This is a genomic window from Aquimarina muelleri DSM 19832 (assembly GCF_000430665.1).
Lineage (GTDB): Bacteria > Bacteroidota > Bacteroidia > Flavobacteriales > Flavobacteriaceae > Aquimarina > Aquimarina muelleri.
Genome location: NZ_AUML01000037.1, coordinates 1 through 57,671, shown reverse-complemented (window position 1 = coordinate 57,671; position 57,671 = coordinate 1). Strand labels below are relative to the sequence as shown.

Annotated in this window: 34 protein-coding genes (1 of these 34 running past the window's edge); 23 read left to right on the top strand and 11 right to left on the bottom strand. The window is 31.9% G+C overall.

Annotation, left to right across the window (positions count from 1 at the left end; all coding sequences use genetic code 11):
* The 8 genes from H527_RS0114890 to H527_RS0114855 all read right to left on the bottom strand — a co-directional run.
* Window positions 1-224, bottom strand: the 5' end (the start) of a protein-coding gene (locus H527_RS0114890; RefSeq protein WP_027413441.1) for an ATP-dependent nuclease. Its footprint begins 1,543 nt before the window's first position; the window shows 224 of its 1,767 coding nt (coding positions 1-224); the start codon lies at window positions 222-224; its stop codon lies off the left edge, out of view.
* Window positions 221-1,297 (bottom strand): HpaII family restriction endonuclease, encoded by a 1,077-nt coding sequence (locus H527_RS0114885; RefSeq protein WP_027413440.1) that lies wholly within the window; start codon window positions 1,295-1,297, stop codon window positions 221-223. Before H527_RS0114885 ends, H527_RS0114890 begins: the two co-directional genes overlap by 4 nt.
* Window positions 1,294-2,559 carry a DNA cytosine methyltransferase gene (locus tag H527_RS0114880; RefSeq protein ID WP_035088288.1) on the bottom strand — a complete coding sequence of 422 codons (1,266 nt, stop codon included), beginning with the start codon at window positions 2,557-2,559 and terminating at the stop codon, window positions 1,294-1,296. The genes H527_RS0114885 and H527_RS0114880 overlap by 4 nt, the downstream gene beginning before the upstream one ends.
* Window positions 2,560-2,934: 375 nt before the next feature.
* Entirely contained in the window at window positions 2,935-3,291 is a 357-nt protein-coding gene (locus tag H527_RS0114875) for a hypothetical protein (protein ID WP_027413438.1), read from the bottom strand.
* A 499-nt stretch (window positions 3,292-3,790) separates the two neighbouring features.
* The gene (locus H527_RS22270) at window positions 3,791-4,495 is read right to left on the bottom strand and encodes a hypothetical protein (protein ID WP_035088295.1); all 705 of its coding nucleotides are present in this window, start codon (window positions 4,493-4,495) and stop codon (window positions 3,791-3,793) included.
* Between the two features lie 384 nt (window positions 4,496-4,879).
* Entirely contained in the window at window positions 4,880-6,421 is a 1,542-nt protein-coding gene (locus H527_RS0114865) for an acyl-CoA carboxylase subunit beta (protein ID WP_027413437.1), read from the bottom strand.
* A 5-nt stretch (window positions 6,422-6,426) separates the two neighbouring features.
* On the bottom strand, window positions 6,427-7,869 hold the full coding sequence (gene accC / locus H527_RS0114860; protein WP_027413436.1) for an acetyl-CoA carboxylase biotin carboxylase subunit: 1,443 nt from the start codon (window positions 7,867-7,869) through the stop codon (window positions 6,427-6,429).
* A 120-nt stretch (window positions 7,870-7,989) separates the two neighbouring features.
* On the bottom strand, window positions 7,990-8,475 hold the full coding sequence (locus H527_RS0114855) for an acyl-CoA carboxylase biotin carboxyl carrier protein subunit (RefSeq protein WP_027413435.1): 486 nt from the start codon (window positions 8,473-8,475) through the stop codon (window positions 7,990-7,992).
* Window positions 8,476-8,684: 209 nt separating this feature from the next.
* On the opposite strand from H527_RS0114855, the gene H527_RS0114850 reads away from it, so the two are divergent.
* Window positions 8,685-9,284 carry a LysE family translocator gene (locus tag H527_RS0114850; RefSeq protein ID WP_027413434.1) on the top strand — a complete coding sequence of 200 codons (600 nt, stop codon included), beginning with the start codon at window positions 8,685-8,687 and terminating at the stop codon, window positions 9,282-9,284.
* A 34-nt stretch (window positions 9,285-9,318) separates the two neighbouring features.
* Here the strand turns inward: H527_RS0114850 and H527_RS0114845 are convergent, their stop codons facing one another.
* Window positions 9,319-10,332: a metal-dependent hydrolase gene (locus H527_RS0114845; protein WP_027413433.1), complete on the bottom strand. Its 1,014-nt coding sequence runs from the start codon at window positions 10,330-10,332 to the stop codon at window positions 9,319-9,321.
* Window positions 10,332-11,522 (bottom strand): hypothetical protein, encoded by a 1,191-nt coding sequence (locus H527_RS0114840; RefSeq protein WP_027413432.1) that lies wholly within the window; start codon window positions 11,520-11,522, stop codon window positions 10,332-10,334. The genes H527_RS0114845 and H527_RS0114840 overlap by 1 nt, the downstream gene beginning before the upstream one ends.
* A gap of 457 nt (window positions 11,523-11,979) precedes the next feature.
* On the opposite strand from H527_RS0114840, the gene H527_RS0114835 reads away from it, so the two are divergent.
* From H527_RS0114835 to H527_RS0114775, 13 genes are all read left to right on the top strand, one after another.
* Window positions 11,980-12,384: a response regulator gene (locus tag H527_RS0114835; protein ID WP_027413431.1), complete on the top strand. Its 405-nt coding sequence runs from the start codon at window positions 11,980-11,982 to the stop codon at window positions 12,382-12,384.
* Window positions 12,385-12,833: 449 nt separating this feature from the next.
* A complete protein-coding gene (locus tag H527_RS22265; protein WP_162143824.1) occupies window positions 12,834-13,262 on the top strand; it encodes a response regulator in 429 nt (142 codons plus the stop codon).
* Between the two features lie 154 nt (window positions 13,263-13,416).
* Window positions 13,417-16,089, top strand: coding sequence for a TonB-dependent receptor (locus tag H527_RS0114825; protein ID WP_027413430.1), 2,673 nt, complete (start codon window positions 13,417-13,419; stop codon window positions 16,087-16,089).
* Window positions 16,086-17,918, top strand: a complete 1,833-nt coding sequence (locus H527_RS22260) for a YfiR/HmsC family protein (protein ID WP_051316789.1) — start codon at window positions 16,086-16,088, stop codon at window positions 17,916-17,918. Before H527_RS0114825 ends, H527_RS22260 begins: the two co-directional genes overlap by 4 nt.
* 113 nt (window positions 17,919-18,031) lie before the next feature.
* Window positions 18,032-18,823: a hypothetical protein gene (locus H527_RS0114815; protein WP_027413429.1), complete on the top strand. Its 792-nt coding sequence runs from the start codon at window positions 18,032-18,034 to the stop codon at window positions 18,821-18,823.
* Window positions 18,824-18,951: 128 nt separating this feature from the next.
* A complete protein-coding gene (locus tag H527_RS24020) occupies window positions 18,952-20,415 on the top strand; it encodes an AAA family ATPase (RefSeq protein WP_155837910.1) in 1,464 nt (487 codons plus the stop codon).
* A gap of 364 nt (window positions 20,416-20,779) precedes the next feature.
* Window positions 20,780-21,466 carry an ATP synthase subunit B family protein gene (locus tag H527_RS0114805; RefSeq protein WP_027413428.1) on the top strand — a complete coding sequence of 229 codons (687 nt, stop codon included), beginning with the start codon at window positions 20,780-20,782 and terminating at the stop codon, window positions 21,464-21,466.
* A gap of 11 nt (window positions 21,467-21,477) precedes the next feature.
* Window positions 21,478-22,596 carry a TMEM70/TMEM186/TMEM223 family protein gene (locus H527_RS0114800; RefSeq protein ID WP_027413427.1) on the top strand — a complete coding sequence of 373 codons (1,119 nt, stop codon included), beginning with the start codon at window positions 21,478-21,480 and terminating at the stop codon, window positions 22,594-22,596.
* 35 nt (window positions 22,597-22,631) lie between these two features.
* Entirely contained in the window at window positions 22,632-24,446 is a 1,815-nt protein-coding gene (locus H527_RS23200) for an OmpA family protein (RefSeq protein ID WP_051316788.1), read from the top strand.
* An 89-nt stretch (window positions 24,447-24,535) separates the two neighbouring features.
* Window positions 24,536-25,306, top strand: a complete 771-nt coding sequence (locus tag H527_RS0114790) for an ABC transporter permease (protein ID WP_027413426.1) — start codon at window positions 24,536-24,538, stop codon at window positions 25,304-25,306.
* Window positions 25,307-25,310: 4 nt separating this feature from the next.
* A complete protein-coding gene (locus H527_RS0114785) occupies window positions 25,311-26,138 on the top strand; it encodes an ATP-binding cassette domain-containing protein (RefSeq protein WP_027413425.1) in 828 nt (275 codons plus the stop codon).
* Window positions 26,139-26,236: 98 nt separating this feature from the next.
* The gene (locus H527_RS0114780) at window positions 26,237-26,692 is read left to right on the top strand and encodes a tRNA (cytidine(34)-2'-O)-methyltransferase (RefSeq protein ID WP_027413424.1); all 456 of its coding nucleotides are present in this window, start codon (window positions 26,237-26,239) and stop codon (window positions 26,690-26,692) included.
* A 71-nt stretch (window positions 26,693-26,763) separates the two neighbouring features.
* Window positions 26,764-27,003: a VF530 family protein gene (locus tag H527_RS0114775; RefSeq protein ID WP_081414618.1), complete on the top strand. Its 240-nt coding sequence runs from the start codon at window positions 26,764-26,766 to the stop codon at window positions 27,001-27,003.
* A gap of 152 nt (window positions 27,004-27,155) precedes the next feature.
* Here the strand turns inward: H527_RS0114775 and H527_RS0114770 are convergent, their stop codons facing one another.
* Window positions 27,156-27,659 (bottom strand): hypothetical protein, encoded by a 504-nt coding sequence (locus H527_RS0114770; RefSeq protein ID WP_027413422.1) that lies wholly within the window; start codon window positions 27,657-27,659, stop codon window positions 27,156-27,158.
* A 277-nt stretch (window positions 27,660-27,936) separates the two neighbouring features.
* Here H527_RS0114770 and H527_RS0114765 point away from each other — a divergent pair, with 277 nt between their 5' ends.
* The 9 genes from H527_RS0114765 to H527_RS22240 form a co-directional block, all read left to right on the top strand.
* Window positions 27,937-28,353, top strand: coding sequence for a hypothetical protein (locus tag H527_RS0114765; RefSeq protein WP_027413421.1), 417 nt, complete (start codon window positions 27,937-27,939; stop codon window positions 28,351-28,353).
* A 726-nt stretch (window positions 28,354-29,079) separates the two neighbouring features.
* Window positions 29,080-29,538, top strand: a complete 459-nt coding sequence (locus H527_RS0114760; protein ID WP_027413420.1) for a COG2426 family protein — start codon at window positions 29,080-29,082, stop codon at window positions 29,536-29,538.
* A gap of 82 nt (window positions 29,539-29,620) precedes the next feature.
* Window positions 29,621-30,130 (top strand): hypothetical protein, encoded by a 510-nt coding sequence (locus H527_RS0114755; RefSeq protein WP_027413419.1) that lies wholly within the window; start codon window positions 29,621-29,623, stop codon window positions 30,128-30,130.
* Window positions 30,131-30,746: 616 nt separating this feature from the next.
* Window positions 30,747-31,253, top strand: a complete 507-nt coding sequence (locus H527_RS0114750; RefSeq protein ID WP_081414617.1) for an OmpH family outer membrane protein — start codon at window positions 30,747-30,749, stop codon at window positions 31,251-31,253.
* A 21-nt stretch (window positions 31,254-31,274) separates the two neighbouring features.
* Entirely contained in the window at window positions 31,275-31,871 is a 597-nt protein-coding gene (locus H527_RS0114745; protein WP_027413417.1) for a hypothetical protein, read from the top strand.
* Window positions 31,872-31,893: 22 nt separating this feature from the next.
* Window positions 31,894-38,091 (top strand): thrombospondin type 3 repeat-containing protein, encoded by a 6,198-nt coding sequence (locus H527_RS0114740; protein WP_027413416.1) that lies wholly within the window; start codon window positions 31,894-31,896, stop codon window positions 38,089-38,091.
* A gap of 54 nt (window positions 38,092-38,145) precedes the next feature.
* Window positions 38,146-46,968: a leucine-rich repeat domain-containing protein gene (locus H527_RS22245; protein ID WP_035088285.1), complete on the top strand. Its 8,823-nt coding sequence runs from the start codon at window positions 38,146-38,148 to the stop codon at window positions 46,966-46,968.
* The gene (locus H527_RS0114730) at window positions 46,968-47,687 is read left to right on the top strand and encodes a LolA3 family protein (protein ID WP_027413415.1); all 720 of its coding nucleotides are present in this window, start codon (window positions 46,968-46,970) and stop codon (window positions 47,685-47,687) included. The genes H527_RS22245 and H527_RS0114730 overlap by 1 nt, the downstream gene beginning before the upstream one ends.
* 16 nt (window positions 47,688-47,703) lie before the next feature.
* Window positions 47,704-57,671, top strand: a 9,968-nt coding sequence (locus H527_RS22240) for a DUF6443 domain-containing protein (protein ID WP_035088283.1), incomplete at its 3' end; no start/stop codon positions are given.

Below are 57,671 nucleotides of genomic sequence, written 5' to 3'. Positions count from 1 at the left end.
AGGCTATATCCTTTTGGACAACCATAGAGAGATTGTAATGTTGAACTTTTACCTCCTCCATTTTTCCCTACTAGAAATGTAATGGGGAAATCAAATGTAATTTTAGAATCTGGTGCTAAGTTTCGAAAGAAAGGATACCTTATATACTCTATATACTTTTTATGAATATCATTGTCTTTTAATTGTTGAAGAGCATTTATATTTTTGACAATTTCATAAATCATACAAATCTTATTTGTAAGTTAAGCTTAAAGTATAATGTTCCATTTTCAACATATATTTTGCCAAATTCGTGACGTGAACTACTTGCTGTATCTAATTTCGTATTAGCAAATAGGTAATCTTCAAATTCATTTCTATTATAAATATGATAGCAAAGAACATCGCCATTTTGTTTTACTATTAAATAACCACCGGTTGCATCATACTTTCCGCTCCAAACTTTAGACGGCATCATACCAAGAGCAACATCTGTCAAGAATCGTTTTATTTTGTATTCGTAAAATTTATGCTCGTTTTCCATATCAAATTCCAAAGGATTTTTATCTGCTGTCAAACTTACCAAATCTGTTAAATGTGAGAATTCAGTCGAATAAAAATCAAAAATAATTTGTGAAAGTAATTGAGGTAAAAGGCTGTCTATTAAAACAAGATTATTTGAGAATATCTGTCTTTCCGTTTTTACAAACTCAAATTTTCCTCCTTTGTTTTGAATTTGAGAAATCCTGTCCATTATTTTACTTCTTGTATCAATAGTATTAATCTGGTCAATCTCATCCTCAGTTAAATGAGTAAAATCAATCTCATAAATAAAGTTTGTTGTTTTACCAGCATTTAGTAGAGTAGATGGACTACCTAATTGTGATTTTATGCTAAAACCTAATGTTGGTTGTTGATTCGTTCTTTGGTCGTGAACAACAATTGTAATATCAGTTTTTGCAGAAGAACTAGCTTTTAGTGAAATACAGTTTATTGATTGCATAAACATCTCAATTTCTGGAACGGAAAAAGTCCTTTCCTTATTTTTCTTGATTGCGTTTAAGAGAAAAAGAGCTTTGTCTTTAAATTCTGAAATTGGGATTTTCAAAACTTCTTCATTACCCGAAACTAAAATAATCTCATCTTGAATAGAATACTCAAAATTACCGTTGTTTTCGCTACGAAGTATTTTGATGATTGGATAAACTAAACCTTCTAACTTTTCAATGTCTTTGTTTCCAAGAAATAATTGTTTGTCGCCTAATAATTTAAAAAGGGCATAAATTTCGCTCCATTCTCCTTTATTTCCTGTTATCATTTGCAGCTAAGTTTTTCTATTATTTTTTCGGCAGTTGCTTGAATTGCTGGAACTGCAACTGAATTTCCGAATTGTTTGTATGCTTGTGCATCTGAAACTACTATTTTAAAATTATCTGGAAAGCCCTGTAATCTTGCCCATTCTCGAGGTGTCATTTTTCTAATTCCTTCTCGGTTTACTTTTCCAGAAATATTAGTTACAGGTTTGAAATTTGTTAACCTATCATCAAAAACTAAATTTCTTTCTCTTCCCATTCCTCCACAAACAACAGCATTTGCAGTTCCATCATTTGGTATTATTTCATAGCCAAATCCGTTTCCTTTACTTTCGTGCCTTGCTTTATGTTTTCTTAATGTGTCTATGTAAGTTGTTGAAAGATAATACTTAACTGAAACTTTATTTTGTTCTAAAACATCTTCTAAAACTCTTTCTTTATTGGTTGGTTTTGGATATTCAAAATCTTTGATACCAGTATCTTTGTGGAATCCAACTATAAAAATTCGCTCTCGATTTTGCGGAACACCAAATTCTTTGGCATTAATAATTTGAGGTTCTGGAACATAATAGTCTAAATCTTCTCGAAGTACATTTAAAATAGTTGCCAAAGTTTTTCCTTTGTCGTGATTTCTTAATCCTTTTACATTTTCGAGAAAAATTGCTTTTGGTTGTTTTTTCTTTATGATTTCTGCTACGTCAAAAAATAGCGTTCCTCTTGTATCTTCAAAACCTCCACGTCTCCCTGCAATCGAAAAGGCTTGACAAGGGAAACCTGCACAGAGCACATCAAAATTATCTGGAATATAATTTTTTGTTTCAGGTTTTGTTATATCTCCAAAAGGAATTTCTCCAAAATTGGCTTTATAAGTTTGTTTTGAATATTTGTCCCATTCGCTTGTGAAAACACATTTGCCTTTAAGATTTTGAAAAGCTAAACGAAATCCACCAATTCCTGCAAAAAGGTCAATAAATTTGAATTTCGGTTTTTCTGGTGCTGGAAAAGGAACAGATTTATTGAGGTCAAAAATCAAATATCGAAGAGCTTCTTCCGCTATTTGATTTGTGATTTTTTCTGTGGGATATTCTTTTTTAAGAATTTCTTTCACATAAGAAAGTGCATCTTTTTTGTAAAATTGAGAAACTCCATTCTTATGGTTATGTAAATAATGCGTAAAAGAAGCTGGTTTGGAATTGTCTGGGTCAACTACTTTTATTTCAAATAGTTGTCCGTCAATGTTTTCTATGTCAATTCTTTCTTTCATCATTATTTCTTGTTTAACCAAACAAGGTAATAAAGTTTATTATTCCGATTAGTTGATTTTAATATTTTTTATTCACAATTTTATTTGGGTGGCGGTGGGGAAGTGAAAGCTCTTTTGGTTTTTTTAGCGTTGGATTCGAGCTTCAGATAAAACCAAAAGTGCTTGAACGTGCGGTGGTTTTTTCGGCTTGCAGGTAACAATGTTATAATAGCAATTGCTATTACATTCCATGTATTTCTTACAAATCTAGCAGATTTTTAATGAACTTAAAATTATTTATAGCTTAGAAGTATATATATCGTTTTATAATAAAATACCAATAGGAAAAGGTGTTTTGTTGTGATAAATTAAAGGAGTAACTATTTTTATATTAATTTTTTATGGTAGCAAAGCTTTTAGGTCCCTTATTACACTAATATTATGTCTAAGACTGGCAAATAGTATAAATAGTATAATTATAGCAGCAATAAACCCTAGTAAAATTCCATTATTATTACTAGACATCTTTTTAGAAGTCTTTAAATAAGCTTTAGATAATTTTTTGGTATAATTAGACACTAAAGCAAAAGCAGGGGCAAAGATTAATACTACAATTAACATATCTATTAGTACTAAAATATATCCTTGTTGATCCACATGCTTTTTTACATACTTTATGATAAATTCATTAATTAGAGTAGCGCATAAAACAGCAACGGTATAGATTGCATATTTGGTAATTTTTCGATTATTCATAGCCAGGGTAACTATTGTTATTTAGTAGGATTAATTCTGGTGGCAAGTTAAAATCTTATAGGGTATTTTCAAAATGAATAGTAGCTTTGATAGGACTCTTTTATAGCTATAATCCTAGTAGATACATCTTTATTGGTGCTAAAAAACGTTTCCCGTAAGGGGTATACCTTGTCCCAGTACTAAAAAATGCTTCCCGTAAGTGGTATACCCTTTCCCAGCAGTAGGTTTACCCTTCCCGTAGGTGGCATACCCTTTCCCGGCAGTAGGATTACCTGTCCCGTAGGTGGTATGACCTGTCCCGGCAGGTTGGTATACAGTCCCGGCACTACTTTGATGTCTCCCTGCTGCCGGGACGAGTGTACATGCGGCAAGGAAGCAAATAAAGAGCGCCGGGAGTTGCTAAAGTATAGCTGTATAATACAATAATAACATCAGGAATGACTGTTATATACCCAGTACATCCCTAACCAGTATACTTTTTATATGTATAGTATTGTGGTTACTTTTTGTTGTACCTGCTGGTATATCCTCTATAGCGTACAGGATCTTTTTTAAACACATATTTACCTGCTTCTCGCACTTCGTCTGTAGCTTCTTTTAGATGTGCAAAAGCTTTGTCTCGTATTACTTTTGCTTTTGAGTTTTCTAGAGTAGCACCATTGGCTTTAGCAAGCATTTCTGCTAGACTATTCGATAATTCGGCAGCAATATTCAGATTTTTCATTTTAAATTTTGCGGCGATAAGCTCTTCGGTATTACTTTTTCCTAAAACGCTAAGATCACTAAGATCCTGTATCATATCTGCATCTCCGTTTCCGTTATAAATTTCTTTAACTCGCCCCAAAAGATCATTACGTTTTCTAAATGCATATCTAAAATCATCGAGTAAATCATCTCTAAGCTCATATGCTTTAGGAGATTCTTCTTTCCAGATTTTGTTAGCCTCTTCTTGACTATAGCGTTCTTTTACCCATAGTGATTGTGCATGGCGTAATGCTCCTGCCCGAACAGGGATATCTACAACAAATTGCTCCCAATCTAATCCAGAGTTTTTAAGCAGGGCATCTTTATCTGCATCTGCCCAGATATAAAGGTCTTCGGCTTCTTGTAATGCTGAGTCTACAGGCATATTAGGAGCTTTTACATCGTTTGTTGCTATGGCATCTAATACCATAAACTTGTGGTCATAATTTTGTTTTGACATACAATAAATAATTAAAAATTAATACTAGGTTTTGCCCATTTTACGGTATAAAGCAGGCATAAAAGACAACGAATCTCTATGGGATGTCGAGAAGTACGTGTGTCTTATAATAGAGTACAAGAATACTACATAGTAGTTTCATTTTTTAACACTACGGAAATTATTTTTGACTTTTATAGAAATAAAAAAGATCGCTAAGGCAAAATGGAGTTCTTTTGTAAGGCAGAAGAGGTGTGGGAGGAAGATAATCGAATAGAGTACAGGTTATTTGTAATACCATAATTGGCATAACCAGAGAGATAATAAAAAAACAGTTATAAACTTAAGTTTATAACTGTTTTTGGTAAAGTGTTTTTTAAGGAAACAACACTTGTGTTTATTTTTTTATAAAGGGATATTGCCGTGCTTTCTATCTGGTCGATTAACCGTTTTGTTTTCTAGCATACTAAATCCTTTAATTAGTTTTCTACGGGTATCTTTTGGTAAAATTACTTCGTCTATAAATCCACGTTGTGCTGCACGGTATGGGTTTGCAAATTTTTCGGCATATTCTGCTTCTTTTTCTGCTAGTTTGGCTTCGGGATCTGGTGCAGCTTGTATTTCTCTTCTAAAAATAATTTCGCTGGCTCCTTTGGCACCCATTACAGCAATCTCGGCAGATGGCCATGCAAAGTTAAGATCTGCGCCAATATGTTTAGAGTTCATTACATCATAAGCACCACCATAGGCTTTGCGAGTAATAACGGTTACCTTAGGTACTGTAGCTTCACTTAATGCGTATAATAGTTTGGCTCCGTGTACTATAATACCGTTCCACTCTTGATCGGTACCGGGTAAAAATCCTGGCACATCTACTAATACTAATAATGGGATATTAAAACAATCGCAGAAACGTGTAAATCGAGCTGCTTTTTTAGAGCTGTTTACATCTAATACTCCTGCTAAAAACTGTGGTTGATTGGCTACGATACCGATACTTCTTCCGCCCAGGCGGGCAAAACCTACAATAATGTTTTCGGCATAGTCTTTATGAATTTCATAAAAAGAATCGGTATCGATAATCCCGCCGATTACCTCGTGCATATCATACGGTTTATTAGGGTTATCGGGCACAATAGAGGATAAGGATTCTCTTACTTCATCCTGTAAGGTGTATTCTATTTTTTTAGGAAGCTCTTTATTGCTTTGTGGCAGGTAGCTTAGTAGTTTTTTAATATCCTCTAGACATTCTACATCATTGGCAGAGGTAATATGTGCTACTCCTGATTTTGTAGAGTGTGTACTGGCTCCTCCCAGCTCTTCAGAGGTAACTTCTTCATTCGTTACTGTTTTTACTACATTGGGACCGGTTACAAACATATAACTGGTTTCTTCTACCATCATTGTAAAATCCGTCATTGCAGGGGAGTAAACGGCACCACCGGCACAAGGTCCCATAATAGCAGAGATTTGCGGGATAACTCCGGATGCTTGCACGTTTTTATAAAAAATATCGGCATATCCACCCAGAGATCGAACTCCTTCTTGAATTCTTGCTCCACCAGAGTCATTAAGACCAATAATTGGCGCACCTACTTGCACAGCCATATCCATTACTTTACAAATTTTTTCGGCATGGGTTTCAGACAAAGCTCCTCCAAAAACGGTAAAGTCTTGTGCAAAAATGTAGATCAGTCTTCCGTTTACGGTACCATATCCAGTAACGACACCATCGCCATAATAAATTTCTTTATCCATGTTGAAATCTGTAGTACGGTGGGTTACCAAAATACCAATTTCTTCAAAAGATCCTTCGTCTAATAAATATTCTACTCGCTCTCGTGCGGTTAATTTTTTCTTTTGATGTTGTTTTTCTATACGTTTTTCTCCACCACCTAACTTTGCTTGCGCAATTTTATCTTGTAACGTTTTAATTTTTGATTCCATAATACTTATAGTGTTGGTATACGTAGGGTTTTTTGATCTTCGATGTATTGTTGTAAAGCTATTAATGCAGCTATTTTTGCTTCTTGTTGGGTTGCTGATTTCAGGATATCGGGAGTATAGTATTTTTTTACAAAATGGGTATCAAAATCTCCAGATCGAAATGCTTCATGTTCGCATACAAATTTACCAAATGGTAGTGTGGTTTGTACTCCTTCTACCACATAGTTGTCAATAGCCTGAATCATTAATTGTATGGCTTCTTCTCTGGTTTTTCCGTAGGTGATTAGTTTAGATAGCATGGGATCATAATAGATAGGAATATCCATACCTTGCTCAAACCCGTTATCTACTCTAATTCCTTTTCCTTCAGGAATGGTATAGGTGTCTAGGTGCCCTACACTTGGTAAAAAATCATTTATTGGATCTTCGGCATATACTCGCAGTTCTAAGGCATGCCCTTGTATATGCAAGTCTTTTTGTTGTATTGGTAGTTTTTCTCCTCTGGCAACTTTTATTTGTAGTTCTACCAAGTCGGTTCCTGTTATGAGTTCGGTAACAGGATGTTCTACTTGTAGTCTGGTATTCATTTCGAGAAAGTAGAAATTATGCTTTTCATCTAAAAGAAATTCTACGGTTCCTGCTCCCAGATAATCGCATGCTTTGGCTACTTTTACGGCTGCGTCTCCCATTTTGGTACGTAGTTCTGGGGTAAGGACAGCAGAGGGGGCTTCTTCTACTACTTTTTGGTGTCGTCGTTGTACACTGCATTCTCTTTCAAAAAGGTGTACTACATTGCCATGGCTATCTGCCATTACTTGTATTTCTATATGTCTGGGGGATGCTACATATTTTTCAATAAATACAGATCCGTCTCCAAATGCTGAAGTAGCTTCGCTAATGGCACGATTCATTTGGGACTCTAGATCTTTTTCTTCATCTACCACCCGCATTCCTTTTCCGCCACCTCCTGCAGAGGCTTTGATTAAAATAGGGTATCCTATTTTTGTGGCAATAGATTTTGCTTTGGCAACATCGGTAATGGCTTCATCAATACCAGGAACCATAGGGATATCATAGGCTTTAACAGCTTCTTTTGCTGCTAATTTGCTACCCATTACTTTTATGGCTTTGGATTTTGGGCCAATAAAAATGATGTTGTTTTTTTCTACTTCTTCTGCAAAGTCAGCATTTTCACTTAAAAAACCATATCCCGGGTGTATGGCATCTACCTGTAATTGTTTGGCAATTTTAATGATTTTAGATCCTAATAAGTAGGATTGATTAGAAGGTGCTTCGCCTACACATACGGCTTCATCAGCAAATCTTACATGTGGCGCATTTCTATCTACGGTAGAGTAAATAGCAACGGTTTTGATTCCCATTTTACGAGCAGTAGTCATTACTCGAATTGCTATTTCACCTCTGTTAGCAACTAATATTTTTTTCATCTGTTTGTTTTTTGTTCTGTACCCTTCATTATACTTTAACTAAGTAAAATACGGGTGTAGAATTTGCTAATTACTATTTTAATTTAAAACCTATGGCTTTATACTATGCTTAATTAGCGTTTATTCGAATTCGATTAACAATTGTCCTTTGTCTACGGCATCTCCTTTGGTTGCAGAAATGGATTTAATAACACCATTTCTGGGCGAAAGGATAAGGTTTTCCATTTTCATAGCTTCCAGAATAAGTAAAGGGTCATCTTCGTTAACTTCTTGCCCAACTTTTACTTGTATGTCTAATAATAAACCTGGCATAGGGGCTTTAATGGCATTTATCTGTTTTGAAGAACCTACAGAAAATCCCATTGCTGCAATTCTAAGATCCAGATCATTGGCTATAGAAACCTGATAGGTTGTATTGTTAACTTTTATAGAATATTTTTTGGAAGTGAAATCTGATTGTGCAATCTCTGCATGATAAGATTTGTTGTCGTAGAGTATGTGGTAAGAGGTGTCTGAGTTTTTTATAGAATTTATTTCTGAAATATCCTGATCTGTAAGGTCAAACTCAAAATCTTTATCAACTCCAACTTTGTATGTAGTGTGCATATGTATGAATATTTGATATGCAAGATATAAATAGATATTAAAAAGTACCAAAGATTGGGTAGAAGTTTATTCCTTAAATTTATGGACTATCTTCTGTATACATTTTAAGATGTGTTAAAGTGATATGGTATAGTTATTTATATATTTGACACTCCTGTTTTTGGTTGTACATATAAAGGGTGAATAGTATAGGTGTTAAAAGGGTGTAAATGTATTTATTAGAAGGATATGCGATAGGATTGGGGATGATTATTTTTATAGGTCCTGTTTTCTTTTTGTTATTACATAGTAGTATTCAGTATGGTTCTAAAGCAGGAGTTGCAGTAGCTTTGGGTATAATTTTTAGTGATATAGTTTGCGTAATGCTATGTTATTTTGGTTTGTCTTCTTTTATACTAGTGCCACAGCATCAATTTTGGATTGGGAGTATTGGTTGTATTTTACTTTTTGTAATGGGAGTTAGTTATATGTTAAAAAAAGTTCGCCCAACGATAACATTTTTTATCGAGCCTAAAAGACTTTCTGGTTTTTTCTTAAAAGGATTTAGCGTTAATTTTTTTAATCCTTTTGTTTTTATGGTTTGGATTGGAGTGTATAATTATGGGCAGTATACATATCCTGAGGATGGAGTGTTACTAATTTTTATTAGTGCGGTTTTGGCAGGTATTTTAACAACTGACCTTTTAAAAGTGTTTTTATCTAAAATGGTGAAGAGGTTTATTTCTACACAAAGATTGTCTTTGCTTTTTAAAATTACAGGGGGTGTTTTAATACTGTTTTCTATACGGTTATTGTATTTTGTTTTTTAGGTATTCACAGTATTCTAAATTAGAATTACGAGGTTTAAGTTTTGCCTAAAACTCTATTAAAAAGTTTTTTTAATAGGGGAGAGGCTTCTTCCATATCTCTTTCTCGTTCTTTAGCTTCCAGAATTCCTTTGTCATTATAAAACAGCTCATAACTAAAAACAAATCTACTGGCTTCTTTACCCATTCCTAATTGTCCGAACCTTAAATCATTAAAAAAGAGTTTGCCATCGGTGCTTTTTTCTATGGTATACCATCCTTCGGATAATTTAATTAATCTAGGTAGTAGAGGATCGTTTTTCATAGCTCCAAGTAAGTGGTGGTCTTTTGAGTATTCTGAAAAAGTAACCACAGGGTCTTTATCTAATAAAGAATAGTAGCCAATTAAGAAAGAATCTTTTGTTTCTATATTTGCAGACCATAAAATACTATTTAAGGCGGTGGGTTTGGTTTGTATTTCTTTATATTGAATATGTTGATTGTCTAAATTTGTTTGAAACACACCGTATGTATACCATTTTAACCCTAATGTTATTATCATATATATGCTGCTAATATATAAGCCTATGGTGTTAAAGGTTCTTCTTTTAGGGTGTGTTCGTTTATAAAACATTGCTAAAATCACAAAAATTAAAAAAGGTACTGTATAAAGAGGATCTACAACAAAAATATTCTTGAAAGAGATTTTATACTCGAAAGGCCAAAATAATTGTGTTCCCCAAGTGGTAAATGCATCAAGAATAGGGTGTGTGAAAAGACCAAGAAACATTAATTTGGTCCAATCTTTCCAGCTTGCTTCTTTATTATTATAAATTTTAGCAATTCCCCATCCTAATATGGGAGCAGCGAGAATGCAAAATAATATGGAGTGAGAAAACCCTCTGTGTAATTCGTTTGCAGTAATAGTATCTACAAAGAATTTAGATAGTACATCCAAATCAGGGATAGTGCCTGCGATAGCACCCCAAAGTAATGCTTTATTACCTACTTTTTTTCCTAAAGTAGCTTCGCCTACGGCGGCACCTAATATAATTTGAGTTAATGAATCCATTATTTTGATTGTAGTTTAAAAGGGTTTCTTATTTCATACTCATTTGGTGAAATTAATTCTATTAATGGTTTTAAAAGGGTATTAGAGATGGAGTTTCCGTGTCTTACATATAGTTTCATATCTACAGGTTTAGCACCTACAGAACTTTTTATGGTTTCGGCAGTTCTTCCTAATCTAAGTTCTTCTGCGTTTTTACTAATAGCCAAAGTGACGTAATTGTATAACATTTTTTGGTAGATAGCGTATTTTGTATTGTAGTTATAATCGATACCAATATGATTTGCTTCTATTGTATTGTCTTGTATAAAAGAGGTAGTAAAGCCTACTAGTTTCTGCTCCAAAAAATATCCAGTAAAAATAAAAGAGTCTTTTAGTTCTTTTTTTAAGCTTTTAAAGGTAGAAGCATTTAATTTTTCTATTTTAAAATCCGCTTTTTCGATAACGGATAAATAAAGGATGTTAATTTCGTTTTTATAAGTACTAATATCTTCTGAAGTAAAATCCTTTATAATGATATTTTCTGATTTTTTAAAAACATTTTTAGCTCGGGTTCTAAATTTTGTTTTAAGACTAGTTAAGTAATCTTCAAAAGTATGCCAGTCAGAGTGTATTTTTAAAACCATATTTACATCGATTTTAAATTCTCTAAAATCATGTTTTTTACTATAATCACTTTGGCTAAAAGATGTAGGCCAAAATTCTTTTAATAATATAAAAGATGGTTTGTTGGAGTTTTTAGATTTTCGTATTTCTTTTAATGCATTAGATAAACTGTCATATATCATTCTAGAAGAAACAAGATTTGAGTTGTACACAAAACCATGTTCACCACAAGAGAATAAATTTCCACAAATTAAAACCCCGACTTCGGTATTTTTTAATAAAGTATTTTTGATAGTATCACTTATTCTACAAGGAAATCCTTGAAGCTTTAATTGTTCAGGATTGAATTTTATAAGTTGTGTTGTAGCAAAGCCAACTGGAGTGTTTTTATCATAAAATAGTATATATCTAAAACTAATAGTTTCAGAAAGGGTACGCTCTAATGTTTTTAAATAAGATAAAGAAAGAAAAATGTTTTTTTTGGGGTTTACTAAATCCCAATTAATATTAGGAATATCATTGATGTGATTATAAAAAACATAGCGTAATGGTATGTTTTTATATTTGTTGTTTAATTTATGAACCATGTATCCCTAACTATAATTCTTAGACAGATCTAGTCTGATGTGCTTCAAATTTACATTTATTTTTTAGAGTCTTTATTAAAAGTATTTCAAAACTACTATTAATACTATTTACAATTTGAATTTACCGTAATAAAATGTTCTTTTTTCGCTTCAAGTATCAGAATAAAAATAAACCGTAGCCCTGCTATGCTTAATACCAGATCGATCCTGGTACAAGCTTTTCTTCTTCACTGAAACAAAAAAATCTTAATTTTCTTTTCCAATAAACTCAAACTACAAATGGTATAAGTATATATTAGGTCATGGTTATTTATTAGATGAAGAAACGATGGTTTTATATAAGTAGAGCATTTTAACAGGCTATTTATGCTTTTAAACGAAAACAATTTGATAAGTATAGTTTTGTTATGGTAATATGAATTAAGTTCATTTACTTTGAGCGTAATTGGAAACTTAAATGAATACATTGGTTAATTGTGTCTTGTTAATAGATGATGATAAGGCTACTAATTTCTTTAATAAAAGAGTGGTAACGAAACACGAAGGATTTAAAGAAGTATATACGGTGCAAAGCGGTATGGCTGCTCTTGAATATTTGATTTCTGTAGGGGATAATAAAGCTACAAAACCAGATCTTATTTTTTTAGATATTAATATGCCCGCAATGAATGGCTGGGAATTTTTAACTGAGTTCTCTAAGTTAGATCATAACTTAACGAAAGATATTAAAGTTGTTTTATTGTCTACATCTTCTAATCCAGATGATGTTAATGCCTCTTCCAAAAATCATTCTGTTGATGATTTTATTAATAAACCTTTATCCTTAAATTTATTAGATAGTGTATTAGAAAATCATTTTTAGAAACCATAGTTTGTATTCTTATTAATGTGCTTCTTCGGATTTTATTTTCATGCTAATATAAGATATAAGTAAGAAAATCATTTTTCTTCCGACTAAAAGACAATCATTTACCTGATTTTTTTGTATTTAAACGTTAAATGGCTACCTGTTTCTTTAGTTTTTTTACTGCAATAATTATTTTTTAAGTTATTTTGTAATGGGGATTTGTATGAGGAAGTGATTTCTTACTAATTAAAGAAAAAGGAAAACAAAAAATAGTATATCAGAATTATAAACTTTATGATAGTCTGTTGATTTAAATCAATAAGTCTAAAGCAGTTTTCCGAGACAAGTATCGGAGAATTAAACTCTACAATATAGATTAAAGGGTTAGAGTAATTTTGGTAGTCACACACTGAATCTATTTTTTTTGGGGGATCGTTAAAAAAATATATTTAAAAATGGAAAAAATGAAACATTTTCTTTTAGTAGATGATAGTAATGCTACTAATTTTTTTAATAAAACAATAATAAAAAAAACAGAATGCGTAGAGGAGGTATTGATTGCAAAAAATGGTAAAGAAGCACTGGATTATATAAAATCAGGAATATCTCCTGAAATACTTTTTTTGGATATTAATATGCCAATTATGGGGGGATGGGAGTTTTTAAAAGAGTTTCAAAAACTAGATAGCGATTTAAAAAAATCTATTGTTATTGTTTTAATGATTGGTGCAAAGCTTAGTGAAGAAGAAATGGAAAAAGCAAAAAGTTTTTCTGAAATAAAAGAGTTTCAAGAAAAAATGCTAACAAAAAATATTGTTTGTAATCTAGTTACCAAATATTATGGTAATTCAATTTCTAAGGTGTGTAATGAATTGAGTGGTTTAATATCATAAAAATATAAAAGATGTGATTTTGTAATACGATTATTTATAATAGCTTTGAAGAGAAATTATATATAATCTTTAAAATTTAAATATCATTAAAATTAAGATAAAAAAAAGCGCTCAAAGTTTATCAAAGCAATATAAGACACAAAGTGTTTTTGTATTGTTTTTTTGCGTTGTTTTTGGAGTTTTTTCTCAAACAAAAGCAGTTATAAAGGGTAATGTTTCTGATCAGTTTGGTAATTTACCTGGAGCAAAAGTTTTTATTGAGAGCACAGATAAAAACACGACTACTGATATTATTGGTAATTATAGTTTTGATGTAGATGAAGGAGAGTATATAATAACATCGGGATTTGTTATGTATACTTCTGTTTCTAAAACGGTAACAGTAAAAGCGGGAGATACATTAACAGTTGATTTTATTCTGGAAACAGGATTTTCTATAGATCAACCAATTTCACTTGGATCAAGAGCTAAACCAAAATCGCTTTTAAAAAATACTGCAGCGGTAGATATTATATCACCGCAACAATTAATTAACTCTTCTCAGGTAGAATTAACTCATATTTTACATTATCTGATTCCATCTTTTCATTCTACAAACCAAACCATTGCTGATGGTACAGATCATATAGATCCAGCAACTCTAAGGGGATTAGGGCCAGATCAGGTACTCGTATTGGTTAATGGTAAACGAAGACATAATAGTTCCTTGTTAAATGTTAATGGTACTGTTGGTAGAGGGTCTGTAGGTACAGATTTTAACGCAATACCTATAGCTTCTGTAGAACGTATTGAAATATTGCGAGATGGTGCTACTTCACAGTATGGCTCTGATGCGATAGCTGGGGTAATTAATATTATACTAAAAAAGCAGATTGAAACTATTCAGGTAGATAATAGAGTTGGTGTAAATACAAAAGGAGACGGGCTTCAGGTATATTCTTCAGCAAATTTTGGACTAAAAATAGGAGAAGAAGGATATGTTAATGTTACTGCAGAATATAGAGATAAGGAATCTGTTAATAGAGCAGGAGATTATACAGGAGCTGTATACACTAATAATACTACTAATGATCAAGTATTAATAGCTCAAAATGATTTTTTTTCTCAAAACACATACTCAGATAAGCAAGTAATGGAGATTGGTAGTGCAGAGACACAAAACCTTGCGCTATCATTTAATGGAGAAATACCTATGTCGGATTATGCTACATTTTATATGCATGGCGGTAGAAATTATAGAGAAGGTAAGTCTAAGGGGTTTTATCGTTTTCCGAAAGATCAGGATAAAGTTGTCTTAGAACTTTTTCCTAATGGTTTTTCTCCAGAAATTCTTACAGATATTCAAGATGATGCAATTACAGGTGGTATAACTGGTATTAAAAATAATTGGGATGTAGACTTTAGCCATTCTATAGGAGTAAATAGATTGGATTACACCGTAAATAATTCTAATAATGCCTCTATGGGGGTTACCTCACCAAGAACTTTTTATGCAGGAGGTTTTTTATATAAACAAAATACTACTAATCTTGATATATCAAGAACATTTGATTGGTATAGCGGAGTAAATATAGCCTTTGGAGCAGAATTAAGAGTAGAAAACTATCAAATTATAGCAGGAGAAGAAGCATCCTATGTTAATGAAGGAAGCACCTATGTCAATACCCAAGGAGTAGAGTTGCCACGAATAGTTGGAGCGCAGGTTTTTCCAGGGTTTCAACCAGAGAATGAGTTAAACCGATTTAGAACAAATAGCTCAGGGTATATAGATGTTGAAGCAAACTTAACCGATAAATTATTAGTAAGAACAGCTGCCAGATATGAAGCATATAATGATTTTGGAGGGCAAGCTATTTGGAAACTATCAGGAAGATATAGGGTCAAAGATGCTATTAGTGTTAGAGCAGGATATTCTACAGGGTTTAGAGCTCCATCTCTTCATCAAGTGTTTTTTCAAAATATAAGCACACAATTTATCAATGGAGAGAGTATGCAGGTTGGTACTTTTAATAATGAAAGTGCTGTTACAACAGAAGCATTTGATATTGGAAAACTAAAACCAGAATTATCCAGTCATTTAAGTGCAGGAATAAGCGGAAAATTATATGAGAATATTACTTTTAGTTTTGATTATTATTTAATTAACATTAAAGATAGGATTGTTTTATCAGGTAGGTTCGCTAATGGATATGAGGATATATTAAAACCTTTTGATGTTGGTGCGGCTCAATTTTTTACTAATGCTATTGATTCTAGGACTTCTGGTTTTGATATGTCATTATTCTATAAAACAATACTGGGAGCAGGAAAGTTTAATACATCTATAGGTGCTAATTTGACAAAAACCAAGGTAAAAGGTCCAATCAAAGTGTCAGAAACATTAATAGGGCAAGAAAAAGTGCTTTTTAATAGAGAGGAAATAGCAAGGGTAGAATCTGCACAACCAAATTATAAAGTAAATTCTTTAGTGTCGTATGAGTTGGATAGGTTTAGGTTTCAATTAATAAATTCGCTTTTCGGAAAAGTCAAATTTGTTTACCCAAATGACGGAAATCCTGATAATTGGGTAGTAAATGATTTTACTGGAGTAATAGAAACTAGAGATCAAACATTTTCGCCTAAGATAGTAACAGATGCAGCAATTTCGTATCAGATTAATGATTTTGTAAAATGTACAATTGGAGGAAATAATATTTTTAATGTGTATCCTGATAAGCATAAACACTCTGCAAATACAGAAGAGGGTAATTTTCAATATAGTAGACGAGTACAACAGTTTGGCGTTAATGGATCCAATTATTATTTGCGATTATTACTTATATTATGATATATAGACATCAAAGTATATCTATTATATACTCTAGCTTTACTATAATTGTTATATGGTTTGTTGCTTTGTTTTCGCCACTTAAAGTACAAGCCCAAGAAATAGAAAATGAAGAAGTAAAGAGATTACAACGAGCTATATTCATTTTTAACTTTGCACAACAGGTAGGGTGGCCAGATATACAAAAAAATCAAGATTTTAAAATAGGAGTTTTAGGACCCGATCGAACTATATTAGATCTTTCTACGCTAGCTAAAAAACGTAAAATACACGATAAAAATGTTGAGATAGTTCGATTTCAGTTTGCGAAAGATGTAAAAGATATTCAGTTATTATATGTAAATCATAAATATAATTACGATATACATTATATTTTAAATAAAATTTCAGGTAAAAATATACTATTGGTTAGCGAGGATTATAATTTTAATGCCTCAATGATCAATATGGTTAATGTAGGGGATTCTTTTGAATATGAGATAAATACAAATCGCATATATAAAGAAGAGTTAGCTTTTACATCTTCATTAAAAAAGCACGCAATCACTTCTTCTGAAAAATGGAAACGTCTATATCGCAAAACAGAGAAAGTATTGTATAAAGTTCAAGAAGATAAAAACAATCAAGATATTATAATAAAACGTAAAGAAAATCAGATAAAGTATCAAAAAAACAAAATAAAAGATCACAAAAAAGAAATATTTAATAAAGAAGGAGAAATAGAAGAATTATATACTCAAAACGAAATACAACTAAAAAAATATGAAGAAAAAGTTGTGATAGAGAGAGAGTTAGAAAAAAATATTCAAGAGCAAGTAACCTTTATTAAAAATCAAAACGAAAAAATAGTAAAAAGTAATCAGGAAATTAAGCAACAGAAAGATTTTTTGATACGGCAAATAGATAAAATAAAAGAACAAGAAAAGATCTTAAACAAACAAGCAGATAAGATTAGTTTACAAAAAAAAATAAACATATTACTTATTGTTTTAATCCTTTTGGCTATCGGAGCTAGTTTTTTTATCTATAGAGGGTATGTAGAAAAGAAAATATTTAATAAAGAGTTAGAAAATAAAAATAAAGCTATACATGCACAATCTTTAGAGCTGGAAATTAAGAATCAAGAACTAGAGCAATTTGCATATATAGCTAGTCATGACTTGCAGGAACCCTTAAATACAATATCCAGCTTTATAGGAATGTTGGAAGAAGATTATGGTGAAAACTTTGACGATGTAGGTAAAGAAAGTATGATCTTTATAAAGGATGCAAGCATACGTATGAAAAAACTAATCGATGCTTTATTAGAATACTCAAGACTAGGTAGAAGCAGAGATTATCAAAAGGTAGATTGTAATATAATTTTGGGAGAATTAAAAAATGATCTAAAAAGTATTCTAGATAAAACCAAAGCACAAGTTAGTATAGAAAAATTACCAGAAGTAGAAGGCTCAGAAATAGAATTGCGGTTGTTATTTCAAAACCTTATTAGTAATGGTATAAAATTTAGAATACCAGATACAATACCAATAATACATATATCATCTACCCGTATAAATGACCCAGAAAATAAGTCTAAAGGCTATTGGCAATTTATGGTAAAAGATAATGGTATAGGGATTCCAAAAGAACATCAGGAACGAATATTTGCTATTTTTCAACGGCTACATTCTAGAGAAGAGTATGAAGGTACTGGTATTGGTTTGGCACACTGTAAAAAAATAGTCGAAGCTCATGGAGGTAAAATTTGGTTAGAATCTAAACAAGAAACAGGAAGTACTTTTTATTTTACAATCCCTTTTCTAAAGAAAACATTTTCCCCCTCCTAGATACCCCTGAAAACAGTGCATGTTTTAATGAAAATACAGAGTAATTTTATGTTATATTATTAGTAGGTATAGCGTTTATACTTATCGATTAGAAATTATTAAAAAATAAAAATATGGGTTGGGATATAAGCTATCATCCAATATCAGAAAAACAAATTAAGGCTTGGTATTTTGATGTATTAGATAATCAAAATTTAATAGAGCAATTAGCTTCGGAAAATGATATAGAAGATTTTTATAAAGAGAAGTATGCCGAAACAATTAAAATAGGAATACAAACTAAGGTAGACGATGTGTTTGATAAAAGTCATGGATATTATATAGCTGTTATTCAAGGGTTTTTTCAGAAATTTTTCTACACCAGAGGTTCTGCTCTTTCATTTTCTGAAAACCAATTGCTTAAAAAATATTTTAAAAAATGGGAAGAGTTTTTGCCAAACGAAAAACGAATTAAAAACGTAAACAATCAAATTATAGAGAATTATTGCTCGGGTGTTTACATCCCTAAAGATAAAGTAATAGAATTAATCGATGATTATAAAAGTGAACCTGAAATTAAACAAGAATTAGATCAATTGTTTTCCAATAATAGGATACATGTTTTTTTTAAAGCATTGAGCTTTGCAAAAGATAATCATCTGGGGTTATTAGAAGCAACAGAGGTAATTGAGCCTAATCCAATAGATTTAAATAGTTCTTCTTGTTATTCAAATTTATTTAATTGCGATCCAGAAGGAGCTATGCTTTATAGACAAGCAGCTATGGAACAAATTGAAGAGATGGAGAAAAAGGAAAACTTAGAAACAGGAACTATAGCATCAAAAGCAGAATATAAAATAACCAATGTCGACCCAATTGAGAAGAAGGAGAAGAAAGGACTTTGGAAGAAAATATTTGGGAAATAAAATATATTCAGGAAAGCCTTATAAGTTTACTTGTTAATTATTAGGTGTAATAGGCATTTTTTTATTTTTATCAAGATAATAAATCTCAGTTACTATATTTGTTTAAAAAAATTTAAAAATAGAAAGTATTGGAAATCTCTTCAGACTATATAAATATCCTTAAAAGAGAAGGAGATAAAGCACTTACAGTTTGCAAATCTCTAAATACTAAGACAGAATTTACAAACACGATTTCTTCAGTTGTAAAAGATGATTTTCGAGGAGTTAGCTACAAGGCAGAGCATATTCTTTTAAGAGATGTTGTAAAGGTGTTTGAAGGTTTTTTGGATATACATCAAGGTTCTTTTAAAGTAGTAACAAAGATTAAGTTTATTTTAGTTTATTTTTATGAAAAGCTACAAGGCAGAGATCTAAGTGCAACTTATGATTTAAAAAAACTAAATGAGCTACCCTTATCTTCACATTTTGATAAGAATATAAATATTATCAGGACTGCTTCTTTTTTTGAAGCTGTAGAGGAAATGGAAAATGAATTTGTTTTACCCTCTATATTACTAAAAACCCAAAGCGAACAAGCACTAAATATTATTTCGTTTATAAATAGAATAGCTTTACTTATCGTAAACGCAGATGGTACAATAACAGAAAAAGAACGAGGGTTTTTAAAACAAATGTCTGATAAAACAAATAACCCAAAGATATTTATTAAAAAAGCAAAATATAATGAAGTTCCTGAAGACGATACTATAGAGATTGTACTTCAGGAATTGAATGAATTAATAGGTCTTAGTGATATCAAAAAAAATATAGAAGACCTTACTAATTTTTTACAAATTCAAAAAATACGAGAGGAAAAAGGATTAAAATCCTCAAACAACTCTTTGCATGCTGTTTTTATGGGACCTCCTGGTACTGGTAAAACAACAGTAGCACGTTTGTTAGGTCGAATATATAAACATTTGGGGTATTTAGAAAAAGGACATTTAGTAGAAACAGATAGAGCAGGAATGGTAGCAGGGTATGTTGGACAAACGGCTATCAAAGCAGACGAAATTATTAAATCAGCAATTGGAGGTGTTTTGTTTATAGATGAAGCTTATGCGCTTACTTCTGGAGGATTGAATGATTTTGGCTCCGAAGCAATCGAGGTGTTACTAAAACGAATGGAAGATTATCGGGATGATTTGGTTATCGTTGTAGCAGGTTACCCAGATGAAATGCAAGGATTTATTCAGACCAACCCAGGATTACAATCCAGATTTAACAGGTATTTTAAGTTTGATCATTTTACAGCAGTTGCATTATTAGATGTTTTTAAGCTTTTTGCAAAAAAATCAGATTTTAAACTAACAGAAGATGCAGAAGAAAAATTAAAAGAAATACTAGACAGAATTTATGAAAAAAGACATAAAGGATTTGGTAACGCAAGAACAATTAGAAACCTATTCGAAAAAATTATAGAAAGACAAGCTAATAGAATTATTTCGATAGAGCCAATTACCGAAGAAATATTAATGACGCTAACTGAAGATGATATTCCTGAAATATTAAAAACAGTAAAGGAAATCATTCTTTTTGAGGTAGAGGAATAAAAGAAAAGAGCTTATAGAGTTTAATATAAAAAAGTATCTTGGATTGTGAAAAAGTAAATAAGGAAGAAAAACCAGAGACTTAGAAACCAAATTTTTGTTGTTTTTTTATCATAAAAAAGTGTATTTTTAGAATTTTATACACTTGGATTCTAAATACTTATTGGTGTAATAAATAAAACGAAACAAATCTAAATAAGATAACACTAATACAATAAGGTAAACAGGTATAAAATTATTTGTTTAGAAAAAACAGGTAATTATAGGGCTAGGTTAGGTTAAAAAACAGGTTGTTTATTATAATTTGCATAAATTTACACCTTGATCAGTATTTTAGTACTAATACGTTTATCAAATATAATTTTAAATGGCTAAAGAAAAATTTAATTGGAAAGGTCTTTTTATAAATGACCAAACATCCGAAGAAAAAAATATTACAGAAACATCACAACAATCACAACCTAGTTCTAATTCTTTTCCAGAATCTAGTAAACCAGTTTCAAAATTCCCAGAGCAACCACCAAAAACAACGTTGGTAAGCGATAATGTATTAAATACTGTAATAGAAATGTACGAATCTGGTTTTGATTCTCTTAATAAACCAGGATATGATTTTTATGAATTCTTTAAAGCTATAAAAGCAGTAGGTTCAAACGATCCATCTGTATATAAGATGGCATTAACAATGGCACAAGGTGTAGATAACAGTGTGACCAAAGATACACTTCTTACACAAGCAGATTTTTATATCAATGAAATAGAAAAAGTACATAAACAGTATCAAACTAAAGGTAATGGTAAGAGAACAAGTATATTAAATGCTCAAAAAGTAAAAAAGGATACCTTAAGTGTAGAGATTTCTGATTTAGAAAAGAAATTAATAGAAATTCAGAATCAAATAAGCGTAAAGAAAAATATGCTTCAGTCTTTGGATGCAGATATAATGTCAGAAGTTTCAGAAATAGACCAAAAGATAGTTGCTAATGATAAAGCAAGATCAAAAATATTAGAAACGATAGTAGCTGTTGTAAACGGAATTAAAAGTAATATATAAGCAATACATTAATGGATCAAGAATCAAAAAGTCATTTATTAGATCTTCCTATTCTTAAACATTTCGATGATGAAAAAGGAGAAATATCTTTAAATCCTAAAAATTGGAGAAATGGCGAAAAAGGATTAAATGCTTTTCTTAAAATAGCATTATTTGCAGGATTAGGATATGCCGCATGGGTATATGTTCTTCCGCCTTTGTTTACGGCATTAGGACAAATCATAGCACTTGCAGGAGTAGCTGTTTTTGTTATATTTTTCATTTTGATGTTACCAGTAATCTTTAAATTTTTGCGTAGAGTAACAAGAGGAATTCACAAGTCGTTGATTAAACACGACCCTTTTGGAGAATTGCAGGAACAAAAAGAAAAAATGCTGTTGAACAGAAAAGTGTTTAAAGATTCTAAAGCAAAAATTAAAGCCTTAAAGAGTAATATGGAACTAGAGGCATCCCGAGCAGAAAAAGAATCTAAAGAGTTTCAGGATCACGTATTAACGTTACAAAAGCAAGCAGAAACTCTTCGAAGCAAGATGGAAAATATTATAGCTCAAAAAGGACAGGCGGGCAAAGATACAGACGAGTATGTAGAGTTACATAGCGCTTTGGCAAAAAAACTATCACAATCACAACAAATTGCTCACCAATTAAAACAAAGTAAAAGCTTTATTCAAAAATACGGTAGTAGAGCTAATGTAATGGGTAAATTAGATAGAAAACTAACACTTGCAGGAACCGCTATAGATATTAAAATATCAGATTTTGAGGTAACCATAAAAATGTTGGAAAAAGAATATCAATTTGCTAAATCCGCAAAAGCAGCAACAGATGGCGCCAAATCAGCAATGCTATTTACTAAAGATTGGGAACTGGAATACGCATTAGATGTAATAACAGAAACTATTGCGATGGATATAGCAAAAACACAGGAAAATCTAACCGATATCGATATGTTAACCTCTAAGTATGATATGGATAGCGATGAATTATATTCGCAATTAGATACACTGGCAGATAATATTAAAACAGGAAAAGACTATATACCAGACTCTAAAAAATACAAAAATCCTAACTATAAACTAACAGCAGAAGACAAAGATGCTAGTGGTGGTTTTGGAAATATGTTTGACTAACTAACTGAAATAAAAATTATTATAAAAATTAAAAAATGGGTAAAATCTTAAGAACGAAGAAACTCACAACATTATCCGAGCTTATCCTTGTAATTATTTTACTAGGAGGTATTCTGGGGGCAGTATATTATTTTGCTCCAGGATTAAGAGTTGGAGAAGCTAAACAATTAGACGAACTAAACATAAATAAAGACGAAGTAGATAATATTACAACTTCAGAAAAATTAGAATTACCATCCACCAGTCTTTCTAGCGATGTAAAGAATAAGCCACTTGTTAGAATGGCAGCCTATGCATGGAACGCTCAGTCTGGTATAATCGTATCTAATGGAGGTCCAAAAACTACAAAAGGTTCTCTAATGGAAAAAAATGGAGTTAATTTAGAAATAATTCGCCAAGATTGGCTTTCTGAATTAAGAAACATGCAAATGAAATTTATAGAGGAGTTTGATAGAGGCGAAGAATTTCCTGATGCAGATAAAAGTGCATTTGCAATTATGATGATGGGAGATGGTGCACCTTTTTATATTAGTACTATGCAACAAGCACTGGATGATAAATTTGGGAAAGATAAATATCATGTGCAAGTGGTTGGAGCTGTAGGGCTTAGTTATGGTGAGGATAAATTAATAGGACCACCAAGCTGGAAAGTAGATCCAAAAAGTATGAAAGGAGCTTTAATTTCTGCAGTACTTGGAGATGGGGATTGGGTTACCGCTCTTAACTATGCTTTTGCTAATGGTTTAAAAGTAAATCCAGATGTTACTACCTATGATCCAGATGCAGTAAACTTTTATCCATCACAAGATGATGATTACATAAAATCAGCAGAAGAACTTATCAAATCTCAAAAAGCAGGATGGACAGTTCCTCTTAAAGAAGTCAAAAATGGAAAACTAACAGGTAAAACAATAAACAAAAAAGTAGATGGATGTGCTACTTGGACACCTGGAGATAAAATGGTTTTTGATGCCTTAAGTGGATTTACAGATATTATCTCTACAAAGGAGTTCAATAATCAAATGGCAACAACGGTAATTGCCGTTAAAGAATGGTCTGTAAAACATCCAGATATTGTAAGTAATATCTTAAAATCTGCTTTAACAGCCTCTAATCAAATGAAACAATATGATGATTGGAGAGTAAGAGCGTCTGAGGCAATAGCAAAAACATATGACTTAGAGACACCAAAATATTGGTATGATATGTTTAAAGGGCAAAAAGGAAACAAAAATGGAATCGACTATAATATGGGAGGATCCAGAGTTTTCAACTATGCAGATGTAATGCAATATTATGGGATTACCGATGGGACTAACCGATACAAAGCAGTATACAATCAAGTATCTTCTTATTTAAGTGAACTTAATCCCTTTGGGTTTAATGAGTCTGTAAAACGGATAGTACCTTATGATGAGGCTGTAAATCTTTATTTTATCAAAAATATCAATGATATAGATGCAGGTTCTGCTTACAAAGCAGATTATACTAAAGAAGCAGAAGAAGTACTTGCTTCTGGAGAATGGAATATTAATTTTGATACAGGAAGTGCTAATATTTCAGGATCTTCGGCAAAAACTTTAGAAACCATATACAACCTTCTTATTCAAGCAGAAGATACAAAACTTAGATTAGAAGGGCATACAGATAATACTGGATCGACACAATCTAATTATGATTTGTCGCAACGAAGAGCACAATCAGTAGTGAATTTCCTTAGAAGTAAAGGAATACCACAATCTCGTTTTCAATCCGTAATCGGAAAAGGAGAAGATCAACCTATTGAAGCTAATACTACAGAAAAAGGTAGAGCAAAAAATAGAAGAGTAGTGATTACACTTTTAAAGTAATATGATAGTAAACTAATAAGAGCCGTCTTATCTATACAGGATAATTTATTCTATATATAAGACGGTTTGTTTTTAGAAACCAGTCTTTTATGAAGTATTTGTTTAAACCATTTGAAAAAATAAGTAAAAACAATCGATTGTTAATCATCGGTGTATGGATAGTCATAGTTCTGGCTTTCTGGTTCATTTCCAGTATGGGAGATAGGCATTTATTTCCATCTCCAAAGCAGGTGCTAACAGGGTTTACAGAACTTTATAATGAAGGTTTGGTAGTACACATAGGTAGTTCCTTATTATTATGTGTAAAAGCAATATTAATAGCAGTAGTGATTTCTCTAATAGTTACTTATTTATCCACTATTCCTGTAGTAGCGCCGATAGCAAAGACATTAAGTAAACTTCGTTATCTTCCACTTACCGGAATATCATTTTATCTTGCGATTCTTATTAGTGATGCAAGAACCATGCAAGTATGGGTGCTTGTTGTATTTATGAGCACATATCTCACCACATCCTTATTAAGTATGATTAGTTCTATACCACAAGAAGAGTTTGACCATGCACGATCTCTACAATGTAACCGATGGGAAGTACTTTGGGAAGTGGTTATAAAAGGAAGAATAGATTATGTAATTGAAGTGATCCGACAAAATTTAGCAATTGTTTGGATGATGTTAGTTACGGTAGAATCTATTTTGGTAGCAGCAGGAGGATTAGGTTTCTTGATCAAAAATTCAGATAAGTTTATGAATCATGGTAGGATTATAGCATTACAAATAGTAATATTATTGGTTGGTTTGTCTATAGATTTTGTATTAGACTACTTAAGAAAAACTTTTTTTAGATACTCTAAAATTTAGATAAATGAATTATAGTACGCATAATACATTATTATATGTAGAAGATTTAAGTGTCGCTTATGGTGATAAAACAGTAATAAAAGATATTAAATTTGTAGAAAAAGATGTCGTTAGAGCAAATAATGTTACAGGACAGGTAATTGCTTTTGTAGGTAGATCAGGTAGAGGTAAATCTACTTTGTTTAGAGCTATGACAGGTTTAGTGAAACCAACTACTGGTAAAATATTGATAGCTGATACTACTACAGATTCAGAAAATGATGCAAAAGAAGTACATGAAGGAGATATAGGCTTTGTAGATCAAAAATATACGTTGTTTAGAAATAAAACAGTATATCAGGCATTATTGTTTGCACTACGTAAAAAGAATATCTCTAAAGAAGAAAAACATAATCTTATAATGAGTTATTTATCGGATTGGGGGTTAGAAAAAGCAAAAGATCAATATCCTAATGAATTATCAGGAGGACAAAGACAGCGTACCGCAATTATAGAACAGATTTTATGTTCTGGTCATTATATGGTATTAGATGAGCCATTTTCAGGTTTAGATGTTGGTAATATAGAAGATGTTAAAAAAGCATTTCATTTAATAACCTCTACTCATGAGTTTAATACTATTATATATTCTACACATGATATAGAGTTAGCAGTTGAGTTAGCAGATAGTGTATATGTAATAGGGTATCCTACTATTAATGGTAAAAAAGAGGAGTATGGTACCATAGTAAAACATTTTGATATGAAAGAGCTAAATCTGGCTTGGAAAGATTATGGATTGGATCATATCGAAATAGTAAAGCAAATAAAAGCAACTATGTTGGCTTCTTAGGTAGTATTTGTGTGATTAAAGTATTTAAGCTTGAAAAATATAATATCAAGTGATGAGGGTTATGTTTCATAGTAAAAATTAAAAAGATATAAATACGTATGGGGTATAACATTGTACTCATAGAACCAGAAATCCCTATGAATACAGGAAATATAGGTCGACTTAGTTTAGCATCAGGATCTAAATTACATTTGGTAAAACCTTTTGGTTTTGAACTGAATGACTCCCGATTAAAAAGAGCTGGTTTGGATTACTGGAAACACATTTCTGTACATATTTATGATAGTATAGAAGAGTTTTATTTGTTGAATAAAGATAAAAATATGGTTTACCTATCCAGTAAAGCAAAGGAAGACCACTATTCTATAGATTATGAAGACGATATGTTTTTAGTCTTTGGAAAAGAATCTGTAGGATTGCCGGAAGATATAACTACTAAAAACTTAGATAAACTTTATAAAATACCAATGTATAGCACTCATATTAGAAGCCTAAACTTAGCTAATGCTGTTAGCATTGTTGTTTACGAAGGATTAAAAAATATTCACAAATAATTAAAATTATTTATAGGCTATTTCAAAGCTAAAATGAGATAAAAGATTAAATACTTTAATTCGTCATTAAAATGGACAATAAGGACCTGAATAAAGAACAACCAAATAATCCTTTACATGGGTTGAAATTAGCGTATATATTAGAGTTTTTAGTAGAATATTATGGTTGGGAACGATTGGCGATGAAAATCAATATTAACTGCTTTAAAAAAGATCCATCAATTAAGTCTAGCCTTAAATTTTTAAGAAAAACACAATGGGCAAGAGATAAGGTAGAACAGCTTTATCTTAAAGTGAATAAAAATATTTAAAAAAAAGAAGAGATTAAGCAGTGTAATATAAAGATTAATTTAATTTACATTTTAGAGTTTAATTCTCCGAGGCTTGCTTCGAAAACAAAATATATTTTCAGAAACATACTTCGTGACTACCTCCGAGGTTATTGATTCGTTATAGAGAAATTTTACTTAGTGATTTTTTTCCATGCAATCCTTAAGATAAAAAGTAAGGCTAAAAAGAATAATAATAAATATTGAATCCTTCCAACAAAAAATACTCCAAAAAACATTTTTTGTAAAACGTAGGTTATTATAAAAGTAATAGCAATTATCACAAATAATCCAGAAAGTTTACCAAATCCTGGTATTAAATACATAGGGACTGTTTTGTTTATAATAAATAGGACTATTATCATCGCAATTATAGGAACAAAATAGGCAAGAATATTAATCTCGAGCAAATTTGTTTTCAAAAATAAAAAACTATATGCAGTTATAATCAAAGCTAATAATCCAGGGATAGTTACTGCATACACTAGTAAACTATATAAGAGTGTAATTGGTGATTTAAAATTTCTTCTATTAACTATAGCAAGACCTAATAAGGATATGAAAATAAGGATGGTAAAATAACCTATTATAAGAAAGGGGTAATTCTCAAACCATTGAATTATATCTTGTACTGTCATAAATTATTTTATTAAAGGAATGGATCAATTTTTATTTTAGGAAAATTTTATAGAAGATAAATTTAGACTTTAAACCATTAATAAAAAAGTAGAATTTAAAAGTAATAATTTACTTCTATGATTTATAGAAGTATAAAAACACCAAACACCCTGTTTTCGGGGTACTGTATTTTCACTGAAAAGAGTGTTTGGTGTAAGAACAAAATATATCAAATTTGTACCACCAATAAAGAATAAGAATTTATCTAAATAGTTAACATTAAAAAAAAAACAGATCATGAAAAAAGTAATTTTAAACCTTTCTTTAGTTATAGCGATATTATTTGCGTCTTGTAAGAACGAAACTAAAGAAACATCAACATCTTCAGAAAACACAGAGAATACAGAGAAAACCGAAGAAAAAGAAGAGAATAGTTCTGAAGGATCTACTAAGGTAGGTGTTCCGAGTTTTAGCGATAAAAATGTTCAAGAATACGTAAATGCTTACGAAGCATATATCGAAGATTATAAAAAAGCAGTAGAAAGTAAGGATATGACAGCTTTTGCCTCTCTTGGTCAAAAAGGTCAAGAATTAGGAACAAAAGCACAGGAAGTAATGGGGAACCTTTCTGGAGAAGACGTTACAAAACTAAGTGAATACATGCAGAAAAAATCAGAGCAATTACAAGAGTTGTCTCAGAAAATGATGCAATAAATTTACTTATTGGATTCTTTATAGTTAGTGAGTTGAGTTGGACTGACCTTGTTTTTTATAAGAATGAGGTCAGTCTTGTTTTTTAATAACTATAAGTTCTGTTCAATTCCATCCAAGATTTTTATTTTAGAACATATGGGATTCTTGGTTAATGATTGTAGGAAGTTTAATCCACATTGTCGAGTTTAATTCTCCGAGTCTTGCCTCGAAAACAAAATATATTTTCGGAAGCATATCTCGCGATCTTGCTCCAAGGTTATTGATTTTTTATAACGAGTAGTGAGTAAAAAACTATTTTCAAAAGATTATATATTCCTATAAAAAAAGGAGAACAACCACAAAAGAATATCTTACACATAAAGTGACTATACCCCATCAGTATATTTAACACGTATACAGGAAAAACAAATGAGTTTTCAATCAGACATGATTTAGCAATTTGTGTAGTATTTAAAAGAAGAATACAAGAAGAATACAAGAAGAAAAATTTTAAGAATGTATCTATTTGTAACTTTTAAAGTAGCTCTTAATGGAAGGTTATCAAGGTTGCTTATAGACCCTAAAATTGATTTATTACATTTAAATTGTATAGATGATATCTATGATCATTTTATAAAATAAATGATTTATCATTTTTACTTTAATTATTTGTATAATTTTATGATTTAAAAGTATGGTGTAAATTATTTAGAACTGTAACTTTGCAAATCTTAAGAAAGTAAGCTTGTGATTCAGGATATAATTATTGCAATTTTGTGGAGTATTTCTCCTTTTGGAGAAGCAAAAGTAGGAATTCCTTATGGAATGTTTAGAGGATTAAATATTTACTTAGTATTTGTGGTATGTTTTGTATCCAATGTATTGGTTTTTCCTTTAATGATGTTTTTTCTAGAAAAGGTAAATAATTATTTTCTTAAATGGAAAGTATATAAAAAATCTGCAATTTATATAGCTAGAAAAGCAAAGGTAGGATCAGGAGATAAAATTCAGAAATACGGATTTTGGGGACTAATATTTTTTGTTATGATTCCTTTACCTGGTACTGGAGTGTATGCAGGCAGTATTGCAACATATTTATTTAAAATTAGAAAAAGAGAAGCCTTTGTAGCTAATACTATAGGTATATTTTTCTCGTCAGTGATTGTTTGGGTAACTACTCTTCTTACGATGAAAGGAATAGGGTAGATCTTTTAACCTTTTTTAATAACTGATAAAAATCATAAATTAAAATCACAAAAAAAATTAACATTGGTGCTTAATTGCATTTATGGAAATTTCAAAAGATATTGTTTTACGTCCTAGGTTTTTTAAAGAACTGGATATATCTTCGGAAAAAGCATTACAAGCTTTTGAGAAAATAGGAAAGAGCAATCCAAATTTTGTAGTAAACCGAATAGATCATCATGTTTTTATACGTATACCAAAAAGCAAACAGCATTTTTGGTCTCCACAACTTCATTTAGAAATTTATGAAATTGCAGAAAAAAAACATTTGCTTAAAGGTCTTTTTGGTCCAAGTCCAACTGTTTGGACATTATTTATGTTTTTACATTTTATAGTTGCTATGTTGTTTATTGGGTCTTTGATATGGATGTATGTTAATATACGTTTAGAAAAACCGCATCTATTTTCTATAATCGCAATGGTATTTCTATTTATTATATGGTTTGTTCTCTATTTTGCAGGAAGTTTAGGAAAACAAGCAGGAAAAAAGGAAATGCAAGATTTATATAATTTTATGGAGAGAACTCTACATTTTGTAGAATTAGGCAGATAATGGTTTCTACAAATTCTGTTTGTGTTTTATAGTAAATACCTACAATACTTTATGATGATGTTACAGAAAAAATACTTCATCTTAAGTATCAACTGTATAAAATACTTTTCTTTTATAATAAACACTTCTTTTATATCGATTTTAAACACTCAGAATATTTTTTTCATTTTTTTACAAAGTGTCGGAAAACGAAACTACAATGTGTTAATATTGCACTAGAATTTAATGGTGATATATTATTAATAGCAAATCAAGTTCTAAAGTTTTGATTTTTTTTTTCATTTTTTTACAAAGTGTCGGAAAACGAAACTACAATGTATTAATATTGCACTAGAATTTGAAATATTAATAAATGTAGTTTGATTGTGTGTATTTATAAAATACTTTTTCGTTTCATACTACTTATAATATAGTTATAAATAACCACTTAGTTTAATATACGAATTTATCTAGGCTTTAAAATTAAGGCTTTGTAATCATTAGGTTATAAGTAGATTATGTTTTTATAGAGTGTTTTTTTACGTCTTAAAGATATTGCTTAATGACTAATTATAGGATTGATTTTCCGTTTTTGTAAAAATGCTAAACCATAAGTTTATATAAATATAAAAGAGTTATGAAAAATAATTATATCACATACCTTGTCATATGTAATATTGTTTTATTAACAATCGTATGTATAGTATTGTATCTTTTTAATGCCTCATCAAAAGGTGTTGTATATGTAGATAATATAGAACTTTTCAATGGATTTAATATGTCTAATGACTTAGGGAAAGTGAATGCTAAAAAAATTAATTTCCAAAAGAAGAAGTTAGATAGTTTATATACGATCTACTCTATTTTTAGACAACAAGAAAATTTAGAAAAAATGAAGGAGTTAGAAAATTATTTAAGAGAAGAAGATCAAGAGTTGAAAAAAATGAATGATGTTTTGTCTAAAGATATGCATGAAAAAATATGGGGTAGATTAAATCAATATATAAAAGAGTATGGGGAAATAAATAAATGTAAAATTATATTAGGCACACAAGGTAATGGCAATATTTTTTATGGTAAAGAAGGGGTGGATATTACAACAAAAATATTAGAGTATGTAAATACCAAATATGAAGGGAATTAAAAATAACGATATTAAAATATAATGAAAAAAATAATAAGGATTTTTATTTATACAGTATCTATTTTATTAAACATTCTTTCTTGTTCGACAGATAAGAAAAAAGAAGAAACTAAGATAGAATATAAGTTATTTAATCTAGAAAAATCAGGTTGGAAATCGAAATCAATTTCTCATTTTTTATCAAGTATAGAATACAAAGCCACTTTAGTTCCTTTGCAGTATTATATCTTAAAAAACGAAGGAGTAAATAACTTTGAAAAAGTTGATTCCATATATGAATCCCTTAAAAATGAACGTGTAATAGAAGTAGAATTTCAACAAGAAAAAGAAGAGGATTTATTAAAATCAGAATATACAAACTTAGATTACGAGTCCGCAGTAAAATATATGTCTTTTTCTATTGAAAAAGATTTTAAAGTTGTTACCCAGTCAGGAGATACTATCTCATGTTCAGGAGTAACGTTTGAAAGAAATTTTAAAGTAGCTCCTTTTAAAAGATTATTACTTCATTTTGGTAACATTTCTCCAACTGAGAACATAAAGCTTATATATGAAGATAATTTGTTCGGCAACGGAATCATAAAATTCAAATTTACAGAAACACCCATTAAGTTATAAATTATAACATAGCACAAGTGATATGATTAATACCATACGAAAAAGTAGAGTAACAAAAGTAATAGCAAGTTATTTGGCAATACAAATGATTGTACAAATGACACAGCCTATACAATTATGGGCTTTAACTAGTGGACCATCACAACCAGAATTCAATTCCTTTACACCTATTGGTACTTCGGATATGGTTAATCTGTCCTCTGGTAATTTTAATTACAATATTCCTGTTATGGATGTAGGTGGATATCCTTTAAATCTAGCCTATGATTCAGGTGTAACCATGGATCAGGAGTCCTCTTGGGTTGGTTTAGGTTGGAATCTTAATGTAGGGCAAATCAATCGACAAGTGCGGGGGATTCCAGATGATTTTAAGGGAGATGAAATGACGTATGAAAGCAATATGCGACCCAATGTTACGGTTGGTGTAACGGCCAATGTAGATTATCAGATATTTGGATTCGAAGAAGTGGATGGAGTAAATAAGGTAGATAAAGGAGGAGTTGGAATTACTGTTTCGGCAGGAGTAAATTTAAAATATAATAACTATACAGGTCTATCTTTTACTCCATCATATGGCATTGCGTTTGATTTAGCAAATGTAGTAACCGTTGGTATGGATGTGGAAACTTCTGCCATAGATGGAGTAACTGTTTCTCCAACTATTGGAGCGGGAGCTACACTCGGAAAAACAAAAAATTTAGCGATAACCGGAGGTCTTAATGCAGGGGTTTCTTATAATTCTAATCAAGGACTGTCTTCTTTTAATATATCGAGTTCTTTAGGACTAACTGGTGTAAGAGATAGAGAAAATGAAGGACATAAAGAGGTAGAAAGTACTAGAAATGGTACCGCAAACTTTAAACAAGGCTCAGGATCCGTTTCTTTTAATAATATTACTCTTACTCCTCGTAAAAGGACTGCTTTTGTGAATAATAATGGTACGGTAGCAGTATCTCTGGGTGGAGATATTTGGGGATTAGACATAGAAGGAGAAATATCAGCAATGGGATCGGTACAGAAGGTAAAAGACTCTATAAAAAATGAAAAAGCTTATGGATATGAATTTACAGGATATGCAACGCCTGAAGATATAAAAGATTACAACAGAGAGCAAGATCGGGATATTAGTAAGACTACCTTAGCACTACCAGTATCTAATTATACGTATGATTTATATACCGTACAAGGACAAGGTTCTGGAGGTATGTTTAGACCATTTCGTAGCCAAATAGGGCAAATTAATGATGATTTGGTAGAAGATGAAAGCTCTAGTCTAAGTCTGGGGGTAGAAATAGAGCCAGGATCAGGATATCATTTTGGAGCCAATTTTACTAGTGCCCCATCGGTAAGCAGAACAGGAATTTGGGATACAAAAGCTTTACAACATTTTAAACAAGAAAAAGAAAATGTTAAAGAGGCTGGAGAATCTTTAGACTATGAACCAGTATATTTTAAATATATAGGAGAACCAAGAGTAGATAAAGATCAAAAATTATTTGAGGACTTGGGAGGATATTCTCCAATAGCTTTAAAAATAAGAGGAAGTAAAAAGAGTTTTAATAAATATGCAGATAATAGGTTTAGAATAAAAAAATATAATGCTAAAGGTACTCCTATATATGAAGATTTAGGAACCACAAACTTTACTTCAAAGTTTAAAAGAACAAGAGATGTTCGTAATCAGAATGTGCAAAAAATAAGTGCAGAAGAACTTTCTAAATTCTATAATGCTGGAGATTACCTGAAATCTATAACCAATAAAAACTCAAAACCACATCATACAGCCGAAGTTCGAGTGTTAAATAGCGATGGTTCTACCTATGTTTTTGGAGAAACTGCCTACAATACCTTAAAAAAGGAAGTAACATTTACTACAAATAGTACTAATGTTAATTGTGCAGAAGGTTGGGTACAATATTTAGGAGGTGAAAACTCAAGCGGAAATAGAAGTGGCATAGATAATTTTTATGATGCAGTTACTACGCCTGCATATGCCCATACTTATTTATTATCTTCGGTTTTATCTTCAGATTATGAGGATTTAGAAGGCGATGGACCTACAGACGATGATTTAGGTGCTTACACCAAGTTTATATATGCTAATAAAGAGGATACCTATAAATGGAGAATACCTTATGAAGCAAATAAAGCATCATATAATGCTGGTTTAAATACAGATAAAGCAGATCAGAAAGGGAGTTATATTTATGGGGAAAAAGAGATTAAATATATAGATAAGATCGTAACCAAAACTCATGTAGCAATATTTGATCTTTCTCCGCGTAAAGATGGGCGAGGTGTAAACGGAGAAAATGGTGGAGCTCCATCTTCGGGACAACAAATGTTTAAAATAGATAAGATAAGATTGTATTCTAAGCCAGAAGCGATCCAAGCCAATCTTTTAGATGATAATACAGGTAATGATTTACCTATAACAGCTATAAAAACAGCAAATTTTATTTACGACTATTCCCAATGTAAAAATATAAAGAATAACCATGGGGGAGCTGCAAGTGAAAATGAATTGAGTAATGAAGGAGGTAAGCTAACCTTAAAAAAAGTGTATTTCACCTATCGAGATTCCAAAATGGGAAAATATACTCCGTATACATTTAATTATAATGAATTTAATCCAGATTATAATCTAAAATCCTATGATGTTTGGGGAGGATATAAACCTAATGCAGGTGGTGGGTGTAATACCCAAGATCCTATCACTGTACCAGAGTTTCCTTTTGTACAACAAGAGGATAGACAATTGCAAAATAAGCATGCCGCTGCATGGTCTTTAGCTTCTATAGGTTTGCCATCTGGAGGTAAAATAGATTTAACTTATGAAAGTGATGATTACCAATATGTTCAGGATAGAGACCCTTTACAGATGTTTAAAGTCGTAGGAGCAGGAGAAAAAGATGGTTCTGTTTCTTTTGATCCAACAACAAACACAAAATTGTATAAATTTTCAGGAAATAAAGATGTAAAATATCTATATGTAAAATTACCAGCAGAGACCGATAAAAATTTTGATTTTAGATCAAAATATTTAAAAGGAATAGAAAATAAACCTATTTATTTTAGGTTTTTAATGAATATGACCAAAGCAGGTGCATTATCTACTTCTAGTAATGATTATGATTATGTAACTGGATATTTTGAAATAGATGGAACTACAAACATTTTTAAAGCTCCCAATGGTTTCATTTATGCAGCTATTCCTATGAAAACAACAGACATGGAGGGCGGTATAACTGGTACTAAACAAGTAAATCCAATCACTAAGGCAGGATGGTATTTTGGGAGAAGATATTTAAACGGACTGGTATACGGGTTAAATGCAGATTATAGAACAGAAAATATACAATCTATAGCAAAAAAAGTAATAAGTAGTTTTCAGGCAAATAAAGATATTCTTACTGGACCAAATGGAAAATTAAGGAGTAATCAATTTTTGTGTGCGCAACGTTTTGATCCTAAAAAATCATGGATTCGTTTATCGACCCCCAGAAATTATAAATTAGGAGGAGGGGCCAGAATCAAAAAACTGGTAATGAAAGATCAATGGAATAAAATGGTGGATACTGCAATTCCTGATGATAACGAAAGATATAATAAGCGATATGGACAGACGTATGACTATACTTTAGAAGATGGAAGTTCTAGTGGCGTAGCTACCTATGAACCTAACCAAAGTAAAGAAAATCCATTTGTAGAGCCATTCTATAATCATTCAGATCGATTGGTAGCACCTAGAGAAGTAAATTATGTAGAAAAACCATTTGGAGATTCTTTCTTTCCTTCTGCAACAGTTACTTATAGTAGAGTTACCGTTAGTAACCTAGAACGAGAAAACATAACACAGCATGCTACAGGAAAAGTAGTAAATGAATTTTTTACTTCCAAAGATTACCCAACCAAAGTAGATTATACGGATATCGATAGCCCAGAGAACTATGCCACAGATCAAAACCAATTTTTGCAAAAAATGTTACAAGGCATTTTTGGCGGAGAAGTAAAGTCCCGAAATGAATATGCATTGTCACAAGGTTTTATGGTACATACTAACGATATGAATGGTAAAATGCGCTTTCAAAAAGTATATGCCGAAAATCAAGACAAACCTATATCCTCAGTAGAGTATAAGTACAGTACTAACGAAAAAGATATTACACAATTAGATAATACATTACCAGTAATAACAAAAGAAGGTAAGGTTTTGTATGAAAATCAGATAGGCGTGGATTATGACATAGTTACTGATTTTAGGGAGAGTTATTCTAAATCCAAAACAGAAGGAGTAAAAGCGAATGTTGTAGTCTTGATAATTGGAATTATACCAGTACCTATACCAACGATAGTTCCTTCGCGAACACAGCTTGAAAATGTAGCTTATTCCACCATAACAACCAAAGTGATTCATACCACAGCAGTTTTGAAAGAAAAAGTAGCTACCGATCTAGGTGCTAAAGTATCTACAATAAATGAAGCTTGGGATGCAGAAACAGGACAAGTATTATTAACCAGAACTATTAATGAGTTTGATGATGAATACTACAATTTTAATTTCCCTGCATATTGGGGCTATGATAACATGGGGCAAGCATCTCGTAATATTGGTATTACAGGAACATTAAAAAGGTCCGGGAATTTTTTCACTATAGCAGATGCAAAAAAATATTTCACATTAGGAGATGAGATAATAGCTACCTATGGCAGAGCAAAATCAAGCAAACGATTATGGATTGTAGGATTTAATCCTGCAGAGGATGGAGTGATGTTGATGACTTCTGGAGGGGGTATTATTAATGTATCCGATGGAATTCCAATTACCGAAGATATAGAATTTAAAATCGTACGATCTGGATATCGAAATCAACAAATGGCAAATATGGCATCTATTACCATGATGAAAAACCCTATTCTGGATGCAAGTGGTAATAAGCTAAATTCTATTAATACCGATACTTTTAAAGTACAAAATACGACTACTACAGCAAACAATGTAAGGGTTGTTAATGCCAGTGCAGTAGAGTATAAAGAGTTTTGGAATTGCCAGTGCGAGAGTAAACTTCCTTATGCGTATGAATCTTTGGATGGATCCAAGCTAGAAGATATTTCTCAGGCAGATTATCCGTTGGAAGAACCGTTTAATCCTTATAAATACAACGTTAAAGGAGAGTGGAGAGCAAAAAAATCGTATGCTTATTTAACAGAGCGTACCGATGTTAAAGAAGGAACAGTACCTAAAATAAATACAAGAAGAGAAGGCTACTTTAAAGAGTTTACTCCGTACTATGCTTTACTAAATCAGGCTTGGGGGAAAGCAACAGATGCAAATCAAAAATGGACGTTTGCAAGTGAAGTTACGCAATATAGTCCTTTTGGTGTAGAATTAGAAAATAGAGATGCTTTAGGTCGATATTCTACTGCACAATATGGATATAATTATACATTACCTACCGCAGTAAGTTCTAACAATAGATATCGGGATATGGGTATGGATAGTTTTGAGGATTATAATTTTAAAGCATCTGATAGTGCACATTTTAATTTTAAAAGTTCTGCCGACAAAGATGGATTTGAAGGAATACAAATAACAGAAGCAGTCTCTCACACTGGCAGGAATAGTTTGTTAATACCTGCCAATAACCAAGCTATTTTAGAACGAAATTTAATTGGGGTATTGCCAAAAGATACAGATTATGATAACGATGGAGTAGATGACCCTGAGGATAATTGTCCTTATGTAAAGAATCGTAGTCAAGATGATTATGATGAGGATGAAATTGGAGATGCATGTGATGATGATGTAGTTCCTCAGATTATAAACAAAGAAATAGGTGCTCAAATCAGAGGTTGGACAAAAAAATCAAAATTTGAAATATCAGGAAGACCTAATGATACCATAGAGTATTCAGTTAATATATTAAGAAGAGGTCGAAATGGCTTGAATATATGGGTAAATGATGAACAAATATCCACATCTCAAGATCGATATTTTGGAGTTTTATATTTAAATATAGTTGGTAAAACATCTGTGAGTTTCGATGTTCAGGCAATTAAAGATAAAAAAAAGGGAAGGGTTCTTGCTGAGTTTGTTTTGTTACATAAAAAAACAAGGTTACCATTAAGAAAAACAGAAACCCGCTTATGTCCTAAGGCATATAAAAAAGTTGGAAGTGGAAGTGGAGACACAGGAGAACCAAGTTGGGATTGTGACTAATAAAATTTAAAGTAGACTTAATCTTCTTATTAAAAAAAACACTAAAAATTATACATGAAAAATCTAACCAAAATATCATCAAGAGTAATAAAGTACTTTATGTTGGTTTTGCTAACTGTATATAGCGGTTTAACTAGTATTGCTCAAGTTTCTCCTTCAGAAAGACAGGCATTGATTAACTTGTATACTACTACAGTGGGGACAAATTGGACCAATACACAAGCAAATAATCAACCATGGTTAATTAATGATTCAAATTCTTTAGTACAAGATTGGCATGGAGTGACTGTTGTTGCAAATAAAGTAACTGGATTAACGCTAGATAATAATAACTTAGTAGGAACTATTCCTAACTCCATATCTAATTTAGTAAATCTAAAGACATTATCTTTAAGCAAGAATACGCTTTCGGGTAGCATCCCTGAAGCTATTGGTGGATTGGTAAATTTAAAGACCTTATCTCTGGAACGTAATAAATTAACAGGATCAATACCAGTAACAATATCCAACCTGTCTAATCTAGCAAACCTTTCTTTATATTTAAATAAATTAAATGGAACCATTCCTTCAGAATTAGGAAGTCTTACAGAATTAAAAGTCATTCATATTGGATTTAATAATCTTCAAGGTTCTATTCCTGTTAGTTTAGGGAATTTATCAAAGCTTACTTTTTTACATCTTAGTGGTAATAAATTAGAAGGAGTTATTCCAAATCAATTAGGTAATCTGGTAAGTTTAGTAACCTTGGGAGTATCCAATAATAATTTATCTGGAAATATCCCAAAAGAGATATCTAATCTAACCAAACTAGCAAGTTTTAGTTTTGAAAATAATGGTTTTGTGTTTAATGATTTTGAATCAGAACATACATACCATAAAACAAAATTTAGAACATACGGATATTTCCCACAAAGAAAAACAGATATAGAAGAAACACTTTCCTTAGAAAAAGGGCAATCCATCACATTAACAAGTAGTGATCTAACAAGCATAAATAATACATACCAATGGTATAAAAATAACATCCCTATTTCAGGAGCGACAAATAAAAATTTAGTAATTTCTAATGCTACAGATACAGATGCTGGAGTATATCATTTTATAGCCAATAATGCAGTAGTAATTGATTTAGCTTTAGAGCGTAGTTCCATTACTATATCTGTTGCTTCATCCCCAGTAGATGATATTGTAAAAGTTTCTGAGGCAGAACGCCAAGCATTGATTGATTTATATACAGCTACAGCAGGAGCAAGTTGGACGAATACACAAGCAAACAATCAACCATGGTTAATTAATGATCCAAATTCTTTAATAAAGGATTGGTATGGAGTAACTGTCATAGATAATAAAGTAACTGGTTTACAGTTGGATAATAATAATTTAGTAGGAACTATTCCTAATTCTATATCCAACTTATTAAATTTAGAATCATTATCCTTGATTAGAAACACGCTTTCTGGCAATATTCCTGATACTATTGGTGGATTAATAAATTTAAAAACACTATCCCTTGAACGTAATACATTAACAGGATCAATACCAGCAACGATATCCAACTTATCTAAGCTTACTAATCTCTCCTTATTCCTAAATAAATTAAATGGGGTTATACCTTCAGGATTAGGAAATCTTACCGAATTAAAAAGTATACATATTGGGCACAATAAACTTCAAGGCTCTATTCCTTCTAGCTTTGGAAATTTATCTAAGCTTACTAATTTATATGTAAGTGATAATAACTTGGAAGGGGAGATACCTAAAGAATTTGGTAATTTGATTAGTATAGTTTCTTTATCAATTTCCCATAATAATTTTTCAGGTAAAATACCAAGTCGGATTTCTAACCTTACAAAACTTATCAATTTTAGATTCGAAGGAAATAGTTTTGTGTTTAATAATTTTGAAACAGAGCACCTTGCGAGTAAGGCAAAATTTACAAATTATGTGTATTCTCCACAAGGTAAAGTAGATATTGTAGAAACACTATCTGCACCTTTAGGACAATCTATAAACTTATCGAGTACCGTGCTAACCAGTACCAATAATAGCTATCAATGGTATAAAAATAATGTAGCGATTACAGGAGCTACTAGTAAAGATTTGGTAATTTCTAATACTACAGAAACAGATGCAGGAATATATCATTTTACTGCAACTAATAGTGTGGTTAAAGATTTAATATTAATCCGTAATCCAATTACTTTATCCATAAGTGCTGCTGATGCGTGTGGAGTATCCGCAGTAGAAAAACAAGCACTAATTGATTTATACAATAGTACAAATGGTGCTAATTGGAGTAATAATACAAATTGGTTATCTGCTACGATACCAGTTTGTGATTGGTATGGAGTAACTGTAGTAGATGGTAAAGTTACTGCCGTTGAATTAGTAAGTAATAATTTGGTTGGAGATATTCCATTAGGAATAAAAGGATTAACAAATTTGGTAAAACTGAACTTAGAAACAAACCAGCTTACAGGGACTATTCCTATAGAATTAGGACAGTTAACGAATCTGCAGTTTCTTTCTTTAAATCAAAATGACCTGTATGGAGGTATTCCTACAGAATTAGAATTGTTAAACAAATTAACATCATTGTATTTAGGGCATAATAAATTAACAGGATCTATTCCTGTCTCTTTAACCAAACTTAGTAATCTTAGATATTTACACCTTCAGGGAAATAAACTATCTGGAGTTATTCCTGTAGCGCTGGGGACTTTATCTAACCTTACAGATTTAAACCTTTATAGCAATGCTCTTACGGGAAATATTCCCGCAGAATTAGGACAATTATTAAATTTGAAATCACTTCATTTAGATAATAATCAGCTTACAGGAAGTATTCCTGTTACTTTTGGAGAGTTAATTAATCTGGTAGATTTAAATCTATATAATAATAATCTTTCAGGTAGTATTCCTGCAGTGCTGGGGAACCTATCAAATTTACAGTCTTTATATATTTATAATAATCAACTCTCAGGAACCATTCCGGTTACATTTGGACAGTTATCTAATTTGAAAACATTAGATGTACATAGTAATGAACTTACAGGAGAACTTCCTAATACACTAAGTAAGTTATTAAATTTGGAATCTTTATGGGTGCATGATAATCAATTTTCAGGAAAAATACCTTCTACTTTAGTTACATTACCTAAACTTCAACTATTGTATCTTAACGATAACCAATTTGTGTTTTCTAATCTTGAATCTGAATTCAACGCATATATATCAAGATTTGGATCTGGATTAAAATATTTCCCTCAAGGTAAAGTTGATCTAGAAGAGGAGCAACCTGTTGTGATTGGAGACGAAATTACACTAAGAACAAGGGTACTAACAAGTAGTAATAATAGCTATAAATGGTTTAAAAATAATGTAGAGATATCAGGAGCCACTAATAGCACATTAAAAATAACAGCAGCAAAAGAGAGTGATGCAGGAGTATACCATTTTGAAGCAATTAACTCTACGGTATATGATTTGAATTTAGTACGTAACCCGATTACTTTAAAAGTTACATCTGATGTATGTTCAGTATCTGCTAGAGAAAAACAAGCACTTATAGATTTTTATACACAAACTGGGGGAGAAAGTTGGACAATAAAAACGAATTGGCTTACAGATATACCAGTATGTAATTGGTATGGAGTGACAGTGGTTAATGGTAAAGTAACAGGTTTAAAACTAAGTAATAACAACCTTTCAGGAACTATTCCATTTTCTTTATTTCAGTTATTCAATTTAAAAGATATAGATCTTTCCAATAATCAATTGATAGGTGAGATTCCTAATGATTTTAAAAAATTAATAGAAATAGAGGAGGTGTTATTGTATAATAACCAATTACATGGAGGTATTTCAAAGGTATTTGGGCAGTTAATTAAGTTAAAAAGAATTCTTTTAAACAATAATCAATTAATTGGTAATATCCCTGTAGAGCTTACTCAAATAAGTGGTTTAACAGAACTAAGATTAAATGATAATCAGCTATCAGGAGATATTCCCTTAGGGTTTGATCAACTTGCTGGGTTAACAAACTTTAGTCTTTTTAATAATCAGTTTGTGTTTTCTCAAATAGAAGCCTCTTTTATTGCTTTACAAACAAAATTAGGAACAGGTTTTGTATATCAGCCACAGGAAAAGGTAGATCAAAATGAAATAATATCAGTTGCGATAGGAGAACCTGTTACTTTAACCAGTATAGATTTAACTAGTGGAAACAATATTTATAAATGGTATAAAGACAATGTAGAAATTACAGGAGCAACAGATAAGAATTTTGTAATAGCTGCTGCAAGTGATTCTGATGCAGGTACTTATTATTTTACATCTACAAATAAGGTGACTACTGGGTTAACACTGACTCGTAATCCGATTAAATTAGAAGTAGGAACTGTTTCTTGTGAAGTACCTGTAGCAGAACGCCAAGCTCTAATCGATATATATAATAATACTAATGGGGATAATTGGGCCAATACGTTGGGAAATAACAAACCTTGGAATATTAATGATCCTAACTCTAAAGTGTGTGACTGGTATGGAGTAAAAGTAACTAATGGAAAAGTAACCTCATTAAAGTTAGTAAATAATAATTTAGCAGGTAATATTCCTTCTTCGCTATTTCAATTGATAAATTTACAAGAGATTCAGCTTTCAAATAATCAACTTGATGGTATTATCTCTTTAAAATTATTGAATTTAAAAGAGCTACGGGTGTTGAATTTAGAAAACAATAAATTAGAAGGAGAAATTTTAGAAAATATTGGAGAATTATCGAATTTAGAACATCTATTACTATCAAATAATAATCTAACTGGCAATATACCAGAAACATTAAGGCAGATAGCAAAACTAGAAAATCTTCAATTAAATACAAACAAACTTACGGGTACTATTCCTAAAGAACTAGGAGAGCTAATTAATCTAAGATCATTAATATTGTCTAATAATCAATTATCGGGTACAGTTCCTGTAACGTTTAACCAATTAAAAAAATTAGAAGTATTAATGTTATCTAATAATCAATTATCAGGTAGTATTCCTACTGGATTTGATCAGTTTGTTGGACTTAAAAACTTTACCATTTTTGATAATAAATTTATATTCTCAGAAATAGAACCTACATTTACTATTTTAAAAGCTAAATTAGGAATAGGTTTTATTCATAATCCACAGGCTAAAGTTGATGAAATAGAGTCTAGAACTGTTGTTGCTGGTTTAAATGAGGTTTTAACATCTAAAGCACTCATCAGTATCAACAATAACTATCAATGGTATAAGAATGGTGTAGCTATTCCAGGCGCTACCAATAAAGAACTAATACTTAATGATGTTAGTAATAACGATATTGGAATATATCATTTTGTAGCGACCAATAGTGTTGTAACCGAATTAATAATAGAACGTAATCCGATAACAATATCTGTAGCTCCTTCTGACTCTTGCGGAGTGTCAGCAGCAGAAAAGCAAGGGCTCATAGATTTTTACACAATTACAAATGGAGCAGGCTGGACTAACAACACTAATTGGTTATCTACTACTGTTCCAGTTTGTGATTGGTATGGAGTTACGGTTGTAAACGGGAAAGTAACAGCTTTATCATTACCAAAAAATAATATAACAGGAAAAATTCCTACTTCTATATCTCAATTAGTTAATCTTACTACATTACGACTAAATGATAATAAACTATCAGGGGGTATCCCATCTACTTTAGGAAAAGTAGTAAGTCTAGAACATTTATATCTTTCCTGGAATCATTTAACAGGAGAAATTCCATCTTATTTAGGGAAATTAAAAGGATTAAGAACTCTGGAAGCTATGGGGAATCAACTTACAGGAAATATACCTGTAGAACTAGGTAGTCTTACGAGCCTGGAAAGACTCAGCTTGTACCGTAACCTATTAACAGGAAGAATTCCTGTTGAGTTAAGTAGCTTATTCAATTTAAAATATCTTAGTTTAAGTGATAATCAATTATCAGGAAGTATTCCTACATCATTAGGTAGTCTTACTAAATTAGAAGAGCTTAGCTTATTTAGAAACCAGCTTACAGAAGGTATTCCTGTTCAATTAGGACAATTAAGCAGTTTAAAACATCTCTATTTAAATCACAATCAACTTTCTGGAAGTATACCAGCGGAGTTTGGAGCATTAAGTAATCTTCAGTATTTATGGTTGAGCACAAATGAATTGACTAATAATATTCCTACAGAATTAGGAAACCTAAGAAAGCTTCAAGATTTTAAAGCAAATGATAATCAACTTTCAGGAAGTATACCTATAGTTTTAGGAAATGTATTAAGTCTTAAATATTTAGAATTAGCTAGAAACCAATTATCTGGACCAATCCCAGTTCAATTTGGACAATTGACAAATCTAGAGCAATTATACCTTAGTGATAACCAACTTTCGGGAAGAGTACCCACAGTATTAAGCCAGTTGACTAGTTTAAAACATCTGATGATTGATTCGAATAGGTTTGTTTTTTGGAATGTAGAACCAGAATTTAATACGTATAAGTCAAACCTTACTAGCTTTTTATATGCTCCTCAAGCAAAAGTGGATAATGTAGAAAATTATACTATTTATACAGGTAAATCTATAACTTTTACAAGTAATGCTCTTACGAGTATTAATAATAGTTATCAATGGTATAAAAATAATATCGCGATACCAGGAGCAACTAATAAAGATTTGATCATAACCAATGCAACTACTACTGACGCAGGAGTATATCATTTTACCGCTACAAATAGTATTGTTACAACATTAACTTTGGTGCGTAATTCTATCACCCTTTCTGTACTTGTACCTAATTGGGAATCGACCCAATCTTTTTGTAGCTCAGAGAAAATACCAACAGTAAGTGATTTGGTATCTCCGATACCTAATATACCAACGGTTACTTGGTATGAAACCCAAAGAGGAGGTATGGCTTTAGTTGGGAGTACAGAATTAGAATCAATAGTATATTGGGCAGAAGGAAATGATAATAACCCTAGAGTGGGAGTAAAAGTAAACATCAATGAAGGTGCTCCAGGAACTGATGAAGAAGATTATCAGGTGTTTTCAATAGTATCAAATGCTAAAATAAAAGACCTTAAAATCACAGGAACAAATATAACTTGGTATGGTGTGTCTACAGGAGGCATAGCTCTTGATATCAATAGTATATTAGAGGATGGGAAATCATATTACGCACAAAAAGGCGCAGCAAGTTGTAGGTTTGAAGTTGCTGTTGCAGTAAAAGTATTCGAACCAAACGGAGACACATGGCAAGCGTTTTGTAAATCTGATGATCCTACGATTAATGATCTTACAAAAAGATTTACAATTTTAGGTAGCGATACATTGATTTGGTATAGAAATGCATCTGGTTCTGAAGTGTATAACTCTACAGAAGGGCTTGTCAATAAAGGAGTATATTATGTTTCGCAAAGAGATGCACTTAATAATGAAAGCTCTAGAAAACGAGTTACAGTTACCGTCTACGATATTCCTGCACCTGTAGTTACAAGAAAAAATCAAACATTTTATACAAACGACCCTGTTCGTATTTCTGATTTAGTAGCTTTTGGAAATAATATCTTATGGTATGACAAAGCTTTTGGAGGGGTAGCATATAACCCAACAGAGCAACTAGTAGATGGAGCAACATATTATGCAGGACAAACCGATTATAATTGTACCGCAGGAGAGGCAGGATGTTGTATAAGTACCCTAAGAGAAGAGGTAACTGTGCGTATTCTGGAAAAACCACTTCCTTCCTTAGTAGGGTGCGAACTATTTCGTCCGCAACCTGGTGAAAAATATGTAATAAGTGCTTGGGTAAGAGAAGATGGATTACAGGCAATTAATCCCGTTACCAGAAATTTTAGTGAAGTTAGCAGTGTTTTTACGAAACTATTAAATCATTTGGTTAAGGACAAAATATTTGCACCAATGATAAAAGATAGGCATATACCAGAAGTGTATGTGCCAAAACCAGAAACACGAGAATTCGACATACTAATTCCATTTATTAAAAATGCGGTAGATAAAAATTTAACCATATATAATTTTAAATATGTGAAGGAAAAACAAGATGGAATTGGTCCTGAAAGGACTGTAGGATTCGAATTTTCATTGGTTCCTAGTACAAATGCATTTAAAATTAAATATATTACACCAAGAGTTAAAAGAAGAAGTACAACATACAATTACCACTATCCACTTTTAAAAAACCCTACACTTGTTTTAAATTTTAAGGAAACTTCTGTATGTGGAGCTAATTTTTGTATGACTTCTTATTTTAAGATTGATGGAGGACAATTATCGTATAGCAGGAATACTATTGTAAATACCAGTAGTAGAGCATCCGGAATATCTTCAAAAATCATAACCTACACCTATATCCCTGATCCTAATTATCAAGCAATGGAATATGCAAATTCGTTGTTATGGTTACGTTTTAGAGATGAAAGTGGCTTAGACATTGTTCCTCAAAATAGTACAGATATAGAATTTAAACCAAAAGGAGCAGTAATTGATGGCTGGCAAAGAATCTCAGCAGAATTTACTATCCCTATAGAGGCTACCAATATGCAAATTCGTTTAGAAAGCAGAATCAAGCCAGACGGACCACAAGACCTTAACGTATATTTTGATGATATCCGAATGCATCGTTTTGATGGCAACATGAAAACTTTTGTATACGATCCTGTTACCCAAAGATTAAAATCAGAATTAGACGAAAATAATTACGCAACTTTTTATGAGTATGATCAAGAAGGAGGATTAATACGTGTTAAAAAAGAAACAGAGAGAGGAGTCTTTACCATTCAGGAAACACGTTCAGGAAATTCTAAACTTAATAATGCACAAAAATAATGAAAAAGGAATATAAGTATATCATCTTTTTATGGTGTTGTATATACTATATAAATAGTAATGCACAAAACCAGCAAGTAAAAGATCTGTTTAATAAAATAACAAAGGTGTATAGTGCTAAAAAACAATATGAAATAGATGTAACCTATGCTATGTATCGGGGAGCAACAGGGAACAATATAACCGAATCTTATACAGGTAAAATGGTTAAGAATAATGATTTTTCTCAGTTTACAGTATTAGACTCAGAGATGCTTCAGTTTTCTAATACACAATTAAGTATAAATCATAAAATAAAAACGATAACATATATACCAGTAAAAGGGACTTCTGCGCAAGATATGTTGTTTAATATGAATACTTTTTTACAGTATTATGACAAAGCAACAATTACAGAAAAAAACGGAATAATAATTTGCGATATGGTGCCAACAAAGCATAACGATCAAAATCAATATGGCAAAGTAACCTTATACATTAATAAAGATAGTTATCTAATAGAAAAACAAGAATTATTTTTTTCAAATTTAATACCATTTGTAGAGGATAAAAACACTACAAAAATGGATATAGGTCGATTAGTAATTGTTTTAAAATACAACCAACTAGCGAGTAAAACAGCACCGACTCTTAATGAGTATATCCAGGTTTTATCCACAAAAAAGGTAACACTGGCAGAACAGTATAAAGGATACCATTTAATCAATCAAGCACACTAAAAAAGGAAATGTATTTATGAAAAATACTACCAAATATCTAACGTCTTTTATTTTATTTTTAGCTATAACTTTGGGGTATAGCCAAAATAAACGAGAATATGGTCCATCACACATTAGTTCTGTAATTACTAATGGAAGACCACTAAACTTTAGTCCTGACCTTGGATTTATAAGCAATGCAACTATAGTTTCTGCTGCTACTAGTATTAGTTTACGTGTAAATTCGGATCAGGCCCCGCATGGTTGGTTTCGATATACAGTAAAACTCAATATTACTCCCAGATTAGAAAATGGAAGCTTTGATACCGCAAATACCTATCCGGTAGAGCTTTCTATAGAGCATAACATGGTATCCGGATCTGGTAACAATGGGGTAGATATAAAAAAACATATCCTAAAAAATAGTTATGGTGCTCGAATAGCGGTACAACAAGGCAGTTATGAGAACCTACAAGCAGCAACCGCAGCAGATATTAATGGATATATCCCAGAAAATATTCAGCTTATAGCGCAATTAGAGGTAGAAAGTTATAAAGAACTCTCAACAACAAAGATCACTCCAACAGCTACTCTTAATACAATATCAAGAGATTTAGAAATAAATTGGCCTGCAGTAAATGGAGCAGACCATTATCAATTAGAATGGACATGGATAGATAATTATGGAGATACTTTTACGGCATTAAGACCAGAGAATGCTATTTCCTTCACGGTAAATGATTTTAAAAATAATAGTACACGTATTCAAACTAATAACCTTAGCTACGCTATTCCGTTAATTTATGCAAAAGGTTTTGTAATATATAGGGTAAGAGCAGTAGGGCAATATAGTGGTACAGAAAACAAATCAAAGTATAAATATGCTATTTGGAGTAGTGGGGTAAATAACGAAACTACAGTAGCAAACTGGCCTCATAAATATTTGATAATAATACAAAATGAACATCAAAAAGATAAAAACTGGCAGTTTCAGGCAAGTTATGCAGAAGAAGGTAAGAAAAAAGAAGTAGTAAGCTATTTTGATGGTACTCTGCGTAATAGGCAAACAGTAACCAAAATAAATTCAGATAAAAATATTATAGTAGGAGAGGTCGTTTATGATGCACAAGGTAGACCGGCAATCGAAGTCTTACCCGTTCCTATATCTTCAGATAGTATAAGCTATTATAGAGATTTTAATCAAAGTACCAGGATAGCAGGTTTGCCTTATGATTATACAGATTTTGATAAAAATAATCAAAATATATTGGATCAGCCAGATCTTCAAAAAGCAATGGCGACCACAAAAGGGGCTAGTAAATACTATTCTGCATCTAATGATATAAATGACGATTTTAGAGATAGAGTAGCAAATGCAGAAGGACATCCATTTTCGCAGATAGAATATATGCCCGATAATACAGGTCGTATACGCAGGAAAAGTGGCGTAGGAGTGACCCACCAATTAGGTAGCGGGAAAGAAATGGAATATTATTATGGTACTCCAGAGCAAAAAGAACTAAACCGATTGTTTGGGTATAGTATTGGTAACAAAATACACTATAAAAAAAATATGGTGATAGATCCAAACGATCAAGCCAGTATTAGCTATATAGATCCACAAGGCAGAACTATTGCCACTGCTTTATCTGGATATAGCCCATCTAATGTAACAGGCTTACCAGACGAGGTCGATGCAAATTTGCATAAAACCATAACAACAGATTTATTAGGAAAACTAGCCAGAACAGATAAAGATACCATTGCAGATAATAATATAAAAACTTCTACACAGGTATACGGGCCTTTACAAGATGCATTAGAATATGCAGGAAGTAAGATTTCTCCTTTTGAAGAAGATCGCAACTTTAATTATACACTAGCTAATGATCCGGTATTCAATTATGCATGTAACGAAACGAATACGGTACAATATCCATTTATATATGACCTTGCAATAGATGTAGTAGATATTGATGGTAACACCCTTCTTCCTGCTCCTATAAAACAGGAAATAAACCTGCAAAGTGAAAATGGAAACTTTGCAATACCTAATCTAACAGGACGTGTAAAAAGAGGAGGATATAGCATAATCAAAAGTTTAATAGTAAATCAAGAAGCATTAGAGAGGTATGCAAACGAGTATGTAGTAAAGCTTCAGGATGAAAACGATGTTTGTTATGTTGATCCAGAGGCAGATTTGCCTGTACTTACCTTTGAAGGTTGTTTTGTTACCTGTGCCGATTGCGAAGCTGCCCTAATTGCAGATTATGGAGGAAGATTTGCTTATATAAATACACAAATAGAAAATTACGACTATTCAAAATTAAAATATTTAACCCCTACCGAATTAGAAAATGAAAAAACAAGATTGCGTACCGTATTTGGTATACAATGGGATGCGTTGATCAGGGCTTGTAATGCACCATGTAATGATGGCACTTTTATCGATGAACCTACAGAAGATATTGTTGCAAATTCTATTACTTGTGGTATTGCAGAATCTACTATACGTAACGATATGAAACCATTAGGGCAATACGGTGCATATACTGCAAATGTGTATAATAACCAGAATTCTAATGGCTCCGGCACCTCTGCAAACGATAGCAAGCTTAATATTTATAATAAAGATAATGAGTTGTATAGTGCCAGAACTTCCGATGGTAAATTCAATAGCTGGCGCAATCCAAAACATTACCAGTTTGATACCGCTACTGCTAATGGGTTATACACGCTAGGACACTATTATAATAAAGATGGTGGTATTAGTTATATAAAAATAAAACAGGATATAAAAATTTCTAAAGATAATAATGGTAATACAATAGAACAGATAACATATACTCCACCGATATTAGAAGGAGTAGAGATCATTGAAATTGCAGGAGATCCTGATTTTGTATATGTAGAGCCAAAATACCTTACTAATGTATCCGATTTTTTAAGGGAAGATATCTGGCAAGACCAATGGGTAGAATCCTTAATGCTATACCATCCAGAATACTGCTATCTGGAGTATGCAAAAGCAGTTTGCGAAGTTACCAATGCATCTGCTGGTGGAGCAAAAATGAACTCAGATGGGTTTGATAACTACTTGCAATCGGTAAAAACATTTGCAGATGCGGATAGTGCAAATTTACTATCCGGATTAGAAACACTTTCGTCCTTAGATCCTTATTTTTCTAAAGCAATACCAGGAGTAGAAAATGCGACCTCCTTAGGAGCAAGAAAAGATATTATAAAAGAATCCCTTACTCAAAACTATAATGGTAGTGATAAAAACGTAATGGAGTTTACTTATGCTACCTTGGTATGTAATAGTATTTCTAGTTGTGATTTGGGATTAGGCGCAAATCCTGCGGCAAGTGCTATAGTCACTAAAGTACGAGCATTTAGTGATCCAGTTAAACGAGATCAATTCTGGAATACCTATAAAGCTAATTACGCTACTGCCAAGCAGACTATACAAAGTCTTTTTGCTAATATATATGCAAAGAATAATGGGTGTTATAATGGGTGTATAGGGTCACAAGCACCACCAACTACCTTATTAACCGTATTATCCAATTATAGTACAGCGATAAACAATAAAGTAGAAGGGTTAATTAGCACAAATACAAAAAGTATTTGCGAGGATACCCATGTAGCAAAATACCAAAGTAAAGAAAAACGTTTTAAGCCATCAGATAACTTATACAGCTCAGGAGACAACTCCAGAGATATTTATGATGATTTGGCAGGGTTTACCAATTATGAATACTATATAGAAACAGGAGTATGCCCTAAGGCAAGGGATTTAGAGTTGTACCTTAATTATTATTTTAAAGAATATGCTACAGCAGGAATATCTTCTTCGAATCCGTATACGGGAGCATACCTTAGTCCTGCATTATTTGCAGATTTAGGAGGAGAGCACCCAACCGATGTGGCAATTACCGTAAAGAACACAATTATTAATAGCGGTAGAACGTTACAAATTCGATTTGAACAAAATAATCTGGATGTAGGGGATATTCCAATCGAGGTTACCTTACCGCCAGCTGCAACGTTTTCAAATACATGGAATAATTACGGAGGAACTAACTGGACCATTACCGCTATAAAACAGATTGCCCCATCGTATGATACCACTGCAAAAATATTTAAATACGATATATTGGCACAAGTACTTGTGGGTACTACTACCCAGGAGATTATTTTAACAGGTACTACACAAGCCAGGATTGCCGAATGTAGTATTACCGAAACCAATGGTGTTGGCGAATATATAGGAGATGGTAGTGGTAATGATAATTCTGGATGTAATATAACCACTCGTTTTGAAACTAGTTTACGAGATTTGTTGTATGAGTTAGAAAAAAATAACACGATTAACAATAGTAGTGTATCTTTAAATACTCTGGAATCTTATACTAACAAATATTTAAATACATTTTTTGGTAGTGGAACAGCAGTTTGGAAAGCAGATGGAACAGGGACTTATACTATAGAAGTTGCAGGAGTAATCAAATTTACAATGGTGTTAGAAAATGTTTTGGATGTTGCAACTATCAAAATCATTACAGGTGCCAATGTAAATTACACCTATAATGATAAAGGAGAAATAACAAAACAAAACCTTAATATTACCTATCGGGAGGCAGACCATTTTCCTAAAGTGATTACTGCACAACTCTATGAATCTTGTGACGCTACTACGGGCAAGTGCAGATTGATAAACTTATTATGTTGCGGGGATATTAACGATTTGGTAGGAGATCTGGATACAACAGAGGTAGTAGTATGTCCAGCTCAAGGAGATACAGAAAAACTGTTTGAGAGTTATATGATGAAAGTTATTAATGATGGGATAGCAAATGTACCAGAAAGTACATCCTTTACCACTTACACCTCTGCAATAATCAATGAATTTAAAATAGCAGCAAAGCTTAAAGAACGCTTTGAGGTAGACTCATTTGTAGGTTCACAAGGAAGTGATGGTCCCTTTGATATTTCGCTTACACAAATACAACATACCTCTTCTAATGCAGGGAAATTTGAAATTAGATTTTCTGGTAGCGAAGATTTTTTTGCAAAGGCAGCCATAATAGCAGTTGATTTTTCAAAATTTAACACTACAACCTCTGCGATTACAGAAATAGTATCTTTTGATATCCGCGAATTTAAAGAAGTAGTAATTAATGAATTCGAACCACCTAGATTAGTTTCTTTAGTTAGAATAACCTATAAAAACGGAAATGGTATTATAGAGGTTCGAGACGTAAGTTTATCTATTAGATACAGAATCCCAGGTTTAGAATTAGAAATTGTTAACGAAGATCTTTGTAAATTCTTCGAAGAACCCCCTGTAAATGTAAACTGTTCTACACCAGTAATTATGTGTATTTCGAACGCTGCTACAGAGAAATTATTTGAGACGTATATGGTTGATTTGTTAAATCAAAGTTTTACTAATTATTCTTCTGGAGTAGTATATCAATCAATGAATACACCTCTAATACAAAGTTTTAAGAACGAACTTAATTTGCAAACTAGGTTTCAAGGACAAATTAATAAATTATATAGATATATATACGGTAATAGTTTTTCAAGAATTAAAATACCACAAACAGAAATACGATATTACTCAGAAACGAATTCGAGTGGAGTAGTTACTAAAAATAATATCGAATTTAAATTTTCTGAAGGAGGAAATTCAAATCATGCTATTATAGGAATTGATTTAAAAAATATAGACGAATATGGGAATCCTTATTGGTATCCGTACGATGTTAACGAAACTGTTATCAAAGTGTCGGAAATTAAAGAAGTTTTATGTGTTGATATGCAGGAGATTAAGAGCGGGGGTATTTCGTTTAATGAGAAGAAGAAATTTTGGAATTCAGGTAGTCTTTGTTCATCTATAGAACTTCCAGTTTTACCATTAGGAGGAGGATATAAAGTTTCTGTCACTTTTAGAGATCAATTAGGGAATATACATACCCGATATGGTATGTTAAAATTAGATTATAAAACTATAGAAATAGAAAGTTCGGGATATGATCATTGTAGCTTTTTTGAGGATATAACCCCATGTTCATATGGGCATATGAGTATTGATCAATTTAATCCTTTATTTGAACAAGTATTGAATGATATATTGGTAGATGCAAAGGCTAAAATGGTAGCAAATGCATCTTTAGATAATATAGATATTACATTATTTTCATCATTTCAGAATTTAATGACTCAGCACCCTATAAAGGAGTATTTAGAATATGCGACGTTTACGGCCAATGGATTACCAATTATAAATAAGTTTGATTATAACAATGCAACTTACACGATTACATTGCTTAATAATAGTACAGGTATTTTTAATATAAAGCTTAAGTTAAATGACTATTATGAATTTAATATTAAACAACATGCAGACAATGCTTTTGTAGATTTATTAAATTCTCAACCACCATATTCATATAATGCTATAATACCCCAAAATATGCTTTATAGCGGAAATTCGAAAGTGTCTTATGATTATGAATACGGCGGAAGTATCTATAAAAATACTACCTATGGTGATATTGTTTTTGTTACAGCAAATGATTTTAACTTGCCTATAAGTGAAGCAAATAAAAAAGAAGTAGATAATTGTATTTTCTTTAATGTAAATGAACTTAGACAAGCCTCGTTTTCAAATAGGCAAGTGGTACCTTCTAAGACAAACTTTTTAGTACGATCCGCCGCTATTATAGAAGACCAACCCAACCCTTGTGGACCAACGGTATGTATACCACCAATTGTACCACCGGTAAGTTGTACAGAAAAATATACAGCCTATATAACTTTAATGAATCGTATAGCAAATAAAGAAGAAGGCGATATGGTCTCTGAAGAAGATTTTTGTAGCAACTCGTTACAATATCTGGTAGAGGATTACGATTATTATCTTACCAAATTTGGGATTACTTCGACCTTAGACTTACATTATTTATCTATAGGGCGTTTTGGAGCTACCGAGTTTAATTTTGGATATCCAGGGATGAGTAAACCGTACAAAGGTAAACCAGCTATTATTGATACCTATGTAACGTATGCAAATACAAAAACTTGGACAGCATTTACTACCGATTATCTTAACCAACTAGGGAACGAGGATATTTGTGTGCCAAGACCGTTCCCTACCGATTTTACGACCACTACTATAGATCTGCCAGAAGATACCGATTGCCAGCAGTTTGTAAAAAGTGTACGTGCCGCCTATACCAGAGATGTGTATGATAGCTTTATCACCTTTAAAAAAGAAGAATTTGTTAAAAAGTATGTAGAAAAAGCCATCGATGATGCAGTAGAAACTTTTGATATGACCTATCAGGATAAAGAATATCAATATACTTTGTATTATTATGATCAGGCAGGTAACCTGTTACAAACAGTACCACCGGCAGGAGTAGATCGTTTTACCGATGCAGAGTTAGAAACAGCAAATACATCAGGAGTAACCCTTAACGATCAAATCAATCAGCATCGTGCTAATAATATAGTCGTAGAAAACACCAATCTACTGCCAAATCATGAGTTGCAAACACAATACCGTTATAACTCCCTAAATCAATTGGTGTGGCAAAAAACACCAGATGGTGGTATCACACGATTTGCGTATGATAAATTGGGCAGGATTATCGCATCGCAAAATGCAAAACAACTAGCAAATAATAAGTTTAGTTACACCACCTACGATCCTTTGGGAAGAATTGTAGAAGCAGGAGAATTAATCCCTAATACGGCAATAGGTATTCAGGAAACCACAGGAAAACTGATTTATACAGTTAATGGGGCACAGGTTTCTACTAAAGTAGAAGATAATTATCCGGTTAATATCGCTAATACCCGTATAGAGGTTACCCGAACCAGATATAATAATCTACCAATTGCAGCAACAGAAATTTTTGAAACCGTATTCGATCCAATAGTATACACAAGTAATACACGTAATCGGGTAGCAGTTATTTATTACTTCGATACCTATGATAATACTACTCTGGAAAGGCAATACACCAATGCCATTTACTATGCCTATGACATACACGGTAACGTAAAAGAATTAGTGCGGCATAATAAGCAAATGGCAATAACGCTGGATGATTTTACCTCTGGTATGAAACGTACGCAATATGAGTATGATTTGATTAGTGGTAATGTAAACAGGGTAACGTATCAAAAAGATAAAAAAGACCAGTTTATCCACAAGTATCAATATGATGCAGATAACCGTATAGTTACTGTGCAAACTTCAGATAATGGTGAGATATGGGAGCAAGATGCCAATTATAAATATTTTGCGCACGGACCACTTGCCAGAACCGAACTTGGAGCTAAAAAAGTACAAGGAATAGATTATGCCTATACGTTACAAGGATGGCTAAAAGGTGTGAATTCAGAAAACCTGACTCCTAATACAGATATGGGCGAAGATGGAGCGACAGGATCGGTAGTCGCAAAAGACGCAATGGGATATTCTTTGAGTTATTATACTGGAGATTATAAATCGGTAGGAACTACCAATGCTACCTCATTTGCATATAGTAATGCTACCACAATACCACAAAACGGCAAGAACCTGTATAATGGTAATATCAAGCAAATGGTAACCAGTCTTTTAGATAATAATGAGTCCATGTTATCTGCACAAATAAACCATTATGAATACGATCAGCTTAACCGAATCAAAAAAATGCAAGGATATAGTGCAAGCTCAGGAACCCCTAAAAATTATGGAGCAGAGTATACCTATGACAATAATGGAAACCTACAAACCTTAAAGCGAGCTACAGTAAATGGACAGGGTACTGTAGTAGATATGGATGCACTTAGCTATACTTACAAAACGATAGCAGATCCAGAAACAGGAGAGCAAAAACGATCGAATCAGTTAGGGCATGTAGATGATGCTATTATGGGAAGCATGTTTAACGACCTGCAAGATCAAAACCCTAACAATTATGAATATGATGCCATAGGGCAATTGATAAAAGATACTAAAGAAGGGATCACTAATATCGAATGGCGTGTAGATGGTAAAGTAAAAAAGATCACAAAAAATGACGGAGTAACCATAAGCTTTGCATATGACGGATTAGGAAATCGTATTTCTAAAACCATTATGCCACAAAATGTTACCACATTGTATACTCGCGATGCGCAAGGAAATACCATGGGAGTGTACGAAGCCAATACCAGTGGAGCAGTAGCAACAGATTTGCGTTTAAAAGAACACCATATATATGGTAGTAGCCGATTAGGACTAGAACAAAAAAATATACAGATTACCAACAATAATACTTTTACCCCTATTACTATTAGCAATTTGGTAGGAGATAAACGATATGAGTTGAGTAATCACTTGGGTAATGTAATGAGTGTGATAAGTGATCGTAAAGTAGAAGGAAACATATCCTCTGGCTCTAACTCAAATACAATAGTATACTCAGATACTTTTGAAACTCTGGATCCAAGGTGGCAGTCTTTTAGCGCCAGTATCTCTGGCGATCAAAAATTAAAAATAGAACACAGCGGATTATTAACTGCAAGTTTTACAGATAAATTTACGATACAGGATAAGCTTAAGATAACTTTTGATTTGGATGATAGTAATTTTACTGGGGGTATAATCTATTCTGTAAATTATGGTAAAAATAAAGTATATGAAGAAAATATAACTGGAAAAACAAGTGTAGACATCCTTATAGATAACAGTACATTAACCTCTGGTGATGGCTTAAGTATAAATATTGATGATGATAGGAATTCTGGTAATAGTGGATATATTACTATCGATAACATAAAAGTTACTACGCTAAGTGTAGAAAGTTCTCCAAATTCTTATACCTTTGCACCAGACGTTCTTACATTTAATGACTACTATCCTTTCGGTATGCTGCTGCCTAACAGGCATGGGAACTCTGGGGATTACCGTTATGGCTTCCAAGGTCAAGAGATGGATAATGAAATCAAAGGGGAGGG

Excerpts from the sequence above, each read along its gene's own strand:
- H527_RS0114885 (WP_027413440.1), bottom strand. The coding sequence starts at position 1,297 with ATGATAACAGGAAATAAAGGAGAATGGAGCGAAATTTATGCCCTTTTT.
- H527_RS0114880 (WP_035088288.1), bottom strand. The coding sequence starts at position 2,559 with ATGATGAAAGAAAGAATTGACATAGAAAACATTGACGGACAACTATTT.
- H527_RS0114875 (WP_027413438.1), bottom strand. The coding sequence starts at position 3,291 with ATGAATAATCGAAAAATTACCAAATATGCAATCTATACCGTTGCTGTT.
- H527_RS22270 (WP_035088295.1), bottom strand. The coding sequence starts at position 4,495 with ATGTCAAAACAAAATTATGACCACAAGTTTATGGTATTAGATGCCATA.
- H527_RS0114865 (WP_027413437.1), bottom strand. The coding sequence starts at position 6,421 with ATGGAATCAAAAATTAAAACGTTACAAGATAAAATTGCGCAAGCAAAG.
- accC (WP_027413436.1), bottom strand. The coding sequence starts at position 7,869 with ATGAAAAAAATATTAGTTGCTAACAGAGGTGAAATAGCAATTCGAGTA.
- H527_RS0114855 (WP_027413435.1), bottom strand. The coding sequence starts at position 8,475 with ATGCACACTACATACAAAGTTGGAGTTGATAAAGATTTTGAGTTTGAC.
- H527_RS0114850 (WP_027413434.1), top strand. The coding sequence starts at position 8,685 with ATGTATTTATTAGAAGGATATGCGATAGGATTGGGGATGATTATTTTT.
- H527_RS0114845 (WP_027413433.1), bottom strand. The coding sequence starts at position 10,332 with ATGGATTCATTAACTCAAATTATATTAGGTGCCGCCGTAGGCGAAGCT.
- H527_RS0114840 (WP_027413432.1), bottom strand. The coding sequence starts at position 11,522 with ATGGTTCATAAATTAAACAACAAATATAAAAACATACCATTACGCTAT.
- H527_RS0114835 (WP_027413431.1), top strand. The coding sequence starts at position 11,980 with ATGAATACATTGGTTAATTGTGTCTTGTTAATAGATGATGATAAGGCT.
- H527_RS22265 (WP_162143824.1), top strand. The coding sequence starts at position 12,834 with ATGAAACATTTTCTTTTAGTAGATGATAGTAATGCTACTAATTTTTTT.
- H527_RS22260 (WP_051316789.1), top strand. The coding sequence starts at position 16,086 with ATGATATATAGACATCAAAGTATATCTATTATATACTCTAGCTTTACT.
- H527_RS0114815 (WP_027413429.1), top strand. The coding sequence starts at position 18,032 with ATGGGTTGGGATATAAGCTATCATCCAATATCAGAAAAACAAATTAAG.
- H527_RS0114805 (WP_027413428.1), top strand. The coding sequence starts at position 20,780 with ATGGCTAAAGAAAAATTTAATTGGAAAGGTCTTTTTATAAATGACCAA.
- H527_RS0114800 (WP_027413427.1), top strand. The coding sequence starts at position 21,478 with ATGGATCAAGAATCAAAAAGTCATTTATTAGATCTTCCTATTCTTAAA.
- H527_RS23200 (WP_051316788.1), top strand. The coding sequence starts at position 22,632 with ATGGGTAAAATCTTAAGAACGAAGAAACTCACAACATTATCCGAGCTT.
- H527_RS0114790 (WP_027413426.1), top strand. The coding sequence starts at position 24,536 with ATGAAGTATTTGTTTAAACCATTTGAAAAAATAAGTAAAAACAATCGA.
- H527_RS0114785 (WP_027413425.1), top strand. The coding sequence starts at position 25,311 with ATGAATTATAGTACGCATAATACATTATTATATGTAGAAGATTTAAGT.
- H527_RS0114780 (WP_027413424.1), top strand. The coding sequence starts at position 26,237 with ATGGGGTATAACATTGTACTCATAGAACCAGAAATCCCTATGAATACA.
- H527_RS0114775 (WP_081414618.1), top strand. The coding sequence starts at position 26,764 with ATGGACAATAAGGACCTGAATAAAGAACAACCAAATAATCCTTTACAT.
- H527_RS0114770 (WP_027413422.1), bottom strand. The coding sequence starts at position 27,659 with ATGACAGTACAAGATATAATTCAATGGTTTGAGAATTACCCCTTTCTT.
- H527_RS0114765 (WP_027413421.1), top strand. The coding sequence starts at position 27,937 with ATGAAAAAAGTAATTTTAAACCTTTCTTTAGTTATAGCGATATTATTT.
- H527_RS0114755 (WP_027413419.1), top strand. The coding sequence starts at position 29,621 with ATGGAAATTTCAAAAGATATTGTTTTACGTCCTAGGTTTTTTAAAGAA.
- H527_RS0114750 (WP_081414617.1), top strand. The coding sequence starts at position 30,747 with ATGAAAAATAATTATATCACATACCTTGTCATATGTAATATTGTTTTA.
- H527_RS0114745 (WP_027413417.1), top strand. The coding sequence starts at position 31,275 with ATGAAAAAAATAATAAGGATTTTTATTTATACAGTATCTATTTTATTA.
- H527_RS0114740 (WP_027413416.1), top strand. The coding sequence starts at position 31,894 with ATGATTAATACCATACGAAAAAGTAGAGTAACAAAAGTAATAGCAAGT.
- H527_RS22245 (WP_035088285.1), top strand. The coding sequence starts at position 38,146 with ATGAAAAATCTAACCAAAATATCATCAAGAGTAATAAAGTACTTTATG.
- H527_RS0114730 (WP_027413415.1), top strand. The coding sequence starts at position 46,968 with ATGAAAAAGGAATATAAGTATATCATCTTTTTATGGTGTTGTATATAC.